At 66.2% G+C, this 57,671-nt stretch carries 52 protein-coding genes, 1 tRNA gene and 1 pseudogene (2 of these 54 only partly in view); 14 read left to right on the forward strand and 40 right to left on the reverse strand.

The window, feature by feature from the left end; translation table 11 throughout:
• On the forward strand, window positions 1-420 hold the 3' end of the coding sequence (locus L8K25_RS02895) for a hypothetical protein (protein WP_242137411.1). The gene continues 570 nt to the left of window position 1, outside the view; the window shows 420 of its 990 coding nt (coding positions 571-990); the start codon falls outside the window, past its left edge; its stop codon occupies window positions 418-420.
• 101 nt (window positions 421-521) lie between these two features.
• Here the strand turns inward: L8K25_RS02895 and L8K25_RS02900 are convergent, their stop codons facing one another.
• The 7 genes and pseudogenes from L8K25_RS02900 to L8K25_RS02930 all read right to left on the reverse strand — a co-directional run bounded on the left by L8K25_RS02900 (window position 522) and on the right by L8K25_RS02930 (window position 4,184).
• Entirely contained in the window at window positions 522-812 is a 291-nt protein-coding gene (locus L8K25_RS02900; RefSeq protein ID WP_242137412.1) for a hypothetical protein, read from the reverse strand.
• The gene (locus L8K25_RS02905; RefSeq protein WP_242137413.1) at window positions 809-1,156 is read right to left on the reverse strand and encodes a hypothetical protein; all 348 of its coding nucleotides are present in this window, start codon (window positions 1,154-1,156) and stop codon (window positions 809-811) included. The genes L8K25_RS02900 and L8K25_RS02905 overlap by 4 nt, the downstream gene beginning before the upstream one ends.
• 537 nt (window positions 1,157-1,693) lie before the next feature.
• Window positions 1,694-1,770, reverse strand: a tRNA-Arg gene (locus tag L8K25_RS02910).
• A gap of 113 nt (window positions 1,771-1,883) precedes the next feature.
• Entirely contained in the window at window positions 1,884-2,342 is a 459-nt protein-coding gene (locus L8K25_RS02915) for a DUF1178 family protein (RefSeq protein WP_242137414.1), read from the reverse strand.
• Entirely contained in the window at window positions 2,339-3,160 is an 822-nt protein-coding gene (locus tag L8K25_RS02920; RefSeq protein ID WP_242137415.1) for a carbon-nitrogen hydrolase family protein, read from the reverse strand. Before L8K25_RS02920 ends, L8K25_RS02915 begins: the two co-directional genes overlap by 4 nt.
• Window positions 3,157-3,414: a glutaredoxin 3 gene (gene grxC, locus L8K25_RS02925; RefSeq protein WP_242137416.1), complete on the reverse strand. Its 258-nt coding sequence runs from the start codon at window positions 3,412-3,414 to the stop codon at window positions 3,157-3,159. The genes L8K25_RS02920 and grxC overlap by 4 nt, the downstream gene beginning before the upstream one ends.
• A 45-nt stretch (window positions 3,415-3,459) precedes the next feature.
• Window positions 3,460-4,184 (reverse strand): annotated as a pseudogene (locus tag L8K25_RS02930) (ComF family protein).
• Between the two features lie 44 nt (window positions 4,185-4,228).
• Here L8K25_RS02930 and L8K25_RS02935 point away from each other — a divergent pair.
• Window positions 4,229-5,080, forward strand: coding sequence for a methyltransferase domain-containing protein (locus tag L8K25_RS02935; RefSeq protein ID WP_242137417.1), 852 nt, complete (start codon window positions 4,229-4,231; stop codon window positions 5,078-5,080).
• Window positions 5,081-5,147: 67 nt separating this feature from the next.
• Here the strand turns inward: L8K25_RS02935 and L8K25_RS02940 are convergent, their stop codons facing one another.
• The 13 genes from L8K25_RS02940 to L8K25_RS03000 all read right to left on the reverse strand — a co-directional run bounded on the left by L8K25_RS02940 (window position 5,148) and on the right by L8K25_RS03000 (window position 26,943).
• Window positions 5,148-5,537, reverse strand: coding sequence for a response regulator (locus L8K25_RS02940; RefSeq protein WP_242137418.1), 390 nt, complete (start codon window positions 5,535-5,537; stop codon window positions 5,148-5,150).
• 62 nt (window positions 5,538-5,599) lie between these two features.
• On the reverse strand, window positions 5,600-8,047 hold the full coding sequence (locus L8K25_RS02945) for an ATP-binding protein (RefSeq protein ID WP_242137419.1): 2,448 nt from the start codon (window positions 8,045-8,047) through the stop codon (window positions 5,600-5,602).
• A 60-nt stretch (window positions 8,048-8,107) separates the two neighbouring features.
• On the reverse strand, window positions 8,108-9,466 hold the full coding sequence (locus L8K25_RS02950; protein ID WP_242137420.1) for an EAL domain-containing protein: 1,359 nt from the start codon (window positions 9,464-9,466) through the stop codon (window positions 8,108-8,110).
• Window positions 9,467-9,882: 416 nt separating this feature from the next.
• Window positions 9,883-11,052, reverse strand: a complete 1,170-nt coding sequence (argE, locus tag L8K25_RS02955) for an acetylornithine deacetylase (RefSeq protein ID WP_242137421.1) — start codon at window positions 11,050-11,052, stop codon at window positions 9,883-9,885.
• A gap of 37 nt (window positions 11,053-11,089) precedes the next feature.
• Entirely contained in the window at window positions 11,090-12,586 is a 1,497-nt protein-coding gene (locus L8K25_RS02960; protein ID WP_242137422.1) for an efflux transporter outer membrane subunit, read from the reverse strand.
• Window positions 12,583-14,184, reverse strand: coding sequence for a DHA2 family efflux MFS transporter permease subunit (locus L8K25_RS02965; protein WP_242137423.1), 1,602 nt, complete (start codon window positions 14,182-14,184; stop codon window positions 12,583-12,585). The genes L8K25_RS02960 and L8K25_RS02965 overlap by 4 nt, the downstream gene beginning before the upstream one ends.
• A 1-nt stretch (window position 14,185) precedes the next feature.
• Window positions 14,186-15,442 (reverse strand): HlyD family secretion protein, encoded by a 1,257-nt coding sequence (locus tag L8K25_RS02970; protein ID WP_242137424.1) that lies wholly within the window; start codon window positions 15,440-15,442, stop codon window positions 14,186-14,188.
• A complete protein-coding gene (locus L8K25_RS02975) occupies window positions 15,439-16,077 on the reverse strand; it encodes a CerR family C-terminal domain-containing protein (protein WP_242137425.1) in 639 nt (212 codons plus the stop codon). The genes L8K25_RS02970 and L8K25_RS02975 overlap by 4 nt, the downstream gene beginning before the upstream one ends.
• Before the next feature lie 238 nt (window positions 16,078-16,315).
• Window positions 16,316-17,818 carry an NAD(P)/FAD-dependent oxidoreductase gene (locus L8K25_RS02980; protein WP_242137426.1) on the reverse strand — a complete coding sequence of 501 codons (1,503 nt, stop codon included), beginning with the start codon at window positions 17,816-17,818 and terminating at the stop codon, window positions 16,316-16,318.
• Window positions 17,819-17,880: 62 nt separating this feature from the next.
• Window positions 17,881-22,128: a translocation/assembly module TamB domain-containing protein gene (locus L8K25_RS02985; protein ID WP_242137427.1), complete on the reverse strand. Its 4,248-nt coding sequence runs from the start codon at window positions 22,126-22,128 to the stop codon at window positions 17,881-17,883.
• Entirely contained in the window at window positions 22,128-24,242 is a 2,115-nt protein-coding gene (locus L8K25_RS02990) for a BamA/TamA family outer membrane protein (protein WP_242137882.1), read from the reverse strand. Before L8K25_RS02990 ends, L8K25_RS02985 begins: the two co-directional genes overlap by 1 nt.
• A 104-nt stretch (window positions 24,243-24,346) precedes the next feature.
• Window positions 24,347-26,416 carry a malate synthase G gene (locus L8K25_RS02995; RefSeq protein ID WP_242137428.1) on the reverse strand — a complete coding sequence of 690 codons (2,070 nt, stop codon included), beginning with the start codon at window positions 26,414-26,416 and terminating at the stop codon, window positions 24,347-24,349.
• Between the two features lie 74 nt (window positions 26,417-26,490).
• Window positions 26,491-26,943, reverse strand: coding sequence for a MarR family transcriptional regulator (locus L8K25_RS03000; RefSeq protein WP_010217586.1), 453 nt, complete (start codon window positions 26,941-26,943; stop codon window positions 26,491-26,493).
• A gap of 81 nt (window positions 26,944-27,024) precedes the next feature.
• Here L8K25_RS03000 and hppD point away from each other — a divergent pair, with 81 nt between their 5' ends.
• The 4 genes from hppD to L8K25_RS03020 all read left to right on the forward strand — a co-directional run bounded on the left by hppD (window position 27,025) and on the right by L8K25_RS03020 (window position 31,128).
• Window positions 27,025-28,089 carry a 4-hydroxyphenylpyruvate dioxygenase gene (gene hppD / locus L8K25_RS03005; protein ID WP_242137429.1) on the forward strand — a complete coding sequence of 355 codons (1,065 nt, stop codon included), beginning with the start codon at window positions 27,025-27,027 and terminating at the stop codon, window positions 28,087-28,089.
• Window positions 28,090-28,493: 404 nt separating this feature from the next.
• The gene (hmgA, locus tag L8K25_RS03010; RefSeq protein WP_242137430.1) at window positions 28,494-29,780 is read left to right on the forward strand and encodes a homogentisate 1,2-dioxygenase; all 1,287 of its coding nucleotides are present in this window, start codon (window positions 28,494-28,496) and stop codon (window positions 29,778-29,780) included.
• Window positions 29,781-29,836: 56 nt separating this feature from the next.
• Window positions 29,837-30,544: a guanitoxin biosynthesis heme-dependent pre-guanitoxin N-hydroxylase GntA gene (gene gntA, locus L8K25_RS03015; RefSeq protein WP_242137431.1), complete on the forward strand. Its 708-nt coding sequence runs from the start codon at window positions 29,837-29,839 to the stop codon at window positions 30,542-30,544.
• A complete protein-coding gene (locus tag L8K25_RS03020) occupies window positions 30,541-31,128 on the forward strand; it encodes an urea carboxylase-associated family protein (RefSeq protein WP_242137432.1) in 588 nt (195 codons plus the stop codon). The genes gntA and L8K25_RS03020 overlap by 4 nt, the downstream gene beginning before the upstream one ends.
• A gap of 198 nt (window positions 31,129-31,326) precedes the next feature.
• Here L8K25_RS03020 and L8K25_RS03025 read toward each other — a convergent pair whose 3' ends face one another.
• The 4 genes from L8K25_RS03025 to L8K25_RS03040 are packed head-to-tail and all read right to left on the reverse strand — an operon-like array spanning window position 31,327 to window position 34,858.
• Window positions 31,327-32,199 (reverse strand): ATP-grasp fold amidoligase family protein, encoded by an 873-nt coding sequence (locus tag L8K25_RS03025; RefSeq protein WP_242137433.1) that lies wholly within the window; start codon window positions 32,197-32,199, stop codon window positions 31,327-31,329.
• 34 nt (window positions 32,200-32,233) lie between these two features.
• Complete coding sequence (locus tag L8K25_RS03030; protein WP_242137434.1) at window positions 32,234-33,649, reverse strand: coniferyl aldehyde dehydrogenase; 1,416 nt, start codon at window positions 33,647-33,649, stop codon at window positions 32,234-32,236.
• 10 nt (window positions 33,650-33,659) lie between these two features.
• On the reverse strand, window positions 33,660-34,109 hold the full coding sequence (locus L8K25_RS03035; RefSeq protein WP_242137435.1) for a hypothetical protein: 450 nt from the start codon (window positions 34,107-34,109) through the stop codon (window positions 33,660-33,662).
• Complete coding sequence (locus L8K25_RS03040) at window positions 34,106-34,858, reverse strand: A24 family peptidase (protein WP_242137436.1); 753 nt, start codon at window positions 34,856-34,858, stop codon at window positions 34,106-34,108. The genes L8K25_RS03035 and L8K25_RS03040 overlap by 4 nt, the downstream gene beginning before the upstream one ends.
• A 120-nt stretch (window positions 34,859-34,978) precedes the next feature.
• On the opposite strand from L8K25_RS03040, the gene L8K25_RS03045 reads away from it, so the two are divergent.
• Entirely contained in the window at window positions 34,979-36,166 is a 1,188-nt protein-coding gene (locus tag L8K25_RS03045; RefSeq protein ID WP_242137437.1) for an acetyl-CoA C-acyltransferase, read from the forward strand.
• A 36-nt stretch (window positions 36,167-36,202) separates the two neighbouring features.
• Here L8K25_RS03045 and L8K25_RS03050 read toward each other — a convergent pair whose 3' ends face one another.
• From L8K25_RS03050 to L8K25_RS03060, 3 genes are all read right to left on the reverse strand, one after another.
• Complete coding sequence (locus L8K25_RS03050) at window positions 36,203-37,036, reverse strand: hypothetical protein (RefSeq protein ID WP_242137438.1); 834 nt, start codon at window positions 37,034-37,036, stop codon at window positions 36,203-36,205.
• A gap of 164 nt (window positions 37,037-37,200) precedes the next feature.
• On the reverse strand, window positions 37,201-37,665 hold the full coding sequence (locus tag L8K25_RS03055; protein ID WP_242137439.1) for a GNAT family N-acetyltransferase: 465 nt from the start codon (window positions 37,663-37,665) through the stop codon (window positions 37,201-37,203).
• Window positions 37,662-38,165, reverse strand: coding sequence for an SH3 domain-containing protein (locus tag L8K25_RS03060; protein WP_242137883.1), 504 nt, complete (start codon window positions 38,163-38,165; stop codon window positions 37,662-37,664). Before L8K25_RS03060 ends, L8K25_RS03055 begins: the two co-directional genes overlap by 4 nt.
• A gap of 97 nt (window positions 38,166-38,262) precedes the next feature.
• Here L8K25_RS03060 and L8K25_RS03065 point away from each other — a divergent pair, with 97 nt between their 5' ends.
• A complete protein-coding gene (locus L8K25_RS03065) occupies window positions 38,263-39,261 on the forward strand; it encodes a D-glycerate dehydrogenase (RefSeq protein ID WP_242137440.1) in 999 nt (332 codons plus the stop codon).
• Between the two features lie 19 nt (window positions 39,262-39,280).
• Here the strand turns inward: L8K25_RS03065 and L8K25_RS03070 are convergent, their stop codons facing one another.
• From L8K25_RS03070 to uvrC, 3 genes are all read right to left on the reverse strand, one after another.
• Window positions 39,281-40,240: a hypothetical protein gene (locus L8K25_RS03070; protein WP_242137441.1), complete on the reverse strand. Its 960-nt coding sequence runs from the start codon at window positions 40,238-40,240 to the stop codon at window positions 39,281-39,283.
• A 169-nt stretch (window positions 40,241-40,409) separates the two neighbouring features.
• Window positions 40,410-42,125 (reverse strand): hypothetical protein, encoded by a 1,716-nt coding sequence (locus tag L8K25_RS03075; protein ID WP_242137442.1) that lies wholly within the window; start codon window positions 42,123-42,125, stop codon window positions 40,410-40,412.
• A 63-nt stretch (window positions 42,126-42,188) separates the two neighbouring features.
• The gene (gene uvrC, locus L8K25_RS03080) at window positions 42,189-44,111 is read right to left on the reverse strand and encodes an excinuclease ABC subunit UvrC (RefSeq protein WP_242137443.1); all 1,923 of its coding nucleotides are present in this window, start codon (window positions 44,109-44,111) and stop codon (window positions 42,189-42,191) included.
• Between the two features lie 131 nt (window positions 44,112-44,242).
• Between uvrC and L8K25_RS03085 the strand changes: the two genes are divergently transcribed.
• Entirely contained in the window at window positions 44,243-44,572 is a 330-nt protein-coding gene (locus tag L8K25_RS03085) for an antibiotic biosynthesis monooxygenase (protein ID WP_242137444.1), read from the forward strand.
• A gap of 240 nt (window positions 44,573-44,812) precedes the next feature.
• Here the strand turns inward: L8K25_RS03085 and L8K25_RS03090 are convergent, their stop codons facing one another.
• From L8K25_RS03090 to L8K25_RS03115, 6 genes are all read right to left on the reverse strand, one after another.
• The gene (locus L8K25_RS03090) at window positions 44,813-45,136 is read right to left on the reverse strand and encodes a hypothetical protein (protein WP_242137445.1); all 324 of its coding nucleotides are present in this window, start codon (window positions 45,134-45,136) and stop codon (window positions 44,813-44,815) included.
• Between the two features lie 113 nt (window positions 45,137-45,249).
• Window positions 45,250-45,804, reverse strand: coding sequence for a hypothetical protein (locus L8K25_RS03095; RefSeq protein WP_242137446.1), 555 nt, complete (start codon window positions 45,802-45,804; stop codon window positions 45,250-45,252).
• Complete coding sequence (locus tag L8K25_RS03100) at window positions 45,797-46,291, reverse strand: ATPase (protein ID WP_242137447.1); 495 nt, start codon at window positions 46,289-46,291, stop codon at window positions 45,797-45,799. The genes L8K25_RS03095 and L8K25_RS03100 overlap by 8 nt, the downstream gene beginning before the upstream one ends.
• Before the next feature lie 19 nt (window positions 46,292-46,310).
• Entirely contained in the window at window positions 46,311-46,523 is a 213-nt protein-coding gene (locus L8K25_RS03105; RefSeq protein ID WP_010164404.1) for a F0F1 ATP synthase subunit C, read from the reverse strand.
• A gap of 59 nt (window positions 46,524-46,582) precedes the next feature.
• Window positions 46,583-47,341 carry a F0F1 ATP synthase subunit A gene (locus tag L8K25_RS03110; RefSeq protein ID WP_242137884.1) on the reverse strand — a complete coding sequence of 253 codons (759 nt, stop codon included), beginning with the start codon at window positions 47,339-47,341 and terminating at the stop codon, window positions 46,583-46,585.
• A gap of 20 nt (window positions 47,342-47,361) precedes the next feature.
• The gene (locus tag L8K25_RS03115) at window positions 47,362-47,655 is read right to left on the reverse strand and encodes an AtpZ/AtpI family protein (protein WP_242137885.1); all 294 of its coding nucleotides are present in this window, start codon (window positions 47,653-47,655) and stop codon (window positions 47,362-47,364) included.
• Between the two features lie 196 nt (window positions 47,656-47,851).
• Here L8K25_RS03115 and radC point away from each other — a divergent pair, with 196 nt between their 5' ends.
• Complete coding sequence (radC, locus tag L8K25_RS03120; protein WP_242137448.1) at window positions 47,852-48,547, forward strand: DNA repair protein RadC; 696 nt, start codon at window positions 47,852-47,854, stop codon at window positions 48,545-48,547.
• 89 nt (window positions 48,548-48,636) lie between these two features.
• Here radC and L8K25_RS03125 read toward each other — a convergent pair whose 3' ends face one another.
• Entirely contained in the window at window positions 48,637-49,863 is a 1,227-nt protein-coding gene (locus L8K25_RS03125) for a glycosyltransferase (RefSeq protein ID WP_242137449.1), read from the reverse strand.
• 115 nt (window positions 49,864-49,978) lie between these two features.
• Between L8K25_RS03125 and L8K25_RS03130 the strand changes: the two genes are divergently transcribed.
• The 3 genes from L8K25_RS03130 (at window position 49,979) to L8K25_RS03140 (ending at window position 52,571) form a co-directional block, all read left to right on the forward strand.
• Window positions 49,979-51,205 carry a threonine synthase gene (locus tag L8K25_RS03130; RefSeq protein WP_242137450.1) on the forward strand — a complete coding sequence of 409 codons (1,227 nt, stop codon included), beginning with the start codon at window positions 49,979-49,981 and terminating at the stop codon, window positions 51,203-51,205.
• A 106-nt stretch (window positions 51,206-51,311) separates the two neighbouring features.
• On the forward strand, window positions 51,312-51,641 hold the full coding sequence (locus L8K25_RS03135; RefSeq protein WP_242137886.1) for a metalloregulator ArsR/SmtB family transcription factor: 330 nt from the start codon (window positions 51,312-51,314) through the stop codon (window positions 51,639-51,641).
• Between the two features lie 264 nt (window positions 51,642-51,905).
• Window positions 51,906-52,571: a hypothetical protein gene (locus L8K25_RS03140; protein WP_242137451.1), complete on the forward strand. Its 666-nt coding sequence runs from the start codon at window positions 51,906-51,908 to the stop codon at window positions 52,569-52,571.
• A gap of 106 nt (window positions 52,572-52,677) precedes the next feature.
• Here the strand turns inward: L8K25_RS03140 and L8K25_RS03145 are convergent, their stop codons facing one another.
• Window positions 52,678-53,124, reverse strand: coding sequence for an EF-hand domain-containing protein (locus L8K25_RS03145; RefSeq protein ID WP_242137452.1), 447 nt, complete (start codon window positions 53,122-53,124; stop codon window positions 52,678-52,680).
• Window positions 53,125-53,370: 246 nt separating this feature from the next.
• Here L8K25_RS03145 and purB point away from each other — a divergent pair, with 246 nt between their 5' ends.
• The gene (gene purB, locus L8K25_RS03150; RefSeq protein ID WP_242137453.1) at window positions 53,371-54,690 is read left to right on the forward strand and encodes an adenylosuccinate lyase; all 1,320 of its coding nucleotides are present in this window, start codon (window positions 53,371-53,373) and stop codon (window positions 54,688-54,690) included.
• A 477-nt stretch (window positions 54,691-55,167) separates the two neighbouring features.
• On the opposite strand, the gene dnaJ is transcribed toward purB, so the two are convergent.
• Window positions 55,168-56,301 carry a molecular chaperone DnaJ gene (gene dnaJ / locus L8K25_RS03155; RefSeq protein ID WP_242137454.1) on the reverse strand — a complete coding sequence of 378 codons (1,134 nt, stop codon included), beginning with the start codon at window positions 56,299-56,301 and terminating at the stop codon, window positions 55,168-55,170.
• A 123-nt stretch (window positions 56,302-56,424) separates the two neighbouring features.
• A protein-coding gene (gene dnaK / locus L8K25_RS03160) for a molecular chaperone DnaK (RefSeq protein WP_242137455.1) crosses the window boundary here: on the reverse strand, window positions 56,425-57,671 show its 3' portion. Its footprint extends 655 nt past the window's final position; 1,247 of the gene's 1,902 nt are visible here — the last part of the coding sequence; the start codon falls outside the window, past its right edge — the gene reads right to left on this strand; it ends in the stop codon at window positions 56,425-56,427.

Genomic DNA, 57,671 nt, shown 5'->3' on the forward strand with positions numbered 1-57,671 from the left:
CGGCCGTTCTATCCCTCGGTTGATGATCTTCAAGACATCGCGGACCTTCTCCGCACGTTCGTGAAGACCGTCAACAATTTCCTTTTCGCGGCGATCATCGATCGCACCGTTCACCGCGGCGGCGAGACTGTCCCTGAATTATCATGGTCTTGGTCTTGGGGGTGGCGTGAGGACCGTAAGCCGTTCCAGCGGTACTATGACGTATTTGCCTCGGCGACCGACATGCCGAAATCTCCTTCTGCGAGGAGCGCGTATGAGAGTTTCAGCGTATGGTCGGGCCCGGGGGGCGACCGCTGGCTAGAAAAGAGGCGCGCCAAGAAGGCCGTGCGCGAAGAGAAGATTGCTGTTACCGAAGCGGAGGTCGACCCAATGGCGACCCGTCAAGGCGGTGAAGCGGCACCACCGTTCACTGCGGAGTAGAATAGTCGCTGGGCTTAGCATTCTGGCGAAGGGCGGTAAACGTTCACGCCGTTCACGGTATCAAGCCTTACTACTATGGTGGAATTTAGCTCGCTTGGCTGCTAGCTGGGCAACAGGACGGCACCGACCTCGGCAATCCGTTCAATTACGTGCTGCGCCCCCTCATCGATCGCGCGCTGCTGGTCATGCGCGAGCGGATACCGGAGTATGAACCATAGCAGGTCCGAGCGAAACTCGTCGGTGTCGCTGAGGTGCAGGGTGATGACGGTCGTCGGCACGCGAGGAAACAGGCGCTTGAACGCCATCACGACGTGCGGCGCGAGATCGTCGATCGACCACCGCGGCTTGCCGTAGCGGTCGATACCGAGCGTCAGTGTGCCATGGGTCTTCACAGCGATGCTCTACCCGTGGATACGATATAAACCGGCTTGCCGCCGATCGCGGGCGGCAGGCCCATTGCGGTGCCGGTGACGAGGATCAGCGCGCTGATCGCGTCGTGCGCGGCGTAGCGCTCCAGCTGGCGGTAAATGACGCGCTTGTTGCAGCGGGTCTTCGCCTCGAGCCCGACCGAACCAAGTATGAAATCGATCCGGTCGGCGGCGTTCAAGCGGTGCTCGCGCTCAAATTCTGCGCCGGCGGCGGTGAGCGCCTTTTCGATCGACAACTGAAGCGCGGCCTCGTCGCCAACCCGCAGTCGCGTCCGGCGCAACAGCGCGACGACCTCGACTACCGTCACGAGATATCTCTGGTCATCGGCTCTGCCGGGAGCAGGGACAAGGCACCGTTGTACCTCGAGACGTGGGCCGGAAGCGGGTGAAGCGAAGCGATGCGCGCGATCTCTTTCTGGATCGCCGGCGCTCACTCGAACCACTCCCCCAGCAAGCGATGTCGGCTCCAACGACGATGATAATAACGTTCGACCGCCAACCCTCCTTCGATCAGCGCAAGGATGCGAAGCTCAATCCAATGGGCCGTTTGGAGATGAGCCAGTCGCTCGTACGGACATGTGCTAAGACCGATCTTAACGGGCGTGCCCTCGCCGCCGATGAAATAGACGTAGGACCGATCGTCGCGAAGCGCCTGGCGACTCCTAGGGACGGCGCGCTCTTCGCTCCATAGGCCATCACATACCGAAGGGAACGTCATGCACTCTGCCCCTCGTTTCGCGAACATAACGGGGGTATCGCCGGAACAAACCTTAAAGGAGGTTCATGGTGATACTTCGGCTCTTGGTTGCGACTTGAGAAATTGCGCGCTTTTCTGCGGCTGCGAGTGGTGCCCCCGAGTGGATTCGAACCACCGGCCTGCGGTTTAGGAAACCGTCGCTCTATCCACCTGAGCTACGGGGGCACTGGCTGAACCAGTAATGGGTCCGCCAGAGGGGGTCAATCGACCTCGACGTGCCGACGACAGCGCATTGGATACCACCACGGCGGCCTTGCGGAACCGCGCACCATGCGGCGTCAGTTCACCGTTTCCGGCGGAAGCAACGGGAACGGCAGCGGCATGATCGGAACGCCGTCCTCATGCAGCGCCTTCGCCTCGGCCAGCGTGGCCGCGCCATGAATGGCGCTCTGTTCGACCACCCCGTCGTGCATGGCGCATGCCTGGTCGGCAAAGCCCCGTCCGACCCAGGTCGACTGCCGCACCATGTGCGCCTGCGTCGCGGCGAGCGCCTTGAGCGCTGCCTTGATCTCGGCCGGTGGCGGCATCTTGGGCGTTGGGCTCGTGGACCGGCTATCCGCGCCGCGATTGCCTTTGACCCCGACGTTCGGCGCCATCACGGCCTTGATGACCCGCGCATCGCCGCATAACGGGCACGCGAGCAAGCCGCGCGCCTGCTGATCCTCGAATGCCGCGCCGGAGCCGAACCAGGCTTCGAACACATGGGCAGAGGCGCATTGCAGGTCGAAGACGATCATCCAAACCGGACCGGCGGTATCGGGCGACGATGCGACAGCACCGGGATACGCGCGCGCACATCCGCGATACGGGTCGGATCGATCTCGGCGAAGCCGACCCCCGCGGCTTCCGCCATGTCGAGTACCACCTGCCCCCAGGGATCGACCACGAGCGAATGCCCGTAGGTTGCGCGGCCATCCTCATGCTCGCCGGTCTGCGCAGCCGCCACGACATAAGCCGCCGCCTCGATCGCCCGGGCGCGCATCAGCACGTGCCAATGCGCGGCGCCGGTCGGGCGCGTAAAGGCGGCGGGGATCGCCAACACGTTCGCGCCGGCATTACTGAGCGTCCGGTACAGATCGGGGAACCGCAGATCATAGCAGATCGACAAGCCGAGGGTGCCGGCCGGCGTATCCACCACCACGGCATCCTGCCCCGGCACGTAGGAAGCCGATTCTCGCCAGCTTTCACCCGTCGGCAGGTCCACGTCGAACAGGTGGAGCTTGTCATAGCGTGCACGGATCTCGCCCGCGTCGTCGATCACGAAGGCACGGTTGGCCAGTCGCCCCTCCGCCGTCCGCACGGCCAGCGACCCGACGTGCACCCAGATGCCATGGGCCGCCGCCGCCTGGCGGACGGCGGCCAGCACCAGATCGTCCGCTTCGGCGCGCAGCACTGCCGCGGCCCGCTTGCGGTCTTGATCGATCAGACCCGACATTTCCGGCGTGAACAGCATCCCTGCCCCGCCTGCCGCCGCCTGCGCCACGGCATCGACCAGAGTGCCCGCGTTGCGCACCGGATCGATGCCGCTGGTCAACTGGGCGACCGCGATCTTCACAGGCCGAGCAGCGCGTCCAGCTTGCCGTCACGCTCCAGCGCGGCGAGGTCGTCCGAGCCGCCGACATGCTGGCCGTCGATGAACACCTGCGGGACGGTCGTCCGGCCATTGGCACGCTCGAGCATTTCGGTCCGCTTGGGACCGCCCATCGTGATGTCGAATTCCTCGGGCGTCACGCCCTTGGACGCGAGGAGCTTCATCGCCCGTGCACAATACGGGCAAAACGCTTTGGTATAGATTTCAATCTTGGACATGACGCAGAAATGTGGGGTGCCCCCCGCAATGTCAATCTTTTGGCATCAATCGTCCGCATCGAGCACACGCGCCCAGCACAGGATCGTGACGCGTCGTGCACCGCCATCGAGCAGGACTCCCACGCATCCATCGGTCGTCGCGCCGCTGGTGTGAATGTCGTCGATCAGCACGACCGCCTTGCCCCGGATGGTCGCCTTCGGTCGACAACGCGAAACACCCCCCTGACGGTTCGTGCGCGCGCCTTGGGGCCCATTGCGCGCAACGGCGGGGTTGCTCGTGTGCGCTGCAGCAGCAGCGGATCGCTCGGCACCGCCGTTGCCCGCGCCAGCGCGGCCGCGATCAGCGCCGCCTGGTTGAACCCGCGCGACCACAACCGCCAGCGGTGGAGCGGCACCGGCACCAGCAGATCGGCGTCGTCCGGCATGATCCGAACCAGCTGCCGCGCGATCGTCTCGGCAAAGGCGATCCGCCCGCCATATTTGAAGCGCAGCGCCACCGTCCGCGCGACATCGCCATAGGCAACCGCCGCACGAACCCCAGCGTGTCGCGGCGGACGGGCGAGACACGCGTCGCAGCACGCCCCCGGCCCCTGATCGATCGCGAACGGACGATGACACGCCGCGCACCAGGGCGGCGCAAGGAAGCGCAACCCGCCCCAGCATGTCGCGCAGAAGCGATGATCGGCGCCGGTGACCGCACCACAGCCAGGACACCGCGGCGGCAGCGCAAAATCGGCGACGAGACGCAGCGGGGCGAGCCAGGCGGACACGTGCCCCCTTGTCGCGCACGGCCCCACACGGCACAAGCGGCGCCGTGAGCGCCCCAGACCTCTTCGACCGTACCGCCCGCCGTCTCCATCGCGATCGTGCCGCACCCGATTTCGCTGCGTATGATTTCCTGCGCGCCGTAATGGTCGAAGGGCTGGTGGATCGGCTCGCGACGGTGAAGCGCGCGTTCACCGACATGCTCGACCTCGGCTGTTTCGATGCCGGCTTTCCTGCCCCGCCGGGCGTGCACGTGACACGCTGCGACGCCGGCGCCGCCTTCGCGCAGGCGGCCGGCGGCGTCGAGGCGGACGAAGACCGATTGCCCTTCGCCTCGGAATCGTTCGATCTGATCGTGTCGGCGGGCGTCCTTGACAGCGTCAACGATCTGCCCGGTGCGCTGGCGCTCGCGCGGCGGATGCTGCGGCCGGATGGTTTGTTCCTCGCGGCCTTCTGTGGCGCCGGCACGCTATCGACGTTGCGCGCGAGTCTGCGGGAGGTCGAGCGGGAACGTCCTGCCGCGCGGATCCATCCGCAGGTCGATGTGCGATCGGCCGGGGACCTGCTGATGCGCGCCGGGTTCGCGCTGCCGGTCGCCGATATCGAGCCGTTGACGGTGCGCTATGCAACCATCGGCGGTTTGCTGCGCGACCTGCGGGGCATGGGCGCAACCAACATCCTGCGCGACCGCGTTCCGTTGCGCCGGGATACCCTCGCGCTGGCCGCCGAGACCTTTGCCGCGCGCGCCGATCCCGATGGCAAGACGGCCGAACGGTTCGACATCATCTACCTGACCGGCTGGGCCCCTGCGCCGAGCCAGCCGCAGCCCGCCCGGCGCGGAAGCGCTACCCAGTCGCTCAAGGCAGCGCTCACGCGCTTCCCGGCGCCCGCGCCGGAATAGACCCGCGCGCTACCGTCTCGCCGCCGCAACCCACGGGCGTTGCCGGCCGATGCAGGAGGCGTGGTGATCAGGTGATCATGCCGTCGCCGGCGCCCTTGGCCAGCGTGCGTCCGATCGCGTCGAACAGCGAATCCATCGCAACCGGCTTGAACAGGATATCGTCCGCGCCATCCGCCAGACAGCGTTCACGCAAATCCACCGCGGTATCGGCGGTCAGAATGATGACCGGGAGATTGGCCTTGGCATCGCCGCGCGCCCGGATCCGCCGCAACGCTTCGAACCCGTCCATACCCGGCATGCGCAGATCGAGCAGGACCATCACGTAATCGTTCGCGTCGATCAGTTCGAGCCCCAGTTCGGCGCTCTCGGCGCCCGTCATCGTGGCCCCCGCCACGTCGAGCATGTCCTTCACGACACGCCGATTCATCGGGTCGTCTTCGATGAAAAGTATGTTCATCGGAACATCCCAAAATCCACGATCAAAAGCGATACTTCCGACTTCATCGCCCCTCTATCGGGTCATGCCGCTTGCGAGACAAGCCCGGAATTCAGGGATTTTTCGGACGTTTCGTTACCAAACACCCGGGCTCGCAACGCGGTTCCGGATACTGGCTTGGTTATGACCTGATCGATCCCGAATGATAAAAACCGGGCGAGTTCAGTATCATCGGGTGATGTCCAGAGGAGCGTGGACCGCACCTCCGCCGCCCCCAGCAGACGCAGCGCGGCCGCCTGGTCGGGCAAGGCGCGAATCGTTGCTTCATCGATCACCGCGCGGGAAACGCCACCTTTCGCGATCCGATCGAGCGCGTCCTCCACCGACGATGCGAACAGCACCGTCTCGCCATGCTGTTCCAGCACCGCGCGCAGCATGCTGCGCGTAATCGGATTGCGGTCGAGAATGACGAGCGCTTCCCCGACCCCGTCGGCCACGGCGACCGCCGTCTCCGGTCCGGTTGCCCGAACCAGCGGGATCCGTACCGTGAAGGTGGAGCCTTCCCCCGCGACACTCGCGACCGAAATTTCGCCGCCCATTGCCTGTGCCAGATTGCGGCAGATCGTCAGGCCAAGCCCAGTCCCCCCGAACTTGCGCGTGGTCCCCGCGTCGACCTGTCGGAAGGATTCGAAGATCAGGTCGATCTTGTCGGCCGGAATGCCGATCCCGCTATCCTCGACTGAAATGGCCAGCGTCTCGCCGTCCTCCGCGGCGCGCAGCGTGACCGACCCACGCTCGGTAAACTTCAGCGCATTGGACAGGAGGTTGAAGGCGATCTGCCGCAACCGTGCGGCGTCGCCGACGATGAAGGCGGGACAAGCGTCGAGGTCGAGCAGGAACGTCACGCCGCGCGCCCGCGCCTGGTCCTCCCACAAGCGCGACACGTCCGTCAGCGTCCCGCGCAGATCGAACGAAATCGCCTCCATGGTGAGGTTGCCCGTCTCCATCTTGGCGACGTCGAGGATATCGTCGACCAGCGCGCGCATCGTGATCCCGGCGCCGTGCACCACGCCGATGCGATCCCGTACCGCCGGATCGATCCCGGGATCGGCCAGCATCACCTGCGTCATGCCGAGGATGCCGTTCAGCGGCGTGCGGATCTCGTGGCTGGTCGTCGCGAGAAATTCGGTCTTGGCGGCGAGCGCCCGGCCCAGGGCAACGTTGGTCTCGGCCAGATCGACGTTGGCGGCGCGAACCTCGTTGCGGCTGCGCCGGATCGTGACGAGGCCGAAGACGAGCATGCCGACGATGATCCCCGTCGCGATCGCGAGCCCACCGAAGATGGTCTGCTGCGTCTGCGCGCGCAGCTTCGTATCGTCGATGTCGCGCTGCAATTGAGCCCGGCGCAGCTTTTCGATCTTGAGTGCCTGGTTGGCGAAGTCGAAGCGGGCCGCCGCCAAAGCGGTGTTGGCGGACGCGGCGAGCTTCGATGTCTGGTCGTCGAGTTTCTTCAACGCTTCCAGATGGATCAGCGCTTGCTGGTCGTCGCCCAGATCCTTGTAGATATCATAGGCGGTTTGATGCCCTTCGCGCAGATCGAGCGTCGACGTCTCCTGATCCACGGTGGCGAATGCCCGCTCGATCAACCGCCTGGCCGTATCGAGGCGCCCATGAAGCCGCGCGGACCAGGCCGACAGCACGAGGAAATGGTCGCTGGCGGAATCAGGTTCGTCGTTACGCGCGGAAGCCAGGCCCTGCGCAATCGAGCGGTCCGCAGCCTGGATTTGTCCTTCGGCCAACTGTGTCCGTGCCATGTTCCGATAGGTACGCGCCTGCTGGAACGGACTTTTCAGAGCGGTTGCAATTTCAAGTGCTTTTTCAAACTCAGACAGCGATTCACGGAAGCGACCCAACTCATTTAGGGAAACGCCCTTATTATTATGCACCGCGAACAATATCTGGGGGTCTCCTGTATAGATCTCCAGACTTTCCTTGAGATATTTAAGCGCGGAATCGTAGTCCTTGGCTTCCTGATACAGGAGCGCGATCGTGACCATCGCAATGGCCCTGCTGCGCACGTCGCCCGTCTTGCGAAAGACTTCGTAAGCCGCCTGATAGGATCTCAAAGCTCCAGCTACATCGGCATTGGCAGTCCGAAGTCCACCAAGCGACAATAGGATATCGCCGGACAGCTTGCTCGGGCGCTGCCTTGCGACGAGCGATATGGCCTTGGACAGCAAGGGCGCGGCTTCGGCGGTCTTACCGATCCGGAGATCCGCCTCGGCTTCGAGCCAAAAGGACGTCGCCATATCGGTATCCCGCGTCCCGGGCGGCGATTTGGCCGCGAGCACCCGTGCTTCCCGTGCCCACTGCGCCGCCTTGGCCGCGTCGATCAGCATCGATGCCTTGGCATTGGCGACCAAACCCTCGAACGTATTGCCCGCCTGATTGGCTTCCCGCCCTGCCGCAGGCAGGACGGCGCAAAGGAGCAGCCCGATCCCCAGGACGATACCGCGCGACCATTGCTTCATCCACGTCCTCATCCGGCTGGCATACCTGTCACGATGGAGCGCGCTGTTGATCAAGGCCGTTCAGGCACTTTTCCACAAGGATGCGGGTCGGCTGAACATGGCTTCGCGAACCTGATCCCCCGGGCTGCCGACTTCATCCTGCAGGAAGACCCGCAGCGCATCGATCGAAATGGGGCGGCTGATCAGATATCCCTGGATCATGTCGCAGCCCATCACCGTCAACAGCGCCATCGCGGCTCGCGTTTCTACCCCCTCCGCCGTAACTTCCATGTCGAGCGCGTGTGCCAAGTCGATGGTCGATCGCACGATCAACGGGTCGCGGTTGCTGCTCGTCAATTGCGACACGAACAGCTTGTCGATCTTCAGCTCGCGTGCCGGCAACTGCTTGAGGTACGCCAGGGACGACAAGCCTGCGCCATAGTCATCGATCGCAATGCTGATCCCGACGCCGGCCAACGTCTGGAGATTGGCGATCGCACATTCGGGATCGCGGATGACGGCGGTTTCGGTGATCTCGAACCCGATCTTGGCACCGCTGCCCTGGATCTTGGCGCAAGCCTCGGCAACGAACGCCGCGTCGCCCAGCAGCTTGCCCGATATGTTGATGAAGAGCGTGAGGTCGCGCCCGTCGGCAACGAGTATCTTCTGATCGGAGATCACCCGATCGAGCGTCCACAAGGTCAGCGGTGCGATCTGGTTGGCCTCTTCCGCGACCGTGATGAAATCCCCCGGCAGGATCAAACCGCGTTCGGGATGTTGCCAGCGTACCAGCGCTTCCGCGCTGTTGATCGCCATTTTGCGAACATGCACCTTGGGCTGATACTGCAGGAACATCTCGCCCTTCGCGATCGCGCTTGGCAATTCCCGCGTCAGCGTCAGACGATCGAACGCGGCGGTTCCCGCGGAGAGGTCGCGCAGCACGCTATGCTGTTCGCGCCGGGCCTCGTCGAGCGCGAATTCCGCCTCCTCGACCAATCGTACGTCTTCCGTCGTATGGAGCGGCGCTGTCGCGGCACCGATGACAATCTCGAGCCGGTGCGATTCATTGTCGAGATCGAACGGCGCGACGAACATCGCATCCAGTTCCGCGATCGTGCGCAACACGTCGGCGTAGCTTTCCCGATCCAGCCAGAATTCGAGTGCCTCGCGGCCGGCCACCGTCGTTTCCAGATCGGCGCAGTGCTGTGCCAATCTGGTACGCACGTCGTCGCGCAGACGATCCGCCCGAACACGACCGAGCAAACGCCGCATGGCGAGGAAGTTCACGATCTCGACGATGCACACGCAATGCCACCGCCCGTCCGAGGCGACCGCCGTCGTGGCGCGGCCTTCGGCCGTGCGCGTGTTCCGTACGCCGCCCCTTTCCGCCGACGGGATCACGGCATGATCCGGGCTCGGCATCGGACGCTGGTCAGGCAAATTTCGCACCATTCCTCACTGCTAGACGCCATCCGTGAAAGAACTGTTAACCGCATCCGGCGCTGCGTCGCCACCTCAATAGCAGATTGCGTTAGTCTTAAGATTCAATTAACAAAATTGGACGTTCAACTGAACGTACAAGGGAGAAAAGTCATGATCCGCTTCATCATCTCGCTCGTCTATGGCGAAGGCGTTCGTCCCTGGTAATCAGGGCTCGGCCCGATGCAGCGCCGGATAGTGACCAATCGCTATCGCGCGGTGTCGGGCCGAAATTCTAAATGGTTTTGACCGCCTCTCGTGTCCTTTTACTGAAACAATTGCCTAACGATGCGATTTGATTTGGCATCACGCCGCAGATTTACTGCAACCGTCTGCCACAAACGGTAAAATTCTGATGCAGTTCAGCAATTTACTGCTCATCCCATAGCCTCCCCTAGCCGCGCCATAAACGCCGCACCGCGCCGGAATTGGGCCAGGTCGATATATTCGTCCGCCTGATGCGCCTGCTCGATCGAGCCCGGGCCGCAGATGATCGTCGAAAACCCCGCCCCCTGGAATTGCCCGGCCTCGGCCGCATAGGCCGCCGCGCGCGTCGGGCCGTTGTCGCCCGCCAGCCGCCGCGCGAGCAGTTCGGCCGCGCCATCGGGCTCGGGGGCGAAGGATGGCGTCGCGGATCGCCGAATCACCGCCACGCCTGCATCCGCAAAACGTTCCTGCGCCATGCGATGAGCCGTGGCGCAGGCGTCCAGAAATGGGACAATGATCCGGTCCGGATCCTGGCCCGGTGGCGTGCGCAAATCGAACGTGAAGGAGCATTCGCGCGCCAGAATATTGACCGCCGTTCCCCCCTGGATCAGCCCGATCGTCAAGGTCGCGTGCGGCGGATGATAGGGCGAGTCCGGGTCGCCATGCCGCGCCAGCTCGTCCGCGATCTGGCGAAGCTGCTCCATCAACCCGACCGCGATCATGTTCGCCGACAGCCCGAGGTGAGTCAGGCTCGAATGCGCCTCATGCCCGGTCACCGTCACGCGCCAAGTCGAGATCCCCTTGTGCCCGCTGACCACCTCCATGCTCGTCGGCTCGCCCACGATCACCGCGAGCGGCGCGGGGAGATCCTTGACGAGCTCGCGGATCATCGACGGTGCCCCGAGGCAGCCGACTTCCTCGTCGTAGGAGAAGGCCAGGTGAATCGGCCGTGCGGTCTCCCCGCGCGCGAACCCCGGCACCGCGGCAAGCGCCAGCGCCAGGAAGCCCTTCATATCGCACGTCCCACGGCCGAACAGCCGATCGCCGCGCCGGGTCAGCACGAACGGGTCGCTGCTCCAGGCCTGCCCGTCGACCGGCACCACGTCGGTATGCCCCGACAGCACGACTCCACCCGGCACCACCGGACCAACGGTCGCATAGAGGTTCGCCTTGGTCCCCTCGGGATTGGCGACGCGGTGGCTCGCCACGCCGTGCGCCCGGAGGAACGCCTCGACATATGCGATCAGCCGCAGGTTGGAATCGCGCGAGGTGGTGTCGAAACCGATCAACGCCTCGAGATGCGTCAGCGCGGCGGCGTAAAGCTGTTCGGGTGTGTCCATGCCCTTGGTTCTAGGCATGGATTAACCAACTTGCCAATCACCCCGTGGTCGCCCGCGCAGGTTCTTCCCAGCCGCCCCCGATCGCCTTGAACAGCGCGGCGGTGTCCTGCCGCAACTGCGCGTTGCTCGCCGCCAGCTGCTCGCGCGCGCTCAGCACGTTGACCTGCGCGTCGAGCAGCGAGGTCTGCGTCACAAACCCGGTGCGATATTGCGCCTCCACCGAGCGCGCGGTGGTCTGCGCATCGGCGACTGCGCGTTGCAGCGCGGCGTTGCGCGCCCGCTCGGCATCGAGCCGCGCGAGCGGATCCTCGACGTCGCGCAAGGCGCCAAGCACGGTGGTGCGGTATCGCAGATAGGCCTGTTCGCGGTCTTCCTTGCGGATGCCGATCGTGGCCTTGCGCCGTCCCCAGTCGAGCAAAGGAAACTGCACCGCGCCCGTGCCCGTCAGCTGCAGGCTGTTGCCGGTGAACAGGTTGGCCAGCGAGGTCGACAGCAATTGCGCCACGCCGGTCAGGTTGAACTTGGGGTAAAGATCCGACACCGCGACGCCGATGTCCGCGGTCGATGCCGCGAGCTGCCGCTCCGCCGCCCGCACGTCGGGGCGCCGGCGGAGCAGGTCCGACGGCAGCCCGGCCGGAACCACCGGCAACGCCACCAGCGGCACGCCCGGCCGCGCCAGTTCGGCATCGAGCGTCTCGGGCTCGACCCCCAGCAGGATTCCGAGCGCGTGGATCCGCACGCGCACGTCCGCGCGGATCGGCTCGAGCCGCGCCTGCGTGCCGGTGATCGACCCGCGCTGCCGCGTGACGTCGATCGAGGGGACGAGACCGACCCGCGCGATATGGCCGGCTATGTCGAGCGACCGCTGTTGCGAGACCAGTTCGTCCTGGATCACCGCGATCTGCTCCTGGTCGAGCCGGAGCGCAAAATAGGCCTGCGCGACCTCGGCGGCGAGCGTCACCGCGGCATCGCGCCGGGTCCATTCGGCCGCTTCGACGCGGGCGCCGGCGGCTTCCACGCCGCGCCGGCCGCCGCCGAACAGGTCGAGCTCCCAGCTCGAATCGAACCCGACCGAAAAGGTCGTGATCCCGCTGCCGGGAAGCGCGAAGCCGCTGCTGCTGCCCGTTCCGCCCGATCCTCCGCCGCTACCGCCCGAGAAGGCCTGCGCGATCGAGGAGAGCCCGGCGTTCTTGCTGAACTCGATATGGCTGACGTTGCCCGTCGCATCGACCGTCGGCTTGCCGACGGCGCGCGCCGAAATTTCCTGCAACCGGGCCTGCCGCACGCGCGATGCCGCCATAGCTATGTCGGGGCTGCCCTTCAGGGCGCGTTCGACGAGCGAGTCGAGCCGCGGATCACCGAAGGCCGCCCACCAGCGCGCGGGATCGACCTGCGCACCCGGCGCGGGCGCGAGCTGGCGCTCGGCGAACGCCGGCGGGACGGGCATCGTCGGGGCGTGATAGTTCGGCCCTACGGTGCACCCGGCCAGCAAGGTGCTGCCAAGCAGGGCCAGAGAGAAGAACGAGCGGGTCAATGGGCCATGCCTCCACCACCGCCACCGGACTTGCCGGAGCGCATCAGGAAAACGAGCGGTGCCACGACGAGCACCACGATCATCAGCGAACGAAACACATCGAGGAACGCGAGCATCGACGCCTGGCGTTGCACCGTCTGGTACAGCACCGCGAGCGACGTCGTTCCCGGGTCCCCCTGCCCGCCGAACGCGCCCTGCGCCTTCGACAGCCAGTCGGTATAATTGGGATCGATCGGGCTGAGCTTCTCGACCAGTTCGGACTGGTGCCGCTGCTGCGCCGAGGCGAGCAAGGTCTGCGCGGTCGAGATGCCGATCGACCCGCCGAGGTTGCGCGCGACGTTGAGCAGGCTGGAGGCCTGCGCGGTCTTGTTCTGCGGCAGGCCGACATAGGCGACCGCGTTGATCGGCACGAACAGGAACGGCAGCGCCATTGCCTGCAACAGTCGCGCGAACGCCGCATCCTGGAACGAGATGTCGGCGTTGAGATGCGTCATGTTCCAAAGCGCGAACGCCTGCACCAGCAGCGCGGGAAACAGCAGCAGCCGAACGTCGACCACGCCCGACAGGCGTCCGGCGAAGGGCACCGCGACCAGCGTCGCGATCCCGCCGAAGGTCAGCGCGAGCCCTGCCTGGAACGAGGTATAGCCGAGGACCTGCTGCAACATCTGCGGGATCAGCTGCGTCGTGCCGAACAGGATCATGCCGGTGATCCCCATGATCAGCAGCGTCAGCGAGAAGTTACGGCTCTTGAGCAGTTTCAGGTCGACCACCGGTTCGGGGTGATTGGTTTCCCAGAAGGCGAGTGCGGTCAGCGCGATGAACGAGATGCTCGCGGTCATGATGATGAAGCTGCTGGCGAACCAGTCCTCGCGTTCGCCGCGATCGAGCGTCAGTTCGAAGAAGCCGAGCCCGAGCGCGATCAGGATGATGCCGATGTAATCGACCCGGATCCCGCGCTTGAGCAGCTTCTTGCGGTCGTTCTTGATCGCTTCCGGCTCATCGACGAACAGGTTGACGAGGAACACCGAGGCGATCCCGATCGGCACGTTGATCAGGAACACCCAGTGCCAGCTGCTATTCTCGGTAATGTAGCCGCCGAGCGTCGGCCCGAGCACCGGGCCGACCACGACGACGATCGCGAAGGCGGCAAACGCCATCCCGCGTTGCTTGGGCGGGAAGGTGTCCGCGAGGATCGATTGCTCGACCGGCGCCAGCCCGCCGCCGCCGATGCCCTGCAACACGCGTGCGATGACGAGCGTCGACAGGTTGGGCGCAAGCCCGCACATCAACGAGGCGATCGTGAACAGCGCGATCGATAGCAGGAAATAGCGTTTCCGCCCAATCACGTCGGACAACCAGCCGCTGATCGGGATGACGATGGCGTTGGCGACGAGGTAGCTGGTCAGCACCCACGTCGCCTGGTCGTTCGAGACCGACAGGCCGCCGGCGATATGATCGAGCGCGACGTTGGCGATCGACGTGTCCAGCACCTCCATGAAGGTCGGGATGCTGATGATCGCGACGATCAGCCACGGGCTGTACGCGCCCGCGCCGGACCGGGACGGATCCCAACCGTCCTGCGCCTTGGCGCTCGCCACCTCAGCGGACCTTGACGGTGGGGACGACCGACATGCCGGGGCCGAGCGGATATTTGCGCGGATCCGGACCGTTCTTCGCGTCGAACTCGATCCGTACCGGAACGCGCTGGACGACCTTCACGTAATTGCCGGTCGCATTCTGCGGCGGGAGCAGTGCGAACGCCTGCCCTGCCCCGCGCTGGACCGAGTCGACATGGCCGAGGAACTTGATGTCGGGATAGGCATCGACCTTGATCGTCACGCTCTGGCCGATCTTCATGTCGCGCAGCTGCGTTTCCTTGAAGTTGGCGGTGATCCAGACGTGATCGGGCACGATCGCAAGCAACTGCGTCCCCGGCCCGACATAGGAGCCGACATTGACCGAGCGGTTGACCACCTGACCCGACACCGGCGCGACGAGGCGGTTGTCGCCGAGCGTGATGCTCGCCTGCTGCACCGTCGCGCGGCGCGCATCGATCACCGCGCGGGCGGCGGTGACCTGCCGGCGGGCGACGAGGATGTTGGCGTCGGCGCTGTCGATCTGCTGACGTGCGGCCGCGGCATCGGCCGCGGTCGAGCGCGCGGTCGCGCGCGCGGCATCGAGCTGCTGCCCGGCGACGGCGGACGGATCGATCCGCAACAGCGCCTCGTAGCGCGCGAGATCCTGCCGTGCCTTGGCGGCGGTGGCGAGCGGGCTGCGCGCCTGCGCGACCGCCTGGTCGCGATTGGCCTGCGCCGCGGCGACCTGCGCGCGCGACTGCTCGAACTGCGCCTGCGCCTGCTTCACGTTCGCCTGCGCCTCGGCGACCTGCGCTTCCGGACCCGACGGCTCGATCACCGCGAGCAGGCGGCCCGCCTCGACATGGCGGTTGTCGATGTCCGCGACCGACTTGAGGGTGCCCGCGACCTTGGGCGCGAGCCGCACGATATGCGTGTCGACGAACGCGTCGTCGGTCGATTCATACTGGCGCGCGTCGAGATAATAGAGCGTTCCGCCGATCACGATCGCCGCGACGACGATGATGAGGATGATCCAGAACAGCGGCTTGGAGAAGATCGAGGGCTTCTTCGGTTTCGAATCGGCGTCGTCGCCGTCCGAATCGTCCCCGCCGGAATCGTCCCCCCCGGAATCGTCCTCGTCCGAACCGTCCTTCTTGGACTCGTCGTCCTGTTTCTTGCCGTCACCGCTTTTGCCGTGCGTGTCCTGCTCGGTGGACGAACGCTTCGCCTCTTCGGGCTTTGCGTCGTCCTGCTTGGCGGCGTTGGGGTCGTCGCTCATGGAAGCTCCTGTCGTTCGGCGATCATACGGTCGAGAATGGCGTCGGCGTTGGCGCCGATCCGCGCGGCGAGCGCGGACAGCGCCTCGGCATCGAGGTCCTTGCGGCGGAGCAGCTTGAGCACGGTCGCGCGCGAGGCCCGCAGCGTGACGACCTGCCCCATCAGCGTGACGACCGCGACCTCGCTCGCAAAGGCGTCACGGCGGCCGGTCGCGATGCAGACGAGCTGCACCATCGTCTCGAGCATCTTACCCATCAGGCCGCCGTAGATGCGATCGAACGCCTCGGTCGGCTCCATCTGCTCGCGCACGACGAACAGCGAGAAGGCGCTGCTCTTGTGGGTGCCCATCGTATCGATGAAGCGCGCGAGGATCTGGTGGATCGCTGCGCGTGCGTCGTCCGCGGTCATATCCTTGGTCACGCCACCGTCGCGCAGCGCGGGGGCCATATGGTCGCCGATCTGCCCGGCGATATGGTCCGCCGCCGCGAGATACAGGCCTTCCTTGCCACCGTAATGATAGGTGATCGACGACATCGCGGTCCCCGCCGCCTTGGCGATTCCGCGCGTGCTTGCGCCTTCGAGGCCCTTGGCCCCGAATTCGGCAATGGCGATGTCGAGGAGTCGTTGCTGCAGCACAGCGCGCCTTTAGTTCGTTCGAACGAACGCGACAAGGTGCAATCCAGCAATGGTTGGGAAACATTCGTAACGGGGGTGGGTTCCCGGGTGAGTGCCCCCGACCTCCTCTCTATCCCGCTTCCCCAGCGAAGGCCGGGGCCCAGTCGTGGGACCGGCGTTGTCGGTCACCGCCCGTTCTAAGGAGGCCTGTCCTCCTAGGCCCCGGCCTTCGCCGGGGAAGCAGCAGCGGACGGAGAAACTACGCCGCCACCACGTCCTTGCGCTTCGCCGTCACGCGCCCCGGAGCGGGATTGGAGAATTCCATCCCGTCATCCACCGAGCCATATTTCAGCGCGAGCAGGTCACGCGCATAATTCTGGTGCACCCGCCATGGCGCCTTGTTCCCCTGCTTGGGGAATTTCGCCATCGCCCGCGTGACATACCCCGAAGTGAAGTCGAGGAACGGTGCGGGCGCGAGATCCGCCCCGCCGACGCGCGGGGTCGCCTGCCGCAGCCCGCGCTTCGTCATCGTGTTGAGCAAGCGACAGACATAGCCGCACGTCAGGTCCGCCTTCAGCGTCCACGACGCATTGGTGTACCCGAACGACGACGCCATGTTGGGGACGTCGCTATACATCATCCCCTTGTAGTTGAACGTATCGGTCAGATCGACCGGCACCCCGTCGACGCTGAACGCCACGTCGCTGAGCAACTGCAGCTCGAGCCCGGTCGCGGTCACCACGACATCGGCGGGAAGTTCATGCCCAGACTCCAGCAGCAGTCCGTCACGCGTGAAGCGCACGATCCGGTCGGTGACGACCGACGCACGGTGCGTCTTGATCGCCTCGAACAGGTCCGCATCCGGAACGAGGCACAACCGTTGGTCCCACGGATTGTATTTCGGCGTGAAATGCGTCGCGACGTCATAGTCCGGTCCGAGCTGGTCGCGCACCAGCCCGATCAGCCGTTCCTTAGTCTGCGCCGGACGTCCCCGCGCCATCTTGAAGAACAGCATCCCCAGCAGCACGTTGCGCCAGCGCACCAGCCCGTACGCCAGCTTCGCGGGCAGCTTGCGCCGCAGCCAGTTCGCCGCGGCATCCTCCGCCGGGCGCGACACGACATAGGTCGGCGAGCGCTGGAGCATCGTTACGTGCGCGGCGGTATCCGCCATCGCGGGCACGAGCGTCACCGCGGTCGCGCCACTGCCGATGACGACGACTTCCTTCCCCGCATAGTCGAGATCGCCCGGCCAGAATTGCGGGTGGACGATGCGCCCCGCGAAATCCTCGGTGCCCGGCCAGTCGGGCGTGTGCCCTTGCGCGTAATTGTAATAGCCGCTGCACATGAAGAGGAAGTTGCAGGTGAACACGACCGGCCCGTCGGGCCCGTCGGCTTCCACGCGCCAGCACGCATCGGGCGTCGACCACGCCGCGCGCTTCACGTGATGGCCGAAGCGGATGTGCCGGTCGATCCCGAAATCGCGCGCGGTCTCGGTCACATAGCGCAGGATCGACGGGCCATCCGCGATCGCCTTCGCCTCGGTCCACGGACGGAACGAATAACCGAGCGTGTACATGTCAGAATCGGACCGGATGCCGGGATAGCGGAACAGGTCCCACGTCCCGCCCAGCTGCGGTCGCCCCTCGAGGATGACGTAGGATCGATCCGGGCACTGCGTCTGCAGATGGTAGCCCGCGCCGATACCGGATATTCCGGCACCGACCACGACCACGTCGAAATGCTCAGGTTCACGCTCTGACATCGCCACTCTCCGAGGATACCCGATATTCGATTTCGGGCGCCTCGGAAAGCGTTAGGTTGCGATCAGAAATCCTTTTTGTAGCGCACCGTGACATTCGACCCGCCGAACGACCCGGCTTGGGACAACACGCTCAACGCCTTGGTCAGCGACACCTCGAGCTGCGTCGCGGTGAACCCGCGCGCATCGGTGATGACTTCGACATAGATGTTGTTGGTGATGTACTTACCAGCGGCGAGCGACGTCCCCTGCCCGGTCGCATCGTTCGCACCGAGCACGCGCAGCCGGTCGATCCCCGTCGCCGAGCGCAGCTTGCCGAGCGGGTTGAGCCCGCCTCCAGACCCGCGCAGCGAATTGAGCGCGGACGCGAGCTGGATCGCCTGGATCGCCGACAGGTTGGTCACCGAGCTGCCGAACAACAGACGGCTGAGCACTTCGTCCTGCGGCAAGGCCGGGGTCGAGGTGAACGCGATCTGCGGCTTCTGCCCGGTGCCGGTCACGTTGATCGTGACGTCGACATCGCTCGTCGTCGTGGTCGCGCTGATGTTGATCTCGGGGTCCGACAACGGTCCGCCGTTGAAGCGGATGTCGCCCTTGGTCACCTCGAACCGCTTGCCCGAGAAGGAATAGGTCCCGCGCACCAGTTGCAGCCGCCCGAGCACCAGCGGTGCCGCCGACGTGCCCGCGACGCGCATGTCCATCTCCCACTCCGACTCGAGCCCCATGCCCGAGACGAACAGCTGGTTATCCGCGCGGATCCGGATATCGAGCTTGAACAGCCCGACCGGGGGTTCCGCCGGTGCCGTATTCGCCGCCTTGACCAGATCGCTCTTGCGGCGGACGCCGGTCAGTTCGGGCACTTCGGCCTGGCCCTGACGGATGATCTCGTAGCGCGCATTCGGGATGCGGATATCGCCCTTGATCAGCCCGCCATTCGCCTTCGAGTTGGTGATCGCGATCGTCCCCGTCGCGGTCGCCCCAAGCGCATCGCTTCGCGCCAGCCGCGCATTGTTAAGTGTCGCCTGGATATTGATCGGGAAGCCCGACGCGGCCGCGAAACCGACCGACCCCTGCGCCTGGACCGTCCCCTCGCCCGCGCGCGCCGACAGCTGCGTGATCTCGAGCCGGTCGTTGGTGAACCGTCCCGCGATCTTCATCTGGCTGATGCGCGTGCCATAGACTTCATTGTCATAGGTCAGCGAGTCCGCGCGGATGACGCCGTTGAGCTGCGGGGCATCGACGCGACCACCGAAGTCGGCGGCGATCGCGATTGGCCCCGACAATTGCTGGCGGCTGAGCCCGGCGAGCGAGAACAGCACGCCCGACGGGCCGTTATAACGGATCCCGCCCGACAAGGGTGCCGCCATCAGCCGCGTCGTCCAGTTCGCCCCCGCACCCAGCGGGCGGAGCGTCGCGATCATCCGTCCGACCGTCGTCCCGCCGCGCTGGACGAGCGCACGTGCTTCGCCGCCCGCGTCGGTCAGCCCGATCTGGCCGACGACGTCGACCGGATCGGAGACGCTGGCAAGGCTCGACCGCGTGAAGTTGGCAATGCGGAACTGGCCAGCAATCTTCGGCACCGAAGCCCCACGCGGTTGCGCATAGTCGATCGACCCCGTCGCCGCGCCGCCGAGCCCGAGGTTGGGCACCAGCGCGTTCGCAACCGACAGGTCGAGCTTGTCGAGCCGCAGCTGCGCCGAAAGCCCCGAGCCATAGACCGCCGCGACCCGCGCCGAGCCATTGTCGAAGTCGATCCGCGTCGGCTGGAGCCGATAGGTCGAACCCTCGATATCGATCCGCGCCGGGTTGGCAGTGCGGAAGCCGATACCGTTGGCCTGCCCCTGCAGCGCCGCCAGCCACTGCTTCGGGCTGAGGCGTGCATTGGCCGCCAATCGGAACGGGACGCCGTTCGAGCCGGTAGCGAGCAATTGCGCGGTGCCCGAACCCCCGACGTAATTCACCTTGGCGCGGGCCGCAGAAATCACCGTCGGGCCATAGCGCAAGTCGGCGACCTGCGCGTCCGCGACGACTTGCGGCGTCGGGGTCAGGATCGCGCGGGCGTTGACCAGCGCGCGACCGATCGTGAAGTCGACCAGCCCCGGAATCTTGGCGTTGCTCGCACGCGCGGCGACATCGACCCGCTGGAACTTGCCCTGCGCGCCGAGCAAGGCCGCCCCGCTGATGCCCGATCCGGCGAACGTCACCCGCCCGCCGAACGGACCGGCGGCGAGCTGCTGGACGCGCCCCTTGAAGTCGATCCCGGCAAAGCGCGCATTACGGATGTCGACCGTCAGCGGTGCCGCGGGCACGACGTTGAGGTCGGCGGTGAACGGCCCGTAATTGGTCCCGCCCTTGGCGAGGATCAGATACGACGTTCCCGTGCCGCGCACGCGTGCCTCGAGATTGACGAGACCGATGCCCACGCCCGGACGCGGCGCCCGCAGCAGCACGACCGGCTTGGTCGCAGTACCCGTGACCCGCGCGAACAGCGGGCCATATTGAGTGGAATAGGCATCCGCATCGACCGCGAGCGGTCCCTTCGGATCGTACCGCCCCTGCCCGCGCGTGACACGGAATTGGGGCGCGTTGAGCCGCAGGTTGCGGAAGGTGATGATCCCGTTCGGATCATAGCCGACGTCCGCGGTCACCGCGGCGTTGCCGCCGAGGAAGGTGCGCGCGCCTTCGTTGAAGATCTGCGAGGTCCGCGCCGCGACATGCGCGGTGATCCCGAACCCGCCGGGCATCGTAACGAGCTTGGCGTCGGTCTTGACGCTGACGATCCCGAAGCTCTCGACCCGGTAATCGTTGACCCTGCCGTTGAGCGCGGCGCGGTACATGCCGGTCGCCAGGTCGGCGACGATCAGCGCGGTCGCGTCGATCTTGCGCGATCGGATCTTGAGATTGTCCGACAGCACCTTGCCGTTGGCGATCGCGAAGCTGCCGTTGATCGCGACATTGTCGAGCAGGCCACCCGCCGCCGCGTTGAGCCCGGTGACCCGCGCGGCACGTGCCGCGACCGGGATCACGATGTGATCCGCGTTCACGCGCGCAAGGCCCGAGGCGTAGAGCTGCTGGACGCGGGTTTCGCCGAATCCAAGCACGCCTGCGCTGACCACGTAATTGACCGTAGGTGTCGCGAACTTGCCGTCGAGCACGACGCGCGCGGTCACGTCGCGCCCGTTGAGGTTGGGGAGAATCGCGCCGGGAGTCAGCAATTTCGCATCGACCGCGAACTGGCTGAAGGCACTCTGCGCGAGATCGATCAGACCCTTGGCGTTGACTGCCATCGCATCCGACTTGAGCGCGATGACCGTATCGACCTTGCGCGCGTTGAGCCGCGCGTCGATCGACACGTCGAGCGAGGGCGCGGTGAGGCGCGCGATCGGGTTGGTCGGGGTCGCCTTGTCCTTGGGCGCGCCACCGGGATAAAGCCCCGGGTTGGTCTTGCCGCGGATCTGGAAGAAGCCGTTGTGCGCCTGCAGGTCGAGGTCGGCGAACTGCGCGCCGCCGAGCGACCCGCTCGCCTTGCCGGTCCACGCCTTCCAGCCGCCCTTGCCACCGATCGTGAAGTCGAGCGGCGCCTTGAGCCCGCTCATTTCCGCGACCACGCCGCGTGCTGGCGCGGTGATCCGTGCGTCGATCCCGAGCCGGTCCGAATCAGGCACCGCATCGAGCCGCAGCCGCAGCTTGTCGCCACCCGCAATGCCGGGGCCGGTCAGCGCATCGACGTCCGCAGTGATCTGCGCGCGCTTGTCCGCAATATGCGTCGCGCCGTCGATCCTGATGATATGCGGCGAGCCCATCACGGCCTTGGCGAGCACCATCCGATTGACGGTCAGGCGACCGATATCGATGTCGAGATCGGGGAGGATCGGTGCGTTGGGATCGGTCGGGGTCGGCTTGAACGCGGGCGAGCGCGTCATCGTGATGAGGTTCGCCTGCGCCGACAGGACGTTGATATGGTTGCGGACGTAGTCGAACGGCTTCCAGTCGACCGCGATCCGTGGCGATGACAGGAACACGCCCTGCGGATCGCTGACCCGCACGTCGTTGAGCACCATCTTGCCGTAGATCGAACCTTCGATCCGCCCGACGCGGATGTTGAGCCCGCCTGCGGTCTTATAGTCCCCGATGAAATTGGCGATGACGCGCCGCCCCGGCGCGGTATCGAGCCCGGCGACGATCCCCATCGCGAGCAACCCGAGCACGCCGAGCGTGATCGAAACCCACTTGAAGATCCGCTGCCAGAGCGGGCGCCGCGCGATGACGACGGTTTCCGGCGCCGCCGAAGGGCCGGTTTCTACTTCCGCCATCAGAAGGCCTGTCCGATCGAGATATAGAGCGCGACCTTGCCGTCGCCCTTACGGGGGTTGAGCGGGGTTGCGACGTCGACGCGCAACGGCCCGAAATTGGTATAGAAACGCCCGCCGATGCCAGCGCCGAAGCGCAGGTCGGAGCCCTTGGGGAGCACGCTGGTGTAAGCGTTGCCGCCGTCGATGAACGGCACGATCCCGTAATTGCCGAAGCGATAGCGCGCCTCGAGCGCGAACTCGTTCAAGCTGCGCCCGCCGACCGGATTGCCCTGCGGATCGAGCGGCCCGAGCCGCTGATAGCCATAGCCGCGCACCGACCCGCCGCCGCCGCCATAATAGCGCCGCGACGGCGCGAGGTCGTCGCGCTCGATCCCGGCGATCGCGCCCGCACGGAGGCGACCCGCGATGACGAATTTCTCGCCGACCGGATAGTAGGCACTCGCCTCGATCAGCGTGCGCGCATAGGGGCTGATCGCGCCGCGCACCGACGTCTCGGGGCTGAGGCTCAATTTGAGGCGATAGCCCTTGGTCGGGTTGAGCAGGCTGTCCGACCGGTCGAACTGGACCTGCCCCGGCAGCGCCGCGATGAAATAGGTCGCACGCCGCCGATCGCCGCGCGCGAAGTCATAGACGCTCTCGTTCGTGCCGACGACTTCGAAGCCGTAGGCGTAGGTGAACTTCTTCTGCCACAGTGGCGTGGAGTCATAGGAAATCCGGCCCGACAGGGTCGCGGTGAAGGCGTTGAACGCGTCGTAATTGGTGTGGTCGACCGCCGCGGTCAGCGTGACCGTGCGATCGCGCTTGCCCGCGTTCGAGCGGCGGAAGGTGCCGCTCAGTCCCTGCTCCTGCGTGCCGCCGACCGCGGTCGCGATCAGCGCGCCCTCGGGCGACCACAGGTTGCGGTGCGTGAACGAACCTTCGACCCGCGCGCCCTGCCCGGTGCTGTACCCACCGCTGACCGCGAGCGAGCGATATTTGCCGCGCTCCTGCTCGACCAGCAGGTTGACCTGCTCGGTCCCGTCGGGGTTGATGTTACCGGTCGGCTTCGGCTCGACCGACACGGTCGAGAACAGCCCCGTCGCGACCAGCGCCGCGCGCAGATCGTCCACCTTGCGGTTGTCGTACAGTTCGCCCGCCTTGAAGCGTTGCAACACGCGGACATGGTCGGCCCCGAACGCCAGCCGTCCCTCGGTCGTGACGGTCCCGAACGACGACCGCGCGCCAACCTCGACCGGCAGCGTATAGTCGCCGGTGCCCGCCAGATCGTCGAGCAGGATGTCGCGATCGCCGACCTTTGCGAAGGGGTATCCGTTCTGCGGCAGCGTCAGCGCGACGTTGGCTTCCGCGCCCTGGATGCGCACCGCCTCGATCGGCTCGCCGACCTTGAGCGGGAGCGCATCGCGGATCAGCGTCGGCGGAATCGTCGGGTTCGCCTTCACCACGATCGTGCCGAGCTTGTACTGCTTGCCCGGGGTCGCCGAGACGATCGCCTTGACCCGGGTCTTGTCGTTGGGAACGGTCTCGATCGTCGAAACGGCGGTCCCGTCATAATAGCCTAGGCTCTTCATCAGCCGGATCGCAAGCTGCTCGTCCTCGCGCCCGCGCGCTGCGATGACGGTGCCGTTGGGGGCCTTGCCCTTCCCGCCCTTCAGAGCGGACAGGCCGTTGAACTGCGCGGTCAGCTTGAGCGGATCGAGCCCGCGGATCACGGTCTCGTAGCGAATCTCCGGCGCCTTCTCGTCCTTGACCGCGACGTCGACCAGCGGGGCCGTGTCGAAACTCGCGAGCGGGGGAAGCGGCTGGTTGAGGTCGGCGGGGATCGTCGGCGCGGGCGTCGTGGCGACGGGGACGCCGGTCACCGCAGGCGGCGTCGGCTGCGGCGCAACCGGAACGCCGGTCGTCGTCACCGGTACCGGGATCATCGGTTCTAGCGGCGCATTGATGTCGTTGCTGAGCGGCGGAAGCGCCTTGTCGAACTCGGGATCGGAAACAATCGGCGGCTCGGTGGTTTGGCCGATACCCTGCGCAGCACCAGACGCTGCGGGCACCACGATGGGGGGTGCCTGCTGGAGACTTGCAACCGCGATGGCGAGAAGCCCGCTCGAATACGCCAAAGAAATCAAGAGCTACGCTTCCCCGCTTCACACGGGGGCCGGTTTTTCGGTCCCCCGCTCAGCGTCCCTAACGCATGAGCGGGAAATGGTTTCCTAGATTCTGCTCATTCGGCTTTTACGCGTTGGCGATAGGCGTGCAGCAACGGTTCGGTATAGCCGTTCGGCTGATCGATCCCCTCGAACACGAGCGCGCGTGCCGCCTGCAGCGCGACGCTGTCGGGATTGCTCGCCATTGGCCGATAGAGCGGATCGCCGGCATTCTGCGCATCGACCTTCGCCGCCATCCGCTCGAACGCGGCATCGACCTCCGCGCGCGTGGCGACGCCGTGGAGCAGCCAGTTGGCGATATGCTGCGACGAAATCCGCAGGGTCGCACGGTCCTCCATCAGCCCGATATCGTGGATGTCGGGAACCTTGGAGCACCCAACCCCCTGATCGATCCAGCGCACGACATAGCCGAGGATGCCCTGCGCATTGTTGTCGAGTTCGGCGCGAATTTCCTCGGGCGTCCAGTTGCGCCCCTGTGCCGCGACCGGCACGCGCAGCAGCGACGCGAGCGGTGGCACGCTCTCACGCGCGATCGCCTTCTGCCGGGCGAACACGTCGACCTTGTGATAATGCATCGCATGCAGCGTCGCCGCGGTCGGCGACGGGACCCAGGCGGTGTTCGCGCCGGCGGTCGGGTGGCCGATCTTCTGCTCCATCATGTCCGCCATCCGGTCGGGCGCGGCCCACATGCCCTTGCCGATCTGCGCCCGGCCAGACAGCCCGGCGGCGAGGCCGATGCGGACGTTGCGATCCTCATAAGCCTTGATCCAGTCGCTCCCTTTCATCTCGGCCTTAAGGATCATCGGCCCGGCGCGCATCGCGGTGTGCATCTCGTCGCCGGTCCGATCGAGGAAGCCGGTGTTGATGAAGACGATCCGGTCCTTCACCGCCGCGATGCAGGCTGCGAGATTGGCCGAGGTGCGGCGCTCCTCGTCCATCACGCCGACCTTGACCGTATGCCGCTCGATCCCGAGCAGATCCTCGACCGCATCGAACAGGCGGTCGGTGAAAGCGCATTCCTCGGGCCCGTGCATCTTGGGCTTCACGATATAGACCGAGCCTGCCCGGCTGTTGCGATAGGGGCCCAGCCCGCGCAAATCGTACAGCGCGATCGTGCTGGTGACGATCGCATCGAGGATCCCTTCGGGTGCCTCGCTGCTATCGGGCAGCTTGATCGCAGGCGTCGTCATCAGATGCCCGACGTTGCGGACGAACAACAGGCTCCGCCCCGGCAGCGTCAGCCCGTCGTCATAGACGCGGTCGGGGTTGAGCCGGCGCGTGATCGTCCTGCCGCCCTTGTCGAACGCCTCCTCCAGATCGCCGCGCAGCAGCCCGAGCCAATTGGCATAGGCCGCGACCTTGTCCTCGGCATCGACCGCCGCGACCGAATCCTCGAGGTCGCAGATCGTGGTCAGTGCGGATTCGAGGATGACGTCGGCGATCCCCGACGGATCGTCGCGACCGATCGGATGGTCGCGGTCGACCACCACCTCGATATGCAGACCGTTGTTGACGAACAGCCACGAGGCACCCTTGCGCCCGACCAGTTGCTCGGGGTGGCGCAGGTCCGGTTCGTCGCCGCGGAGTTCGTCCCAGCAGCCCGTCGTCAGCGGAACCGCATCGTCAAGGAACGCCTTCGCCGCCTCGACCACCTGCTTGCCGCGCACGGGATCGTATCCCCCGGGGACTGCCATGCCGGGAAGTGCATCGGTGCCGTAATAGGCGTCGTACAGGCTCCCCCAGCGGGCGTTGGCGGCGTTGAGCAGGAAGCGCGCGTTGAGGATCGGGACGACGAGCTGCGGTCCGGCCATCGTCGCGACTTCGGCGTCGACGTTGGTCGTGCCGATCGTGAAGGCGGCAGGTTCGGGAACTAGATAGCCGATCTCGCGCAGGAACGGCTCGTCGACCGCCTCCCCCGAACCATAACGCGCGTCGATCTGCGCCTGGAGCGAGTCGCGGGTCGCGAGCAAAGCGCGGTTCTCGGGCGCGAACCGGGCGTAGATGTCCGCGACGCCCTGCCACCAGCCCTCTGCCGCTACGTCGAGGCCGGGAAGCACGCGCGCCTCGAGAAAGGCGGCGAGCGGGGCGGCGACCGACAGACCGGCGCGGTCGAGCATTTCAGGCATCAACATCCTCCTGGAACCAACGTCTGCCTGGGGAGGGCTTGGGCGACAGGCTTAGGCCAGGCTTGCGGTCCGCTTCAAGCGCGTTCGGGGTCGAACGGCGCGGCCGATGTCTCGAGCCGGTCCAGCATCGCGCGGAAGCTCGCGATTTCAGCCCTGGTGAAGCCGGCGAAGACCTGCGCCTCGAGCTCGAGCGCCTTTGGGGCGACATTCTCGTAGAGCGTCCGGCCCGCTTCGGTCAGCGACAGCAGGTGCGAGCGCTGGTCGCTGGCGTTCGGGCGGCGCTCGACCAGTCCGCGTTCGACCAGCGTCGCGGCGGCGCGGCTGACCGTCACCTTGTCCATCCGCGTCGCCAGCCCCAGCGCCTGCTGCGTGGCGCCCTCGCTCTCGGCGATGATCGCGACCAGCCGCCATTCGGGGATCCGGAGCCCGAACAACGCCTGATACGTGCTCGCCACCGCCGCCGAGACGCGGTTCGACACGATCGACAGGCGATAGGGCAGGAACTGATCGAGCTTGAGCGTTGTCATCACCGCGCAGGGATAAGGGATGGACCGCCCTTGGCAAGGTCGCTATATCGTTTCATCTGAAACCATCTCGGAGCCGATGCGATGACTGCCACCGAAAACCCGATGGGCCTTAACGGCTTCGAATTCGTCGAATTCACCTCGCCCGACCCCGAGGCGATGGCTGACCTGTTCGTCAAGATGGGCTTCACCCATGTCGGCAACCATAAGTCGAAGAACGTCCGCCGCTATGCGCAGGGCGACATCAACTTCCTGCTCAACATGGATGACGCCGGCCAGGTCGCCGGCTTCCGCGACACGCACGGCCCCTCGGCCAACGCGATGGCGTTCCGTGTCGCCGACGGCGAGGACGCGCTGAAAATGGCGGTCGAGCGCGGTGCGGTCGCGGTCAAGGGTGCCGTCGGCCCGGACGAGCTCGACCTTCCCGCGATCGAAGGCATCGGCGGCGCGAACCTGTATCTGGTCGACGAGAAGTCGCGGATCTACGAGACCGACTTCACCCCGGTCGAGGGGGCTGGCGTCGACGACCACAGCGTCGGGCTCCACACGCTCGACCATCTCACGCACAATCTGCAGCGCGGGCGGATGGCGTATTGGGCGGACTATTACGAGCGGATCTTCAACTTCCGCCAGATCCGCTATTTCGACATCGAGGGCCAGTCGACCGGCCTCTTCTCCAAGGCGATGACAGCGCCCGACGACAAGATCCGGATTCCCTTGAACGAAAGCCAGGACGAGCATTCGCAGATCGAGGAATTCATCAAGGACTATAAGGGCGAAGGCATCCAGCATCTCGCCCTCGCGACCGACGACATCTTCAAGACGGTCGACACTTTGCGCGCGAACGGCGTGCGGTTCCAGACGACGCCGCAGACCTATTTCGACCTGATCGACAAGCGTCTGCCCGGGCACAACCACGACGTCGAGGAAATGCGCAAGCGCGACATTCTGATCGACGGCGCGCCCGAGACGGGTGGCGGGCTGCTGCTGCAGATCTTCACCGAGAATATGGTCGGGCCGATCTTCTTCGAGATCATTCAGCGCAAGGGCAATGACGGCTTTGGCGAGGGGAACTTCAAGGCATTGTTCGAGAGCATCGAGCTGGACCAGATCCGGCGGGGCGTGGTGCCGGGGGCGGTTGAGGCTTGAGGCTTAGGTGGGGGGCGGTGGTCTCTGCGAGGCGTCCCCCACCCCAACCCCTCCCCTGAGGGGGAGGGGCTAGAAGAAGAGCGAAACCTAAAAGCCCCTCCCCTTCAGGGGAGGGGTTTGGGGTGGGGCAGTAACAGGCGCTACCCTCTGCGAGGCCGCCCCCACCCCAACCCCTCCCCTGAAGGGGAGGGGCTAGAAGAAGAGCGAAACCTAAAAGCCCCTCCCCTTCAGGGGGAGGGGTTTGGGGTGGGGCAGTAACAGGCGCTACCCTCTACGAGGCCGCCCCCACCCCTCCCCTGAAGGGGAGGGGCTAGAAGACGAGCGCAACCAAAAGCCCCTCCCCTTCAGGGGAGGGGTTGGGGTGGGGCCGTAACGGGCACCCAAGCCGATAGCTGGAGAGCGAAATGACCGACTATATGACCGGCTTCAACAACCACTTCGCCACCGAAGCCATCCCCGGCGCGCTCCCGATCGGCCGCAACTCCCCGCAGAAACCAGCGTTCGGCCTCTACGCCGAACAGCTCAGCGGCAGCGCCTTCACCGCGCCACGCCACGAGAACAGGCGCTCCTGGCTCTACCGCCTCCGCCCCTCCGCCGCGCACCCCGCCTTCACGCGCTACGCAGGCGCGCCCCTCTTCGCACCCGGCACCGCCGACGCCCCCCTCGCCCCCAACCGCCTCCGCTGGGGCCCGCTCGAGACGCAGGACGCGGACTGGCTCGACTCGCTCACCACCATGCTCGTCGCAGGCGAAGGCCCCAGGACGCAGACCGGCGTCGCGATGCACATCTACCGCGCGACCAGGGACATGGTGAACCGCGCGTTCGTCTCGGCCGACGGCGAACTCCTCATGCTCCCGCAACAGGGCCGCCTCACCCTCCTCACCGAGCTCGGAAGGATCGACCTCACCCCGGGCGAAATCGCGATCATCCCGCGCGGCGTGCGCTTCCGCGTCACCCTCCCCGATGGCAGCGCGCGCGGCTATGTCGCGGAGAATCATGGCGCACCGTTCCGCCTCCCCGACCTCGGCCCGATCGGCGCGAACGGGCTCGCCAACCCGCGCGACTTCGAGACGCCCGTCGCGTGGTTCGAAGACGTCGAGGGCGAATACGAACTCGTCCAGAAATTCCTCGGCAGCCTGTGGACCACCGACCTCGGCCGCTCCCCGCTCGACGTCGTCGCGTGGCACGGCAATTATGCGCCGTGCAAATATGATCTCGCGCGGTTCAACACGATCGGCAGCATCAGCTTCGATCATCCCGATCCGTCGATCTTCACCGTCCTCACCTCGCCCAGCGACATGCCCGGCACCGCCAATGTCGACTTCGTGATCTTCCCGCCGCGCTGGATGGTGGCGGAGGAAACGTTCCGCCCGCCGTGGTTCCACCGCAACACGATGAGCGAGTGCATGGGCCTCCTCAAAGGCGAATATGACGCCAAGGCCGATGGCTTCGTCCCCGGCGCGCTGTCGCTGCACAATCAGATGAGTGGCCACGGCCCCGACGTCGCGACCTGGGACGCCGCAAGCAACGCGCCGCTCGCCCCGCGCAAGATCGACGGCACGATGGCGTTCATGATCGAAAGCCGCTGGGTCTTTACCCCGACCCGATTCGCCGCAGAAACGAGCGCGCTCGACGAAGACTATGACGCCGCCTGGTCAGGTTTCCCGAAAGCGCAACTGCCGGATACTTAACTCTTATCAGCATGAATTCGCGGAACTGGCGTCTCGCGTGGGAGTCTTGTTGTTCTATGCCTACGCCCCAAACTCCCATGTTCCCGTGGAAACACCGTGCCCAGCACGACTTTCAGGCCCTGCTCGACGCGCATGTCGCGGAGGCGGACTTTCCGTGCGTCGGCGCCAAGGCGGCGTTGGCGAAGGGAACGCTGTCCGTGCTCGCCTGCGACCGGCTCGACAGCGCGTGGGACGACCTGCGCATCCACGATGGCCTGATGCATTTCGCCGCGGCCTATCGCGCGGAGCCGGGCCTGTTCCGCAGCTTCGCGGTGATCTTCGACGGGCCGGACGACCTGAGCGAGCAGGCGTTCGAGGCGGCCTTGTGGCAGCGTGTCCAGTCGATCTCGGACAAGGACGTGTGGCGCGGGCAGGGCTATGACACGGCCGTCAGCACCGACCCGGACAGCCCGCACTTCTCGCTGAGCTTTGGCGGCGAGGCGTTCTTCATCGTCGGGCTCCACCCCAATGCCAGCCGTCCCGCGCGCCGCTTCGCGCGGCCGACGATGGTGTTCAACCTGCACGACCAGTTCGAGACGCTGCGGGCGCAAGGCAAATATGAGGGCATGCGCGAAAAGATCCTGACGCGCGACGAGGTGCTGGCGGGCTCGCGCAACCCGATGCTCGCGCGCCACGGCGAAATGAGCGAGGCACGTCAGTATAGCGGCCGCGCCGTCGACGAGAGCTGGGCCTGCCCGTTTCGTTATGCCGGAGCCCCCGATTGAGCCTGATCACCGAAATCCCGGAACGGAGCGGGGCGGCGTTTCGCCTTGCCGCCGGACAGACGCTCACCGTCATCGATCCGCGCGGGCGACAAGTGTCCGATCTGCTTGCGTATAATGCGGAGGATCTCGACGAGGTGCTGTCGTCGGGACGGACGCTCGATTATGCCGAGACGATCTATCTGACGACCGGCAACCTGCTGTATTCCAACCGCTCGCAGCCGATGCTGGAGATCATCGAGGATACCGTCGGGCGGCATGACTTTCTGCTGACGCCCTGCTCCTACGATACGTTCCATCATTTCTACCCCGACCTGCCACCGCATCGCGGATGCTTCGGCAACCTCGCGGAAGCGCTGGAACCGTTCGGGATCAAGCCCGACCAGATTCCCACCGCGTTCAACTGCTTCATGAACGTCACGGTCGATGGCGCGACGGGGAAGCTAGACGTGTTGCCGCCGATCAGCACGGCCGGCGACCGCATCGTGCTGCGCGCGGCGATGGACCTCATCGTGGGGCTCACCGCCTGTTCCGCGCCGGCGAGCAACGGAGGGAGCTTCAAGCCGATCCATTACCGGATCGACTAGAGCGGGAGTGAGGCGCGGGCGTGGCTGCGCGCCGGTGGGCAGGCGCTTCCCCGGCGCAGGCCGGGGCCCAGTCGAAGTGACCGCGGTAGCGCCGCGCTGTCGCCCGTCCGTGTTGCGCGCGTGAGCCCCAGCCTGTGCAGCGGACGGGATTGAGGGGGAAGCTGCCTTCTTAGCCCCCATGGCGAACCGCAGACCCGTTCACGCCGCGAGCGCTACTCCGCCAAAGTCCTGCGACACACCAGTCGCCCTACCCCGCGCCTGTAACCACAAGTCGCCCATCACCGCATCCAGATGCGGCGGGTCGAACGGATCGAGACCCGAGCCCGGGTAGAAGGTCATCTCGCCGAACAACGGCACATCGTCCGGCTGGTAGAAATCCACCCGCACGAAATCGAAGCCCTGCCCGAGGTTCTCGGCGGCGGCGATCATCGCACCGAGCGCGGAGGGACGCGGCGGCAGGTCCGTGCCATCCCCCTCGCAGCGCCAGTGGCGGTCGAGCACGATCCAGCGATGCCGATGCTCCCGCTCGAGGTGCACCTGGATGAACGCGACCACGCCGCCGAAGACGTAGAATTTGTAGTCGATCGGCAACTGGCCATCGGCGCCGATAAAGGGCTCGATCAACACCCCGGGGGGAATTTCGCGGTACAGCCATTCGTCCAGCCAGCCGCCATACCGCTGGTCGACCCAGCGGGCGGCCTGGCGGCGGATCATCGGCCAGTCGCACGTGCCGTCCCGCACGAACACGCGCTGGTTGCAGCCATGCCGCGACTTGACGACGATCGGCCCGCCGTCGGGGCGTTCCGCCGGGAGAACGGCGCCGTCCCACAGCGTGGGGACGACCCATGCGCGGCCCAACCGATCGGCCACCACCGCCTTGACCGCGACCTTGTCCGCCAGCAGCGGCAACCGCAGGTCGCGATCATTCAGCTTGCGCCATTGCACCAGCTCGGTGAACAATCGCGGCGTCCGCAGGTCCGGCAGGCGCCCGTGCCGCCACGCATAGGTCAACCGGATGCGCGCATGCGCCCCGAGCTGGAACGAGCGTGGGGGAAGAGCGACGGGAAGCACCTCTGCCAAAGCGCGGCGGGCCGCGAAGGTTCCCTTACTTCATCTGCCGCCGCACGCTCGTCATCGTCGCCTTGCCATACGGCGGCTTGAGCCCCGCGAGCTTCGCCACGTCGAGCTTCGCCTGCTTGAACACCGCCTTGGCGTGGCTGAACGTCTTGAACCCGTCGAACCCGTGGTACGACCCCATGCCCGACGGCCCGACCCCGCCGAACGGCAGGTCCTCCATCGAGACGTGGAACACCACGTCGTCGATCGTCACCCCGCCCGAGATCGTCCGATCGAGCACGCGGCGCCGCTCGGTCTCGTCCGGCCCGAAATAATAGAGGCCGAGCGGGCGGTCGCGTCGGTTCACTTCGTCGATCGCGCTGTCGACGCTGCCGACGTAGGAGTGCACCGGGAGGATCGGGCCGAAGATCTCTTCCTGCATCACGATCATGTCGTCGGTCGCGTCGCGGACGATGTGGAGCGGCATTTTCCGCGCATTGGAGCCCGCGAAATCCTCCCCCCCGGGGTTGACCACCTCGACCGTTGCGCCCTTGGCGCGCGCGTCGGCGACCCAGTCGGCGAGGCGCTGGTGATGCCGGTCGTTGATGATCGCGGTATAGTCCGGGTTCGCCAGCAGCGTCGGATACATTGCCGAGACCGCCGCCTTGAGCCCGTCGACCACGGCCTGTTCCTGCGCTTGCGGCACGAGCATGTAATCGGGCGCGAGGCAGATTTGCCCGGCGTTGAGCATCTTGCCGATCGCGACCCGCTCGGTCGCGCGCGCGATGTCGGCGTCCTTGCCGATGATGACGGGCGACTTGCCCCCGAGCTCGAGCGTCACGGGGGTGAGATTGTCGGCGGCGGCGTGGAGGATGTGCCGGCCGATCCCGGTCGCGCCGGTAAAGATCAGGTGATCGAACGGCAGTTCGGAGAAGGCCTTGCCGACATCCGGCCCGCCGCTGATGAAGGCGAGTTCCTCGGCCGCGAAATACTTGACGCAGACCGTTTCGAACAGCGCGGCGGTGCGCGGGGTGAATTCGCTGGTCTTGACCATCGCGCGGTTGCCCGCCGCGAAAATGCCGGCGATCGGCCCCATCACCAGGTTGACCGGGAAATTCCACGGCGCGATCACACCGACCACGCCCTTCGGCTGATATTCCACCCACGCGCGCGCGCCGAGCAGCCCGAGCGGGAATTGCACCGCGCGCTTGTCGCGCTTCGTCCAGCCATCGAGCGCGCGCAGCGCATGTTTGATCGGCGCGATCGACGAGGCGATGTCGGTGAGCATCGACTGTTCGCGGCTGCGGTGTCCGAAATCCTCGCTCAGCGCGTCGCAAAAGGCGTCGGCATGGTCGGCGATCATCGCCGCCGCGCGCTTGAGCCGGTCCTTGCGGACCTCCAGGGTGACGGGCAATTCCGTATGGAACGCAGCCCGTTGAGCCAGAAGCGTCGCCTGCAATGTCATGCCCGTCCCCTCAAGCGCAGCCGATCAATCCCGCGACCGGCACGACCACGCTGTCCTGCCCCGCCCGGTCGAGCTGGAGGATGCCGTCGGATACGACACCGCCACTCGTGATCGACTCCCGCGTTTCGATCTTCATCGTCAGCTTGGCACCGATTGCCGCGCTGCCATAGGTCGTACTTTCGGCGAACCCCAGCCCGGCCCCGCCGACCTGCCCGCTGCGCTCGAGATCGATGATCTTCCCGCCGACCGACAGCCGCAGCCGCGCCGGGTCCGCGCCCGCCATCGCGATCAGCGCGCGCGTTCCGCTCGCGGTCCACAGATAGGCGGCACAGCCCTGCCTGGGCAGTTCCTGCTTGGGCAGCACGCCGAGCGGCAGGCCGTCGACCGATCCCGCCGGCGCGGGCGTGGCCTGCGGGGCGACCGCCAGCAGCACCGGCGCGAGGAACAGGAGCGCGTTCATGACGCCATGCCTACCAGCATCAGCCACGCCGGGTAAGCCGCGATCGCCAGCAGCGCGCCGAACGGCATGCGGTCGGCAAGCGTCGTCGGCCGCCCCCGCAGCGCGCCCAGCACCGCGATGCCGAGCCCCGCCAGCGCCGCGAACAGCACCACCGTCGGCAACATCCGCCAGCCGAGCCACAAGCCGATCGCCCCGAGCAATTTCGGATCGCCGCCGCCCAGCCCGTCCCGGCCGCGCAGCAGCCGATACCCCGCGCCGACCGCCCATAGCGCGACGAACCCCGCAACCCCGCCGATCACCCGGTTGAGCAGCAACGGCATCACCCCGAGCGCGCCGGTCGCCAGCCCGGCGAGCGCCAGCGTTCCGGTCAGCCCGTCGGGGAGCCAGAAAGCGACCACGTCCAGCGCGCCGAGCGTGAGCAGCAGCCACCCGAACACCGCGCCCGCCGCCCCGGCGACGCCGGGCGCCACCAGCCCCGCCGCCACGCCGATCACCAGCGCGGTCAGCTCGATCTGCCAGTGCAGCGGATCGATCCGCGCGCCACACGTCCGGCACCGCCCCCGCGCGACGAGCGCGCTGAGCAGCGGGACGAGATCGCGCGCGCCGAGCGCCACCCCGCACCCGTCGCAGGCCGAGCGCCCGTGCACCACCGATCGCCCTTCGGGCCAGCGCACCACGATCGTCGCGATGAAGCTGCCGATGATCGCGCCGAAGCCCCCGAGCAGGATCGGCCAGATTAAGTCATCCATGCGCATTCCCTCGGTTTCTGGTGGCTTCTGCGGTCATGTCGAACCGCCCTATAGTTTGTAAATCGGCAAAGTCGGCCCTAGATCGCACGCATCCCGATCCCACCAGAGGTTTGCTCCATCATGGCCACCGATCCCGTCGTCATCGTCTCTTATGCCCGCACGCCGATGGGGTCGTTCCAGGGGGCGTTGACGGGCGCGAGCGCGACCGAGCTGGGCGCGACCGCGGTCGGTGGCGCGGTCGAGCGCGCGGGGCTTTCGGGCAGCGCGATCGAGCGGATCTACATGGGCTGCGTCCTCCCCGCCGGGCTCGGCCAGGCACCCGCGCGCCAGGCGGCGCTCAAGGCTGGCCTGCCCGACCATATCGAGGCGACGACGATCAACAAGATGTGCGGATCGGGGATGCAGGCCGCGATCCTCGCGGCGGATGCGCTCGCCGCGGGGTCGGCCGACCTGCTGATCGCGGGCGGGATGGAGAGCATGACCAACGCGCCGTACCTTTCCCTGCGCCACCGCGCCGGCGCGCGGATCGGGCATGATGTGCTCAAGGACCATATGTATCTCGACGGGCTCGAGGATGCGTATGAGCCCGGCAAGCTGATGGGCAATTTCGCCGAGGATACCGCCGCCGCCTATCAGTTCACGCGCCAGCAGATGGACGATTACGCGATCGAGTCGCTCCACCGCGCACAACGCGCACAGACCTCCGGCGCGTTCGACCGCGAGATCGTTCCCGTGGAGATCGCCGGGCGCAAGGGACCGACCACAGTCAGCCTCGACGAGCAGCCCGCCAAGGGCGACGTCGCCAAGATCCCGACGCTCAAGCCCGCCTTCTCGAAGGAAGGCACGATCACCGCGGCCAACGCCTCGTCGATCTCGGACGGTGCCGCCGCGCTGGTGATGACGCGGGCGTCGGTTGCGGAGAAGCTCGGCCTCACCCCGCTCGCGCGGATCGTCGCGCATGGCGCGCATGCCCATGCCCCGGCGCTGTTCACCACCGCACCGGTGTTCGCGATGCGCAAGACGCTCGAGAAGGCGGGCTGGTCGACCGGCGACATCGACCTGTTCGAGGTCAACGAGGCGTTCGCGGTCGTCGCGATGATCGCGATGCGCGACCTCGACATCGCGCACGACCGGATCAACGTGAACGGCGGCGCCTGTGCGCTCGGCCACCCGATCGGCGCGAGCGGCGCGCGCATTCTCGCGACGTTGCTGTCGGCGCTGGAGGCGCGCGGCGGCAAGCGCGGGCTGGCGTCGTTGTGCATCGGCGGCGGCGAAGCGACCGCGGTCGCGGTGGAGTTGATGGCGTAACTGGACCGCCCCACCCGCTGTGCCCGCCCCGGAACGTCAGGCGACCGCTGTCGCGGCGATACCGGGGCGCGGGCGTCCGGGCCGGGGCGGCACGGTCCGCCATGCCCACAACAGCACGGTAGCGGTCGCAAGCCCTCCCGCAAGTGCCATCGGGATCGCCGGTATCCCGGTGAACACCACGATCCACTGCTCCCACGCTTTGGTCGCCCCGATCGTCTGATAGCCGACCATCTCCCCAATTGTGGCGGCCGCGGCGAAACCGAAACCAGGTCGTCCCGCCGGGGTCCTGGCAGCGAGCCACAAGGCGATCGCGAGCGTCAGTCCCTCGGCGAGGTGAAAGCCAAGCCAGAACCCGCCGAGGCCCGTCCATGCGCCATGCGGAAAGCCCGGGAGCGCAGGCAGGATTCGTCCGATGATCGGCGGCAGGACGAGGAGCCCCGTCGCCAGCATCGCCGCTGCGTGCTTCGTCACATCGCGCCGGTTGACGAAGGCATAAGCGACCAGCGCGACCACCGCCGGCCCCGCGATCATGTCGACGATCACCAGCCGCGCGCCATAAGTGGCGTGGAACGGATCGGCCCGCGCGCGCCACAACAGTGCCATCCCCTGTAACGCAAGCGGCCCAGCCGCGGCGAACAGGGGCAAGATGACGAACGTCGCCAGCCCCGCCATACGATGCCACGTCCGCCTGCGCGTGTGGATCGACCAGCTCTGCCCGGCGAGCAGGAGGAGCCATGCCGTCGCGGTCAGGCCATGCGCGTGCAACGCGAACGGCGCTTGCATGAGGCGACCCAGATAATTCGGCCAGAACGCGATCACGATCAGCGGGAACAGCGCGAGCAGCCACCAATGGGCATGACGGCACGGCATCGCTTCCCCCCGAAGACCGAGGGTATGATACCGCAGCCCCGACGCCGCACAAAGCGCCGAATACCGCGTCGTATCAGCGTGTGCGCGTGTTCCGGACGCGGACCCGTCAGGCACCGAAGTCCGAACGGGTCCTCAACCGACTCGGGCGCGTCCGGATGCTGCGCCTACAACACCTTCGTGAAATATCGGGCGAACACGGTATCGCGATAGGCCCCGAACGGCGGGCATTCGCTGAATCCGGCGCGCGCATAGAGCGCATGGGCGGCAGCGAAGGCCGCGTTCGACCCCGTCTCGAGCCACAGCCGCCGATAGCCCCGCGCTCGGGCTTCCGCGATCAAATGCTCGAGCACCACACCCGCGACGCCGCGGCGCAGGTGCCCCGGGGCGGTCCGCATCGACTTAACCTCACCCTCCCCGCCCCCGAAAGCTTTTAGCGCGCCCATACCGAGCAGCGTATCCCCCTCCCACAAGGTCCACAGCGTGACGGACGGATCGCGCAACCCGCTGACATCGAGCGCGAAGACGCTCCCCGGCGGTGAGTTTTCCTGCGCCGCGCGCAGATGCAGATCGAGCAGCGCCAGCACGTCCGGATGCGTCAGATCATCGCGCCGGATCGTCCAGCCGTTCACGGCAGGGTTTCGCCCGCCTCGCTGCCCCACAGCCGCTGCTGTTCGACGAAGCCGCCGCGTCCGTGGACGTCGAAGTAGCACCAGCCCCCCGCGCACTTGCTCAATCGACCGACCACGCCCGGGGCCGCGCGCCAGACGATCCGGCCGCCTGCGTCGGGACTGGCGCGCAGTTCGGCGACCTGGCCCACGATCAGCGCCGTCCGGGTCTCGCTCAGCAGCCCGGCCATCAGCCAGCCTTGCGTGCCACTCGGATCCTCGACCTTATACCATTGGCCATGTTCGAACACGTTGATCACCCGCACCGGCAGGTCGGCGCGCTGATAGACCCAGGTCACCGGATAGGTCCGCCCCGGGCCGCTGCGCATCCGGGCCTTCTTTGCCGCGATCGAGGCGAGGAAGGGCGGCTTCCGGTTGGCCATCGCCGCGATCGTGGGCGAGATTGCTCCCACGCCAACGCTTGCCGCCGCTATTGCCAGCGCCATCCGGGCCCCGATCCGCATCGTCTGTCGCATCACCATCATGCCCCCGCTTATCGCGATTTGGCGCGGCGCTTCAACACCCGTTGACGCCGGGCGGGCCCTCCGCCAAGCCTGTCGCATGCCCGAGACGAGACGTGTCCCGAACCCGCGCGTGGCCGTGACCCGCGAACTGCCTGACGTGGTGATGCAGCGGATGGAGCAATTGTTCGACATCCGCATCCACCGCGGTGCCGCAGCGCTGACTCGCGACGAGCTTGCGGTTGCGATGGCGGATTGCGACGTTCTGGTCCCGACCGTGACCGACGAGATCGACGCCGCGCTGATCGAGGCGGCCGGCCCGCGACTGAAGTTGATCGCCAATTTCGGCGCTGGCGTGAACCATATCGCGCTCAAGGCGGCGCGCGCGCGCGGGATCCTCGTCACCAACACGCCGGGCGTGCTGACCGAGGATACCGCCGACCTGACGATGGCGCTGATCCTGTCGGTGCCGCGGCGGCTGGCAGAGGGCGAGAAACTGGTTCGCTCCGGTGCGTGGCAGGGCTGGACCCCGGGTGGCATGCTCGGCCACCGGATCGGCGGCAAGGCGCTCGGCATCCTCGGCATGGGGCGAATCGGCCAGGCGGTCGCGCGGCGCGCGCGGGCCTTCGGCCTGTCGATCCACTACCACAACCGCCACCGCCTGCCCAAGGTGGTCGAGGCGGAACTGCAGGCGCAATGGCATCCCCATCTCGACGAGATGCTGGGGGCGATCGACCTGCTGACGATCCACACCCCGCGCAACGCCGACAGCGAGGGGCTGATCGACGCGGGCCGGATCGCGCTGCTGCGGCCGCATGTCTACGTCATCAACACCTCGCGCGGCGGGATCGTCGACGAGGACGCGCTGGTCGAGGCGCTCGAGAACGGGCGCCTCGCCGGGGCCGGGCTGGACGTGTGGAAGCACGAGCCGGAGATCGACCCGCGCCTGCTCGCGCTCCCCAACGTGGTGATGACCCCGCACATGGGCTCCGCGACGTTCGAGGGTCGGCTGGCGACGGGCGAGAAGGTCATTGCCAACATCCGCATGTGGGCGGACGGCCACCGCCCGCCCGACCAGGTGCTCGAGGGCTGGGCCTGACAGGATCGGGCCTGCGGCGTCAGACCGCTGACGGCGGGATGAGTCGCCACGGCAAGGGCAACGTCTGCCGCCACAGGGCCGCGGCGCGCTGTCGCGGGGACAGGTCGTCGGTCATAGCCGCGATCTGGCGATAGGACAGGCCCGAGCGATAACAGAAGAACGGCCGCTCCGGAATTCGCGCGAAGTAGCTGAAGAACAGTGCCGCCCGGTCGTTGCCGGTCGCGGGCTTGCCGCGGTGGAAGAACCGCGCCGTATCCGCGAACACGGCGGTACCCGCCGGGCCTTCGCAACTGATCGGACGGGTGCCCAGCACGCATCCGTCCTGCTCGACCTCGTCGGCCTCCCGCAGGTAGAACATGTCGCGTGGTCCCGTCTCGTAGGACGCGGGATCGAGGATCGGCAACAGCTGGAACGGCCCGCCCGCCGCGTCGACGTCGGTCAGGTAGATCGCCATCTTGACCATGCGCCGGTCCTCGCGATCGCGATGCCATTTGCGGGTCGAGACGGGGCGTCCGTCGGCCACCGTATATTGCAGGGTCACGCCGTCATAGGCGATCGGCAGCCCGATATACGCCTCGACCAGATCGAGCAGCCCGGCGTCCAGCCCGAACCGATAGATCTCCGGGTGCCGGGCGATTTCGTCGGCCGGAACGTACAGGAAGTCGATCCCCTCGCGCCCCCGCGCGCGCAGCCGGTCGGCCCACGCCTGCGCCAGATCGGCCGCACTCAGGAGCATCGCGCCCGACCCGGGAATGCCCAGCGTGGCGATGTCCCGCTGGCTGACTCCGCGCTGATCGACCTCGGCGAGGATCGCGTCCTGCGCCGGGGTCAGGCGGGGCAATGCCGGGCGATGGAGCGCGACCGAGGCGTCATAGCGTCGCGTCCGGAGCGTGTGGATCATCGGGCGTTGCGCAAGATCGCTGGCGATCCGCCACGGCACCGACTGCGCCCGCCGCTTCAACCCACCGACCAGGTCCATACCCGTGCCTTACGCTGCAGTCCGGCATCACGACGCCCGGCCTGTCACGACGATCCAGCAATACCGCCGGGCCAAGAATACTCCCGAAACGGCCCTTGCACCATCGCAGCGGCCCCATCTTTTAGCAGTACGCAGGTCTTGCGTTGCTGCGGATCGTTCGTGCCGTCCGTCAGGGCAGGACATGCAGCGGTGCATAGCCGCGATCCACCTCGGTCCAGGGTTGCGGCCGCGCCATGTCGAGGCGGCACAGGTGTTCGATCGCATGTCGTGCCGCATAGTTGGCGACGCGGAGATCGTAGTCCGGGTCGCGGGGGTTCGCGAAATCCCAGTCCGGTGGATTGATGCTCGAAAAGCCGTTGATCGTCGGCAGCGTCCACCGCGCCGCCAGGTACATCGCATCGACATTGTGCGGATAGAGCGCGGTGTGCGCCGCATCGCCATACGGTGGATCGCCGCGCCGGGCGCTGACGACGTAGAAGGTGCGGCAGGGCGCAGGAGGGGCGGGCGCGGCTGCCAGCACGGCGCCGTCCCGGGTGCGGCTGAGCTGTACCGGGACATCGCTGCCGAATTCCTCTGCCACGAGCAGAGTCAGGACCGCCGCGAGGATCACCGGCCGTCGTCGCCACGCACGGCGCGCCACCTGCCGAAACACCGCGGTGACGATCAGCAGCAGCGGCAGGACGAGAAACAGCTGATAGCGTGACACGACGCGCAATCCCCGCGCGCCCGGGACGAGATCGGACACCATCGCCCACCCCGAGACCGTCCCCACCCGTATCGTCATCAGCCAGCTGACGGTGACGGCCAGCGCAGCCGCGCGCCACAGCGGGGGTGCGAAGCCCTGTCCGGGACCCGACGGGGCCGCGATCGAACGCCACAGCGCCGCCACCGCCAGCAGGAACAGGAACGGCGCAATACCGGTACTGTGCTCCCCGCCGGGCGAAGCCCCGAACAGCCATCCCCACACATAGTTGGACGGACCCACATTGAGCACATCCCCCGGCAGTACGAGATAGGGAAATGCCGCAGGATATGCCCTGCCCCCGCTTTCCCGGATCTTGGGCAGGTACAGCGCCAGAAACGGAATGAGCGCGACCGCAAAGCTGGCCAAGCCAACGGCCAGGACCCCGTAATATGGCGCGGCCACCCGCCGGAGCGTCGACGGTCGCCAATTTCCGGAAGTCATCATCCAGCACAGGGCGAAAAGAGTCGCGAAGACCAGCGTGAACCACGCCATGTAATAAGCGGTGAGCAGCCATGCCGCCATCAGCAGCGCCAACGCCATTGCCCACAGGCCGCCGCGGATCGGCCGGCGCCCCCGGGCTTCCCGTGCCGCCAGGAACGCCAGGATCATGGCCACCGGCAACAGCGCGACGGTCTGAACCTGCGCATGACCTGCCTGCACCATCAACCCGTTCGCGTTGGTGAACACCAGCGCCACCATCAGGCCGGCAAGCCGTTCCCATCCCAGCACGCGGACGACGAGCCGATAGGCTGCGAAAAAGCCGATCGTCTTGAACGTCGCGATATTGAGCGTGTCGGCCAGCAGCGGGTCGGCGAACAATCGCCAGAAACTATAGACGACACCGTACAGCAAATAGCCGTCGTTATACCCCAGCGTATCGGGATATGGCGCGAAATAGCCGGTGACGTTCCAGTTTGCCGCGCCGGCGAACACCGCGCGCCAATGCTCCAAGATGCTGATTTCGATCAGGCCGTCCGCCCGATCGCTGAAGCCGAGATCGAAGCCGCTCAGGATCTGGCCGCGGAAGAACAGCGCCATGGCGATCAGATAGACGATCGCCACGACCAGCCAGCGTCCGCGGCGCGCTAACCGTCGTGCTTCACCGACCGAGACATTCAGGGGGGCACGCACGTCGGTCATGGCGAAGCGGCATGACGCCGGACCGAACCACCGTCAATTCGCCGACCGCGGCACCATCCCCCCTCACCGCGTATGGAAGAAGTCGTACAGTTGCTGCGCCACCGCCGCGCTGACGCCGGGGGCGCGCTGCAGATCATCGAGGCTCGCGTTGCGGACCGCGCGCGCGGTGCCGAAGTGCATCAGCAACGCCTTCTTCCGCGCGGGACCGATCCCCGGCACATCATCGAGCGGCGACGCGCCGATCGCCTTCGCGCGCTTCGCCCGATGCGCGCCGATTGCGAAACGGTGGACCTCGTCGCGCAGCCGCTGAAGGTAGAACAGCACCGGCGCATTGACCGGCAGCTGGAACTCGCGCCCGTCGAGCATGTGGAACACCTCGCGGCCGTCACGCCCGTGATGCGGCCCCTTGGCAATCCCGACCAGGACGACGTCCTCGATCCCGAGTTCCTCGAGCACGCCCTTCACCGCATTGAGCTGCCCGCGCCCGCCGTCGATCAGCACCAGATCGGGCCAGTCGCCCGAATCGCGGTCGGGGTCCTCGTTCTGCGCGCGCGCGAAGCGGCGGCCGAACACTTCGCGCATCATCCCGAAGTCGTCGCCCGGAATGGTGTCGGGGTTCTTGATGTTGAACTTGCGATACTGGCCCTTGCGGAACCCCTCGGGCCCCGCCACGACCATCGCGCCCAGCGCGTTGGTGCCCTGGATATGGCTGTTGTCGTACACCTCGATCCGGTCGGGCGGTTCGGGCAGGTCGAACAGCTCCGCCACTTCGCGCAGCAGCTTCGCCTGCGTGGTGCTCTCGGCGAGACGTCGGTCGAGTGCTTCCTCGGCGTTGCGCTTGGCCTGTTCGAGCAATTTGCGGCGCGTGCCCCGCTGCGGCATCGACAAAGCGACCTTGAACCCCGCCTGCGCGCCCAGCGCCTCGCCGAGCAATTCGGCTTCGGTCAGTTCGCGGTCGAGCAGGATCGTGCGCGGCGGCGGCACTTCTTCATAGAATTGTGCGAGGAAGCCGGTGAAGATCTCGTCCTCGGGCACGTCGGCAGTGTGCGCCGGGAAGAAGCTGCGGTGGCCCCAGTTCTGCCCGCCACGGATGAAGAAGGCCTGGATGCCGATTACGCCGTTCTTGCACGCCATCGCGAAGATGTCGGCATCCCCCAGCCCCTCGGCGTTGATCGCCTGGCTGCCCTGGATGAAGGTCAGCGCGCGGAGACGATCGCGGATGATCGCGGCGAGCTCGAAATCCATGTTCTCCGCCGCAACCTGCATCTGAGCACCGAGCTTGGCCTGCACTTCGGTCGACTTGCCCGCGAGGAACGCCTTGGCGTCCGCGACGAGCTCGGCATAGCCCTCGGTGTCGATCCGCCCGACACAGGGCGCGGAGCAGCGCTTGATCTGGTAGAGCAGGCACGGCCGGTCGCGGTTCTTGAAGAAGCCGTCGGTGCAGCTCCGCAGCAGGAACAGCTTCTGCAACGCGTTGAGCGTGTTGTTGACCGACCCCGCACTCGCGAACGGGCCGTAGTAATTGCCCTTGGCGCGCCGTGCGCCGCGGTGCTTCTGGATGCGGGGGAAATCGTGATCAGCGCGGAGCAGGATGAACGGGAAGCTTTTGTCGTCGCGCAGCAGCACGTTGTACGCCGGGCGGTAGCGCTTGATCAGCTGCGCCTCGAGCAGCAACGCCTCGGCCTCGTTGTTGGTCGTGACGATCATCATCGACCGCGTCTGCGCGACCATCCGCTGGAGCCGCTTGGTCAGCCGGTCGACCTGGGTATAGTTGGTGACGCGGTTCTTGAGCGCGCGCGCCTTGCCGACATAGAGCACCTCCCCGCGCGCATCCAGCATTCGGTACACGCCGGGGCGGATCGGTAGCGTTGCCAGCACGTTGCGGATTGCTGCGACGCCAGCCTCGATATCGGGCGCGTCGCTGCCGCGAACGGTGAAGGTGGCCTTGTCTTCGTTGAAGCGGGTCGGGGCATTGGGATCGGACATTGACGACGATCTAGGCATTTGCGCGGGCGGATGCCACGGTTTCGTTGGTTATCGTGCACCCGCTCGCGCAGCGCCCCGGGCGCGCGCAGACGACGCTAGGTGCCCCTGCCCGTATCGGTTAGTCTTGCTGAATGTATGTCTCGATCACCGGTCTTCGCCTCAAGGGCCCGCTCAGCTTCCCGCGCTTTGCCTGGCACGCGGTGGGGTCGATGCGCCAGGCGCAAACCGCGCCCGGAAACCTGCGCGCCGAGGCACGGCGGATCGACGGGGTGCATCACACGCTGACCGTGTGGACCGACCGCGCCGCGATGCTGGCGTATCTGCGCAGCGGCGCGCATCTGCGAGCGATGAAGGCGTTTCGCGGGATCGCGACGGGCGCGGTGCTAGGGTACGAGGCGGACGTTGCGCCCGAGTGGAGCGAGATTCCCGCGATCTGGCGGGAGCGTGGTCGCGCGGTTTGACTGGGGGCGCAAGCTTTGCGTCAGCCCGGCGAAGGCCAGGGCCGCCACGCACGTCACCGCTCGCCGCCAATCACGGCCCCCCAGTTTGCTGTTTTCCCGCGAAGGCGGGAATCCAGAGCAAAGCAAAACAACGCCTTACAACTCTCGCGACTCCTGGGCTCCCGCTTTCGCGGGAGAACAGATAGGGTTTAGCCGAGGTGTCGCCTTCGTCGCGGTAATGGGGGCCCGGCTGAACCGCGCCTACTTCAGCGCCGCCAGATCCGCCTTCACCCTGGCCAGCGCCGCATCGCTCAGCGCGCCCTGCGACAACGGCTGGACCTGCGACAGCGACATGCTCTTGAACTGATCGTACATCGGATGCGCGGTGATGTTGTTGAGGTCGGTGTCGAGCACCTTCTTTGCCGAGGGGTCGGACGCGATCGTCTCGATCGGCGTGTCGAGCGTGAACTTGGCAACGGGGGTCGCCGCCGCTGCGGGCGCGGCCGGCGGGACTGGCGCGGTCGACTGCGCAGCCAGCGGCGCCGCGGTCAGGGCAATGATCGCGGCGAGAACGGCAGATTTCATGGCAGGGCCTCATTGCAGGAATACGGCGCGAATCGCCGTCATCCTGACCCTAACCCGATCGCGTGACATTTTGAATGAGGCGTCCGGACGACGCCACGTACGCGGTCAGGGGTTCAGTTGGGGCGACCGAGCCCGGCGATCGTCCGGTCGACAAGCGCCTTGTCGGCGTCGGCACCATGACGCTCGGCGATGATCGAAGACGCGGCGCGCGCCGCGGCATCAGCCGCATGAGCGCGAACCTCTGCGATCGCACCGCGCTGGGCGGCTGCAATCTGGTCCTGTGCCATCGTCTGGCGACGGGCCACCAGTTCGGTCAGATCGGCTTCGGCCTTGACCAGCATCGCTGCGGCCTCGGCCTCGGCATGCTTGACGATCGCGGCGGCATCGCCGGCACTGGCAGCATCCCGCTGCTTGGCGGCGGTGAGCATCGCTTCGGCCTCGGCGCGCAAGCGCGACGCCTCGTCGAGTTGCGAGCGGATTTTGTCGATCTGCCCGTCGAGCATCTTCGCCACCATTCCCGGCACCTTCTGCCAGAGCATGATGCCGAAGACGACGAGCATCGACAGCGCAACCCAGCCCGCGGCGTTGATGCCAAAGGCGGTCGGTTCATGATGGAGCTCGGCAACGCCCGTCGATGCCACCGTGTGTACGGTCGAACCCTCAGCCATGTGCCAATTCCGTCTTCACGCGAGCCTCGATCGTCGAACGATCCACCGCCACGCCCGAGAGCTTGGCGACGATCGCCTCGACCGCATCGGTCGTTGCAGTTTCAATCTCGGCGACGGCCTGCGTCTTGGACGCTTCGACCTGCGCGGTTGCGGCGACCAGCTGGTCGTGCAGCGCCGCGTCGCTTGCCTTGAGCCGGGCCTCAGTGTTCGCGGTCGCCCGCGCCTTGGCCTCGCCCAGCGCCGTTGCGGCCTTCGACCGGGCGCTTTCGAGCCCGGTCTGATAGGCTGCCTCGACGGCATGTGCCTGCGCACGCGCAGCCTCTGCCGCGGCGAGGTCGCCCTCGATCCGGCCGTTACGATCGTCGATCGTCGCCTCGATCTTGGGGACCATCGCCTTGCCGATCCCGAAATAGATCAGCGCGAATACGATCGCCAGCCAGAAGAGCTGGGAGGCGTAGATCTCACCGATCTGGGAAAGCTGCGGCATCGGATGCGCTCGCTCTGGCTTACTTGACGACGAAGAGGATGAGGATCGCGACGACGAACGCGATCAGGCCGAGCAGCTCCGATGCCGCGAAGCCGATGAACAGGCGACCCTGCTGGCCGTCTGCTGCGCCCGGGTTACGCAGTGCGCCCTCGAGGAACGAACCGAACACGTTGCCGACGCCGAGTGCCGCGAGACCGACACCGATCGCTGCCAGGCCGGCACCGATGTACATTGCACCAAGATCAGTCATGTTAAGCTCCTTAGAATACAGTCAGATGGGTGTTGAAACGATTAGTGCAGATGCACCGCGTCGTGCAGGTACAGCGACGTGAGCAGCGCAAAGACATAAGCCTGGATCGCGCAGACCAGCAGCTCGAGCGCGCTGACGCCGACGATCATGACGAAGCTGAGCACGCTGACGACCGGGCCGAGCGCCCCGCCCGCGTTGATCCCCTGAACGACGAAGCTGCCGAACACTTCGAGCAGGATGTGCCCGGCGGTCATGGCGACGAACAGTCGCAGCGCTAGGCTGAACGGGCGGACCATGAACGACACGAACTCGACCGGGATGATGACGGGCATCAGCCAGCCGGGCGCGCCGTGCGGCACGAACAGCGAGAAGAACTTGAAGCCATGCTTCGCGAAGCCGACGACCAGCACGATCGCGAACGACAGGAACGCCAGGATCGCGGTGACGGTGATGTGGCTGGTCACCGCGAAGGTGTGCAGCCCCGGCAGGATCGCGAGCGGCAGGACGCCGATCAGGTTGGCGAACAGGATGAAGAAGAACAGCGAGAAGATATAGGGCGCAAACTTCTTGCCGCCCGAACCGATGTTCACGGTAACCATCGAATCGATGAAGCTCACCGCATTCTCGGCCATCACCTGCCAGCGGCCGGGAACGAGCTGGCGCTTGAGCCCGCCCGCCATGAACACCGCGAGCACCACGAACACGACGACCATGAACAGCGCCGAGTTGGTGAAGGAGACGTCGTAACCGAACAGCTCGATATGGCGGCCCAGGACGGGCTCCACCATGAACTGTTCCATCGGATCGATTTTGCCGGCGCTCACTCCGCGCGCTCCTTAGAAATCTTGATGATGTTCATGAACGCCCCGATGACCGCCAGCGCCAGCACGATGAGCAATGCCCACGGACTGGTACCGAACCACGAATCGAGCGCCCAGCCGAGGATACCACCGCCAAGCAGCGCGCCGAGCAATAGCGCAAGAACACGCGTGCCCTGGCCATAGCCCTTCGCCTGCGGCACCGCGCCACGGCCACGCGACTGCGATGCCGCGCGTGCCGAAGCGATGCGGGCGTCGAGGTCGTCGGTCGGGCGGTTGTCGGCCAAGGGGCGCATGTCCTGATAAGAAAACGCCGCCGTGCTGTCTGGCACCGCGACGGTATGTTCGGAAAACAGGAGGAAGCCTCCCGTGTGACGGATCGTTTAGGAAGCTGGCCGGGGGGTGTCAACCATTGGTCGCGGTCCGGCCCTTCCCCTCGCGCGGCGGGGGCTGGCGCGTTGCTTCGTCGCAAGCGTAACGATATGCCGTGCCATGATGAAGCCGCCCGTCACTGCCCCCATGGATCAAGCGGGACACCGGATGCGGTTGCGCCAACGCCTGCTGCAGAACGGCGGAGAGGCGTTGCTCGACTATGAACTCGTCGAATATCTTCTGGCGCTGGCGATCCCGCGACGCGATATGAAGCCGCTCGCCAAGGCGCTGATCGCCGAATTCGGTGGGCTCGGCGCGGTGTTCACCGCAGAACCCGAGGCCTTGCTGCGGATATCGGGGATGGGCGACACGTCCGTCGCCGCGATCAAGATCGTCCAGGCCGCCGCCTTGCGGCTGCTCCGGATCGAGGCGAGCACCCGCCCCGTCCTGGCGAGCTGGCAGGCGCTGATCGACTATCTCCACGCCGACATGGCGCACCGCACCAACGAACGCGTCCGCGTGCTGCACCTCAATGCGCGCAACATCCTGCTGCGCGACGAAGTGATGAGCGACGGGTCGATCGACGAGGCGGCGGTATACGTCCGCGAGGTCATCCGGCGCGCGATCGACCTGGGCTCCGCGGCGATCATCCTCGTGCACAATCACCCGAGCGGCGACCCGGCGCCGAGCCGCGCCGACATCGATATCACCCGCCGCGTTGCGGAAGCGGGCAAGCGCATGGGAATCGCCCTGCACGACCATATCATCATCGCCGGATCCGGGCATGCGAGCCTGCGCGCCATGGGACTGCTGTAGACCCGTCGACCGGACCGGCCCGCTTGTCCGCTGGTCTCTGCCCCTCTCCTGGAACGCTCCCGAGGGGGCGAACCGGAAGCGGCCGGTGCTCAGGTATACGCCTTCATCAGGTCGGCCCGATGCCGGAACACGTCCTCATCGGTGAAGGGATAGCCATCCATGGCAGCCGCGGCGAACAACGCCTGCAACTGCGGCCGATCGGCATCCAGGCTCGACACCGCGGCCGCCAGCGCGATCGGATTGCGCGGAGTGAGCACACCGCCGGCGTGTTTCGAAATGAGATCGGCAGGATAGGAACTGTCATATCCGACAATGGGCGTACCCGACAACAATGCCTCGATCAGGCAGCGCGGCGATTCGCTGGTCATGTGACAGAAGAGGAAGACGTCCGCCCCGCGCACCTCGGCGAGGAGTGCCTCCCGGTCCGCATGATGACCCGCGAACTCGATCGACGCTTGCAACCCCAGCTCGTCGACATAGGCGCGGGCATATTCCAGTTCGGGCCCCTCGCCGAGCCAACGCGCCTGGAAGGCCGTCCCGTTGCGCCGCAACTGGTGCAGCGTGTCGATCCAGTCCCGGACACCTTTGTCGGCATGGACACGCCCGGTATACACGATCTTCAACGCGCGCTGTGCCTGCGCACTCACCGCCTTCGCCTGAAGTTCGCTCGGCTGGATCCGGGACGACGGGCTGAGGTGGATGTTATGCACGAGCATCGGACGCGCGCTGTATCGCGCATACGCTTCATAGCAGTCTGCGCCATGCAACAGGCTCAACGTGCTGCGTCGGATCACGAATCGCTCGAAATGCTTCATCGCCTTGGACAAGGCCAGGCGGTACACCCGGCGCAGACCATGCACCTGCTGCGCCTGGAAATGCGTGACCTGCGACTCGACCCGATCGGTCCACACCGCCGCGCGCCGTTGCTTGACCCGCGCAAGCAACGCACCGACCGCAGCCCAATCCCCCGCAAGTCCACCAATTGCGAAATGCAGATGGCTCGAGCGATCGATCTGGGTCTGCAGCAGTCGCAGGACAGACGGGAGCGCAATCAAAAAGCCGACGAACTTCCGCTTGTCGGGAAGCGGAACGAGCTGACAGTCTTCGTCCCGGGCGGCCGCGTCCCATGGCGACGTTCCGCCCGGAGGCGTAGCAACGTCGATCTGCGGCACGCAAAGGATTAACCTATTGAAGTTTCTCAGCCACATCCGTAGCCCATTCTGGGCCTGCGTATCCAGATAAAGCGCGCCGTCGCACCGCCACACCGGAAGCGGCAGCACAAGTAACAAAGTCGTGCCGGATACGGGAGCTTTCATGGAAGGAGTCTCTTGGCTGCATATGTAATACTCGTCACACGCGGCCCAGAACACCGACCCACCAAGCAATGACAGCACGTCCACGATTATATCGCAACAAAAATATGGTGGCTAAATGCTTAACAACATGACGATAAAGCGACCTACCTTTGTTACATATCTCGAATGTTCCCTGACGGGCGAGCGGTATGCGGCAGATACGCTGCACGGATTATCACGTGCAGGGCGTCCTTTATTGGTACGCTATGACCTGCCCGCCGTCGCAACTGCCGTTTCGCGCGACGACCTGGCGGCGCGGCCGACGGACATGTGGCGTTGGCGGGAGCTGCTGCCGGTCCGCCGAACCGAGAATATCGTGAGCCTTGGCGAGATCGAGACGCCGCTCATCCCGATCCCGCGCAGCGCCGGCAGCCCGAATGTGCTGGTCAAGGACGAAGGGCGATTGCCGACGGGCTCGTTCAAGGCGCGCGGGCTGGTGATGGCGGTCGCGATGGCGCGCGAGCTGGGCGTGACCCGCATCGCCATGCCGACCAATGGCAACGCCGGGGCGGCGCTGGCCGCCTACGCGACCCGCTGCGGGATCGAGACGATCGTCTTCTGTCCCGAGGATACGCCCGAGATCAACGTCCGTGAAATCGCGCTGCAGGGCGCGCGGGTCTACCGCGTCAACGGACTGATCGACGATTGCGGGGCGATCGTCGGCAAGGGGGCCGCCGAAGGCCGCTGGTTCGACTTCTCGACGCTGAAGGAGCCGTACCGGATCGAGGGCAAGAAGACGATGGGCCTGGAACTGGCCGCGCAGTTCGGGTGGAAGCTGCCCGATGCGATCTTCTATCCGACCGGGGGCGGCACCGGACTGATCGGGATGTGGAAAGCGTTCGACGAGCTCGAGCAGCTCGGCTGGATCGGGTCGGAGCGTCCTCGCATGTATGCCGTCCAGGCCAGCGGCTGCGCCCCGATCGTGCGGGCGTTCGAGGCGGGGCAAGACCATGCCGAACGCTGGGAAGATGCCGCAACCGTGGCCGCCGGGATCCGCGTCCCCAAGGCCGTCGGCGACTTCCTGATCCTGCGCGCCGTGCGCGAGAGCGGGGGCAAGGCCCTGGGGGTCGGCGACCCCGCGATTCTGCAGGCGGTCGACGAGTGCGCGAAAAAGGACGGGCTGTTGCTGTGCCCGGAAGGCGGCGCGACGCTGGCCGCCTACCGCGAGGCGCTACGGACGGGCGAGGTCGACGAAGAGGAGCAGGTCGTCCTGTTCAACTGCGCGACCGGGCTGAAATATCCGATGCCTGCGGCCGACGCGGCGATCGACCGGTTCGCACCGATCGACTTCGACCGGCTTTGAGCAGTCGAAGGCCGGTCCTCCCCCTTGTACACGGGGGGCCGGCCCGACCGGGCAAACGCAATACGTATTGCGATCGGATCAATATCCTATAGTCCGGATATATGGAATCACATTTGCGATAGCGGCCCTGGGCTCGCTTGCTCAGGGCACCAGGCTCGACACCTTCCGGCTCCTGGCCAGAAACGGTCCCGACGGGCTTCCGGCGGGAGAGGTCGCGCGCCAGCTCAATGTTCCCCAGAACACCATGTCCGCACATCTGGCGATCCTGACCCGTGCCGGGCTGGTCCGTTTCGAACGCAGCGGCCGCACGATCTTCTATCGCGCCGATCTCGATTCGGTGCGCGGATTGATGCGGTTTTTGGCGCACGATTGCTGCGCGGGCAATGCCGCCATGTGCAGCGCACTGGTCGACGATCTCGTGTCAAACCGAAGATGAGGGTGCGAAAGACGGTCGTCGTCGCGTCCATGAATGCTGCCATACGACCTGTCGCCTGACACCGCGCCTCCTCCCGCTGTACCGGGCCAACCTTGATCCGATGTATTCGTGTCGTTCGCGTCGTTCGTCACGGTGACGCCCGGATTTCGATCTGCAACGTGCGACCTACTACCTTCCCTCGATACTGAGCAGTTGACACCGCGCTCGGCAGCGTGGCCTCTACCGTCGTGGCTTGGGGGCAAGCCATACAGGGGGGGACTTATCATGAAGGTACGACTCTGCGCGATCGTCTTGATCGCGCTGCCGACGATTGCGGGCGCCGCCATAGCACCGCAGGCCATGATCGTCGGCGATTCAGCGACGCCGACACTGCGAATCGGAACGCAGATTCCGGTTCAACTCCGCACCGAGCTTACCACGCAGAACAAGGTCCTCCGCGTCGGGCAGCGGTTCGAGGTCGAGACGACCGAACCCGTCATGCTCAACGGCCAGATCGTCATCCCGGTCGGCACACCGGGGACTGGCGAAATAACCAGGGTCACCAACAAGGGCATGTGGGGCAAGTCGGGTCATTTCGAGATCCGTTTGCTATATCTCAGGGTCGGGGACCGGGAGATACGCCTGTCGGGTACGCTCGACGACAAGGGCAAGGCCGGCGGTCTCGGCGCCGCGGCGGTATCCGCCATCGTTTTCCTGCCGGCCGGTTTCTTCATGACGGGGACGAGCGCCCGCATGCCAGCCGGCACCATCATCAAAGGGTCGCTGGGCGAAGACGTTCCGGTTGCCTTCGCCAACATCGCACCGGCGCGCCCGCTTCAGGTGGCGGGGTCGGCTGCCGGCGCGAGCGGCGCGCCAGGGATCACGGCGGCGCCAGTTTCGTCGCCCGCCATCGCAACGACGACCCTGTCGAGCGTCGTCGCGCCGAAATAAGCTGCCATTGCCACCGTGTGCCGGACACGGTGGCGATAGGCATCACGGGCACCGCGATGCTGGATCGAGCGCCAGCGGGTCGCCGGCCTTGTCGTGCAGCGGCCGCTTATGCCGCAGCGGACAGGAACGTGGTGAGTTCGCCCTTCGACACCTTCTTGTTCTTGTCGGTATCGGCCTGAGCAAACGCCTGCGCGATCCAGCTTTTGGTGGCCGGCGCCGTAGCCTTGGTGGACGGATCGCTCGCGGTCTTGAGGGCAACCATCCACGCGCCAAATTCTCTCGCACTCAGCGCACCGTCGTGATCCTTGTCGTAGGTCGGAAATTCGGTGCCGACGACATCGGCAACTTGCGTACCCGTCGCAGGCTGCGCCGCAGCGGCCTGACCCGATTCGGGCGGGACGGAAGATTGCGGGCCGGAAGCCGGCTGTGACGGATCAATACTCGCCGCCCCCTGCTGCGCACCGGCAGGTACGTTGGTCGACGGTTGCGCGACCTGACCAAATACTGGCGTAGCAACCAGAGCGACCGATGCAATACAGATGAACTTCAACATTACGGGTCTCCTTTGTCGTAGTCGGCTGGGAGGACGGCCCAACGGACTCGATGACCCTTCATGCTGCAGATGGCCCTTATATGCTATGCCTGTAGCCCTGGTTCGCCCGATTTGAAGCCTCGCCCCGTCCCTGCTACCCCCCCGCTCATCCGGTTGCGTGCCGAATCCACGATGGTCCGATCCGGCCCCTCCGCAGGACCCCGCCCGCGCCCGTTCCGTTTGACGCAAGTTCACGAAGGATTCCCGATGGTCCCCCGCTACTCCCGCCCCGCAATGACCGCGATCTGGACGCCCGAAGCGCGCTTCCGCATCTGGTTCGAGATCGAAGCGCACGCGACCGAGGCGCTGGCCGACCTCGGCGTCGTCCCCCGCAAGGCGGCGGACGCGCTTTGGGCATGGTGGGCGACCAAGCCCGCAATCGACGTCGCCGCGATCGACGCGATCGAAGCGGTCACCAAGCATGACGTGATCGCGTTCCTCACCTGGGTGGCGGAACAGGTCGGCGACGAAGCGCGCTTCATGCACCAGGGGATGACCTCGTCCGACGTGCTCGACACCTGTCTTGCGGTGCAGCTGGCGCAGGCGGCGGATCTGCTGATCGCGGATATCGATGCCTTGCTCGCCGCGCTGTCGGTGCGGGCGCACGAGCACAAGATGACCCCGACGATCGGGCGAAGCCACGGAATCCATGCGGAACCGGTGACATTCGGCCTCAAGCTGGCGCAGGCCTATGCCGAGTTCGCGCGCAACCGCGAGCGTCTGGTCGCGGCGCGCGCCGATATCGCGACCTGCGCGATCTCGGGGGCGGTCGGCACCTTCGCCAACATCGACCCGCGCGTCGAGGAACATGTCGCCGCCAAGCTCGGGCTGACGGTCGAGCCGGTCTCGACCCAGGTCATCCCGCGCGATCGCCATGCGATGTTCTTCGCGACCCTGGGCGTAATCGCCTCGTCGATCGAGCGGCTCGCGACCGAAGTGCGCCATTTGCAGCGCACCGAAGTGCTGGAAGCGGAAGAGTATTTCTCGCCAGGCCAGAAGGGCTCGTCGGCGATGCCGCACAAGCGCAACCCGGTGCTGACCGAGAACCTCACCGGCCTCGCGCGAATGGTACGCGGTTATGTCACGCCCGCGCTCGAGAATGTCGCCTTGTGGCACGAGCGCGACATCAGCCATTCGTCGGTCGAGCGGTACATCGGCCCGGATGCGACGATCACGCTCGACTTCGCGCTCGGGCGGATGACCGGCGTGATCGAGAAGCTGCTCGTCTATCCGGTGCGAATGGAGAAGAATCTCAACAAGATGGGCGGTCTCGTCCATTCGCAGCGCGTGCTGCTCGCGCTGACGCAGGCCGGGGTGAGCCGCGAGGATTCGTATCGCCTCGTCCAGCGCAACGCGATGAAGGTGTGGGAATCGGATGGCGAACTGTCGCTGCTCGAACTGCTCAAGGCCGACCCGGAAGTGACCGCGGCGTTGTCGGTCGCGGAGATCGAGGACAAGTTCGATCTCGGCTATCATCTGAAGCACGTCGACACGATCTTCGCGCGGGTGTTCGGGGCGACGGGTTAACGGTTGGTCTACGCGTTTGCACGTTTCAACGTGCAAACGCTGCACTTGCGAATGCGGGTAATAATGTTGCTGAGTTAAGCAACAATCTCCAGATGTCTCCGTGCCGGGATGATCCGGCACGGAGACTCTCACATGCGCATCCTGCAGAACCTGGCCAGCGGCCTCATTGCCGTGGCCGGCGTCGCACTGGTGGCGGAAGTCCTGATCTTCTGACCATCCGACCGCTCGACCGCCCCTTGTGACGAGGGGCGGGAGAAGCGCTTTTGGTTTTGCTGATTATTTCGCGTTGGCGTTATCCCCGCCACTCCCTTCCCCGGCGGAGGCCGGGGCCCAGTAGAGATGGCCGAGGTAACGAAGCGCAGCGCGTAATGCTCTTCTGTCTCGCTACTGGGCCCCGGCCTTCGCCGGGGAAGTAGCAGAGGAGAGGGAAGCGCTTCCTGACGCTAGCTTACGCTACCCCCTCCGAGCTACCCCGCCTCACACCCAGGCGTTTTTCACCTTCTTGAAGAACCCACTCGTCTGCGGGCATTCCTTACCCGTCTCGGTGGCGCGGAATTCCTCAAGCAACTCGCGCTGGCGCGCGGTGAGGCTCGTCGGCGTCTCGACCTCGACGCGGATCACCAGATCGCCGCGACCACGCCCCTGCAACACCGGCATCCCCGCGCCGCGTTGGCGCAATTCGCGGCCGCTTTGCGTCCCCGCCGGGATCTTGATCGTGTGATTGACCCCGTCCGGTCCCGGGATCGTAACTTCGCCGCCGAGTGCCGCGGTCGTGAAGCTGATCGGCGTGCGCGCGAACAGCGTGGTGCCCTCGCGCTCGAACAGCGGATGCCGCGCGACGTGGAGGAAAATGTAAAGATCGCCCGAAGGCGCACCACGCAGCCCAGCCTCGCCCTCGCCGGTCAGGCGAACGCGTGTGCCTTCGTCGACTCCGGCAGGGATGTTGACGGTGCGCGTCTTGGTCTGGTCGATCCGACCTTCGCCGTGGCATGCGCCGCACGGATCCGCGATCGTCTGGCCAGCACCGTGGCAGCTCGGGCACGTCCGCTCGACCACGAAGAAGCCCTGCTGCGCCCGCACTTTGCCGTGACCGTGGCACGTAGCGCAGGTCTTGGCGGACGTGCCGCGCGTCGCGCCGCTGCCGTCGCACACGTCGCATGGCGCGGACACGTCGATCGTGATGTCGGTCGACTTGCCGTGGAACGCGTCCTCGAGCGTGATTTCCATGTCGTAGCGCAAGTCCGCGCCACGCCGCGGTCCCTGCGCGCCACCGCCACCGCGCTGGCCGCCCATGAACTCGCCGAAGATGTTCTCGAAAATATCGGAGAAAGCGCCGAAGTCCTGCGCGCCGCCGCCCCCGCGACCGCCACCGCCGCCGCCCTGACGGAACGCCTCATGGCCGAAGCGATCATAGGCCGCGCGCTTCTGCGGATCCTTGAGGCAATCATACGCCTCGCTGATCGCCTTGAAATGCGCCTCGGAATCCTTGCAACCGGGGTTGCGGTCCGGGTGATATTTCATCGCCAGCTTGCGATAGGACGTTTTGATCGTCCCGTCGTCGGCGGTGCGCTCGCATTCGAGCAGTTCGTAGAAATCGACTTCGGTGCTCATGTCAGGCCCTCAGACCGGGAGACGGTGGCGGGTGGAACAGCGACCGGATCAACCGCCCTGCCCCAAACCGCCACCGCCGCGCCCGGCGGCCCTCCCCCGCCAAGCGAGAGAGGGCGTTTGTGCTTATGCCTTGGTGTCGTCGACTTCGGAGAATTCCGCGTCGACCACGTCGTCCTTCGGTGCCGCTGCACCGTCGGCGGCGGGCGAAGCGTCGGCCTGCGCCTGCTTCTCGTAGATCGCCTGGCCAAGCTTCATCGCAACCTGGCCGAGCGCCTCGGCCTTGGCCTTCATCGCCTCGGGATCGCCGCCTTCGACCGCGGTCTTGGCTTCGGCGATCGCCGCTTCGATCTGGCCCTTGAGCGACGCGTCGACCTTGTCGGCATTGTCGGCAAGCTGGCGCTCCGTCGTGTGGATCAGGCTCTCGGCGTTGTTCTTCGCCTCGGCCGATGCACGGCGCTTCTTGTCGTCCTCGGCGAACTGCTCGGCGTCGCGCACCATCTGCTCGATGTCGCGATCCGACAGGCCACCCGATGCCTGGATGCGGATCTGCTGCTCCTTGCCGGTGCCCTTGTCCTTCGCCGACACGTTGACGAGGCCGTTGGCATCGATGTCGAACGTGACCTCGATCTGCGGCACGCCGCGCGGTGCGGGCGGGATGCCGACCAGGTCGAACTGGCCGAGGATCTTGTTGTCCGCCGCCATTTCGCGCTCGCCCTGGAACACGCGGATGGTGACCGCACCCTGATTGTCGTCCGCGGTCGAATAGGTCTGCGACTTCTTGGTCGGGATCGTCGTGTTGCGGTCGATCATCCGGGTGAACACGCCACCCAGCGTCTCGATGCCGAGCGACAGCGGCGTCACGTCGAGCAGCAGCACGTCCTTGACGTCGCCCTGCAGCACGCCGGCCTGGATCGCCGCGCCCATCGCGACGACCTCATCCGGGTTGACGCCCGAATGCGGCTCCTTGCCGAAGAAGTCCTTCACGACCTGACGGACCTTGGGCATCCGCGTCATGCCGCCGACGAGGACGACTTCGCTGATGTCCGCCGACTTGACGCCCGCATCCGCCATCGCCTTCTTGCACGGCTCGAGCGTACGCTGGATCAGGTCCTCGACCAGACGCTCGAGATCCGAGCGCGTGATCGCCTTGACGAGATGCTTCGGACCGGTCGCGTCCGCGGTGATGAACGGCAGGTTGACTTCGGTCGTGGCTGCCGACGACAGTTCGATCTTCGCCTTCTCGGCCGCTTCCTTCAGACGCTGGAGCGCCAGCTTGTCCTTGGTGAGGTCGATCCCTTCGGCCTTCTTGAAGTCGTCCGACAGGAAGTTGAGCAGCTTGTTATCGAAATCCTCGCCGCCGAGGAAGGTAT

The organism is Sphingomonas sp. TREG-RG-20F-R18-01 (genome assembly GCF_022662475.1).
In the GTDB taxonomy this organism is placed as follows: Bacteria; Pseudomonadota; Alphaproteobacteria; order Sphingomonadales; family Sphingomonadaceae; genus Sphingomonas.

Coding starts and splice junctions, on each gene's coding strand:
- L8K25_RS03040 (WP_242137436.1), bottom strand. CDS start 34,858: ATGGATGACTTAATCTGGCCGATCCTGCTCGGGGGCTTCGGCGCGATC.
- L8K25_RS03060 (WP_242137883.1), bottom strand. CDS start 38,165: ATGCGGATCGGGGCCCGGATGGCGCTGGCAATAGCGGCGGCAAGCGTT.
- gntA (WP_242137431.1), top strand. CDS start 29,837: ATGCCTACGCCCCAAACTCCCATGTTCCCGTGGAAACACCGTGCCCAG.
- L8K25_RS03085 (WP_242137444.1), top strand. CDS start 44,243: ATGTATGTCTCGATCACCGGTCTTCGCCTCAAGGGCCCGCTCAGCTTC.
- L8K25_RS02985 (WP_242137427.1), bottom strand. CDS start 22,128: ATGGCGGAAGTAGAAACCGGCCCTTCGGCGGCGCCGGAAACCGTCGTC.
- L8K25_RS03110 (WP_242137884.1), bottom strand. CDS start 47,341: ATGGAACAGTTCATGGTGGAGCCCGTCCTGGGCCGCCATATCGAGCTG.
- L8K25_RS03090 (WP_242137445.1), bottom strand. CDS start 45,136: ATGAAATCTGCCGTTCTCGCCGCGATCATTGCCCTGACCGCGGCGCCG.
- L8K25_RS03105 (WP_010164404.1), bottom strand. CDS start 46,523: ATGTACATCGGTGCCGGCCTGGCAGCGATCGGTGTCGGTCTCGCGGCA.
- L8K25_RS02940 (WP_242137418.1), bottom strand. CDS start 5,537: ATGAACATACTTTTCATCGAAGACGACCCGATGAATCGGCGTGTCGTG.
- L8K25_RS03035 (WP_242137435.1), bottom strand. CDS start 34,109: ATGAACGCGCTCCTGTTCCTCGCGCCGGTGCTGCTGGCGGTCGCCCCG.
- L8K25_RS02980 (WP_242137426.1), bottom strand. CDS start 17,818: ATGTCAGAGCGTGAACCTGAGCATTTCGACGTGGTCGTGGTCGGTGCC.
- L8K25_RS02970 (WP_242137424.1), bottom strand. CDS start 15,442: ATGAGCGACGACCCCAACGCCGCCAAGCAGGACGACGCAAAGCCCGAA.
- L8K25_RS03070 (WP_242137441.1), bottom strand. CDS start 40,240: ATGGACCTGGTCGGTGGGTTGAAGCGGCGGGCGCAGTCGGTGCCGTGG.
- L8K25_RS03100 (WP_242137447.1), bottom strand. CDS start 46,291: ATGCCGCAGCTTTCCCAGATCGGTGAGATCTACGCCTCCCAGCTCTTC.
- L8K25_RS03075 (WP_242137442.1), bottom strand. CDS start 42,125: ATGACCGACGTGCGTGCCCCCCTGAATGTCTCGGTCGGTGAAGCACGA.
- L8K25_RS03095 (WP_242137446.1), bottom strand. CDS start 45,804: ATGGCTGAGGGTTCGACCGTACACACGGTGGCATCGACGGGCGTTGCC.
- L8K25_RS03050 (WP_242137438.1), bottom strand. CDS start 37,036: ATGCCGTGCCGTCATGCCCATTGGTGGCTGCTCGCGCTGTTCCCGCTG.
- L8K25_RS03000 (WP_010217586.1), bottom strand. CDS start 26,943: ATGACAACGCTCAAGCTCGATCAGTTCCTGCCCTATCGCCTGTCGATC.
- L8K25_RS03030 (WP_242137434.1), bottom strand. CDS start 33,649: ATGACATTGCAGGCGACGCTTCTGGCTCAACGGGCTGCGTTCCATACG.
- L8K25_RS03140 (WP_242137451.1), top strand. CDS start 51,906: ATGAAGGTACGACTCTGCGCGATCGTCTTGATCGCGCTGCCGACGATT.
- dnaJ (WP_242137454.1), bottom strand. CDS start 56,301: ATGAGCACCGAAGTCGATTTCTACGAACTGCTCGAATGCGAGCGCACC.
- L8K25_RS03125 (WP_242137449.1), bottom strand. CDS start 49,863: ATGAAAGCTCCCGTATCCGGCACGACTTTGTTACTTGTGCTGCCGCTT.
- L8K25_RS03130 (WP_242137450.1), top strand. CDS start 49,979: ATGCTTAACAACATGACGATAAAGCGACCTACCTTTGTTACATATCTC.
- purB (WP_242137453.1), top strand. CDS start 53,371: ATGGTCCCCCGCTACTCCCGCCCCGCAATGACCGCGATCTGGACGCCC.
- L8K25_RS03065 (WP_242137440.1), top strand. CDS start 38,263: ATGCCCGAGACGAGACGTGTCCCGAACCCGCGCGTGGCCGTGACCCGC.
- hmgA (WP_242137430.1), top strand. CDS start 28,494: ATGACCGACTATATGACCGGCTTCAACAACCACTTCGCCACCGAAGCC.
- L8K25_RS03115 (WP_242137885.1), bottom strand. CDS start 47,655: ATGCGCCCCTTGGCCGACAACCGCCCGACCGACGACCTCGACGCCCGC.
- L8K25_RS02915 (WP_242137414.1), bottom strand. CDS start 2,342: ATGATCGTCTTCGACCTGCAATGCGCCTCTGCCCATGTGTTCGAAGCC.
- L8K25_RS03145 (WP_242137452.1), bottom strand. CDS start 53,124: ATGTTGAAGTTCATCTGTATTGCATCGGTCGCTCTGGTTGCTACGCCA.
- L8K25_RS02995 (WP_242137428.1), bottom strand. CDS start 26,416: ATGCCTGAAATGCTCGACCGCGCCGGTCTGTCGGTCGCCGCCCCGCTC.
- uvrC (WP_242137443.1), bottom strand. CDS start 44,111: ATGTCCGATCCCAATGCCCCGACCCGCTTCAACGAAGACAAGGCCACC.
- L8K25_RS02945 (WP_242137419.1), bottom strand. CDS start 8,047: ATGAAGCAATGGTCGCGCGGTATCGTCCTGGGGATCGGGCTGCTCCTT.
- grxC (WP_242137416.1), bottom strand. CDS start 3,414: ATGTCCAAGATTGAAATCTATACCAAAGCGTTTTGCCCGTATTGTGCA.
- L8K25_RS03045 (WP_242137437.1), top strand. CDS start 34,979: ATGGCCACCGATCCCGTCGTCATCGTCTCTTATGCCCGCACGCCGATG.
- radC (WP_242137448.1), top strand. CDS start 47,852: ATGATGAAGCCGCCCGTCACTGCCCCCATGGATCAAGCGGGACACCGG.
- argE (WP_242137421.1), bottom strand. CDS start 11,052: ATGGACACACCCGAACAGCTTTACGCCGCCGCGCTGACGCATCTCGAG.
- hppD (WP_242137429.1), top strand. CDS start 27,025: ATGACTGCCACCGAAAACCCGATGGGCCTTAACGGCTTCGAATTCGTC.